The sequence below is a fragment of the Paenibacillus sp. FSL R10-2788 genome, assembly GCF_038003885.1.
GTDB lineage: Bacteria > Bacillota > Bacilli > Paenibacillales > Paenibacillaceae > Paenibacillus_AQ > Paenibacillus_AQ odorifer.
In genome coordinates this window covers 1,729,578-1,787,248 of sequence record NZ_JBBOQA010000001.1, presented here as the reverse complement: position 1 = coordinate 1,787,248, position 57,671 = coordinate 1,729,578, and the positions used below count along the sequence as shown (strand labels likewise).

Genomic DNA, 57,671 nt, shown 5'->3' with positions numbered 1-57,671 from the left:
GGACCGTGCGGGCGGCGTTAGTGCTGTATTGAATGAACTGCTGAAGAAACCAGGTGCTCTGTTCGGGGAATGTATGACCGTTACCGGCAAAACATTAGCCGAGAACGTAATCGGACACGAGATCCAAGATACTTCCGTAATTCATACTATCGACAACCCTTACTCCGAAAGAGGCGGTCTGGCCGTACTTTACGGAAACTTGGCTCCTGAGGGTTCTATCATCAAGGTTGGTGCAGTTGATGCTTCAGTAGGCGGATATCATAAAGGTCCTGCGATCTGCTTTGATTCCCAAGAAGCTGCACTGGAAGGTATCGCCAACGGTAAAGTTAAAGAAGGCCATGTAGTCGTTATCCGCTATGAAGGTCCTAAGGGCGGACCTGGAATGCCGGAAATGCTGGCGCCTACTTCACAAATCGTGGGTATGGGGCTGGGTGCTAAGGTCGGTCTGATTACAGACGGTCGTTTCTCGGGGGCTTCCCGCGGAATCAGTATCGGTCATATCTCTCCAGAAGCAGCTGAAGGCGGTCCGATCGCTTTTGTTGAGGATGGAGACATCATTGAACTGGATCTCAACAACCGGAAGATTGAATTGCTGGTTGAAGAAGAAGTATTAGCAGTTCGTCGTACAGGTTGGAAAGAATTCGAACCTAAAGTTAAAACTGGTTACCTGGCTCGTTACTCCAAAATGGTTACCAACGCAAGTAACGGCGCTGTGCTGAAGATCTAATCCCTTTAGCAGAAAAGAATATTAAAACAAGCAAGAGCAGTCCCACCTTAGTATTTTTACTGGCGGGCTGCTCTTTTTTTAATTATCCCAACAAAAAAATGTTCCACAACCCAACGTTGGATTGTAGAACATCTCTTTACACGTCCACTGTATAATATTTATCAATAAGATCATGAATCAATTTGTTACTGTCGCACCTGGCATTTCTACTTCCGCAACCGAATCATTAAGTGACAACGATTCTTCCTGTTGCGATTTGCGTTTTTTTGCAGTTTTCGGATGATGAGGCAGCTGTTGATTCATCTTTTTGAGCAGCTCTGAGACAGGCATCAGGATAAGCTTCGGCACAAGGACCTCGCTCCGTTCTTTAAGCCTTGCCCCACCTGCTGGATGAATCACACTTAACAGGATCCTTAAGTAAAATTTGGAGGAACGTGCGAATAAGCCATCCGGCAAATCACGTACGGTAAAGCCGAATTTCTCCGGTCCCCGGTTAATCATGCTGACTCCGTAAAGCGCTTTGGCTTCTGCAAGATCCACATCTTTGGCAATGATCTCAGCAAGAATGGGCAGATCCTTTTCCATTCTGCGGATCATTCGAATCGCTAGTTGAGCGGAAGAACGTGAATGAATTCCTAATTCGAACAACTGTTTATTATCGATGTGCAGCTCAATGACTTTGTCGCCTTTACGCAGCAGTGCTCCACCCTCGAGTTCAACCGGTTCGCCCTGATATTTCCGCATCCGATAATGCAGGAAAGGATCTGACGGAGTAATCGTTTGGAGATGAAAAAGAGCTTGAAATACCTGTTCCCAAGCTAACCAAAGTCCTACAAGCACCCGTTTACCAAAAGATAAGCGCCGGATAGGTGAAGTCTCAGCCATCTTAATCATTTCGTCAATCCGAATGCTGCGGAGTCCCCGTTTACGGGCTTCCTCCAGTGTCTGCTCAAGAGCCACAAGCATATTCCCTGGAGCATCCGCATCTGCACCCAGCGTTGTGCCGCTATCATGCAACAACATCACTTCCCCGGGATTTAGACGGGCCAGCATCTTCTCAGTAAGTTTTTCGGCGCCGAGCTTCTCACGCCAATCGCCAAACATTGCCGACCAAAGCACAATTTCAACTTGGCGTCGTTTGGAAATATCAAATAAATTGACAATGCCCCAAGGTGGACGGTAATACGTACTGCGTTCGCCAATAATATTATAAATAATATCATTCGTACGTTGAATCTGCCGGCGGACGGTTGCTGGCCGCATGAGCCAGTTCGTCTTGTGAACATAATTATGAATCCCGATGAGATGTCCCTCATCATGGATACGCTGAATAAGATCAGGATAACGTTCAGCATTAGAGCCTACTACAAAAAAGGTCGCTTTTGCATCATACCTCTTCAGTAATTCCAGCAGTAATGGTGTAAATCGAGGATCAGGTCCATCATCGAAGGTCAGAGCGAATTCATTTCGCCCAGTTCCTTTACGAAAGACACGGTAACCAAAAATCCGGCTGATCATACCAGGGATAAAAGCATAAAATGATGAGATGTAAAATAACCAGAGCAGCAAAGTCTGCATATTAATTCCCCGCTTTTCCAGAGTTGACTTTGGCTCGCCTAATGTCTGCAAGCAGAACCTGTGAAACGGCCAAGTGAAGTAGAATAAAAAAAACGTTACCCCCTATTTTAACACATGTATCAAAGAAATAGACGCTTTTAAAGTAAAATCATGTACAATGTAATCAACCTGGCATATCCACTTATAAAAAAAGGGAGTTGTTTATATCTATGCTGCCGTTATACAAAAAATATTGGCGCACATTTTTTGACATCGGATTAATTGTCCTCACGGTTTATCTAATTATGTTCTCCTTTAGTAAACTGTACCAGTTAGCTGCACCTGTATTCCTGTCTTTTTTTGTATTTTTGCTTATCGAACCCTTGGCCCGTTTCTTGAACCGTCGTGGTCTTGGTAAACCTTTTGCCTCCGCCATTTCAGTATTGCTCTTTCTGATTCTGCTGTTAGGCACATTATTTGGTGCCGGTCTACTGATTACGATCCAGGCCCTTCACTTCCAAGAGAACCTCCCTAAATATACATATGTGGTGCAGCAGCATTTTGTGGAGACCACGACCTACCTGCAGCAAAAAATAGATAACTTGCCACCCGATATTACGAACAAGGTCAACGGATACTTTAAAGATGCCACGGATGTCCTAACAGGATGGCTGATTACTTTTCTAAAATATATGGCCGGTATTCTTGGCTCCTTCTCCACCTTCATGGCCAATTTCGGGATAGCCATCATTTTGGCATTTTTCCTTAGCATGGAGATCAAAGATTGGCGTAAAATCGCGCATGACAAAATGCCAAAAACTTTTAAGAACGCCTTTGCCTTTTTACAAGGCAATGTTTTTAAAGCCATCGGGTCCTATTTAAAAGCACAACTTATTCTGATCAGCATTACTTTTGTCATAGTTCTAGTCGGCTTATTTATTCTGCGAACCGGCAACGAAATCACAATGGCATTAGTCTGCGCGGTATTTGATGTTTTGCCGCTTCTTGGCGTGACCACAATTTTAGTCCCTTGGATCATCTATTTGTTCATCGTGGGCAATACTTCACTGGCTATTGGATTAATTATTCTCCTTGCCATTGTACTAATTGTTAGACAGCTGCTTGAGCCGAAGATTACCGGGAATTCGATTGGCGTATCCTCAGCTTTCCTTATGCTGTCGTTCGTCATTCTGTCCACATCTGCTTTCGGTATGGCCGGTCTGATCCTGTCGCCGATTCTGCTTATTCTGATAAAAGAACTGATTCAACAAGGGTATCTTCAGAGCTGGATCTATCTTCCGCAAGAGGAATTTATCGTTTCGCCCTTTGCTGCTAACGGTCCAGCTTCCAATCATACCAGCTCTGCGCCACCACCTGAACCTCAAGCTCCAGAGGGAACCGATGATAGTAAATCCAACACTTGACCAAACAGCTTAACCGCTAGATGTGAACTGTCCGGAGCAACGTTCTCAACCGCTACCGACACAGCATATCTGGGATGATCCACCGGCCCATAGCCGATAAACCATTGATTGTTACGCGGCACACCCTTAACAAGGGTTTGTGCCGTACCTGATTTCCCGGCAACCGGCCATTTCGTACTCTGCAGACTTGTGCCGGTTCCATCCGTAACAACTTTACGCATCCAGGACAGCAGCTGGCGGGCTGTAGATTCTGAGATCCTCCCTGCAGTTGAAGGGGAAAGATGACCCGGCAGATCCTCTAGCTTTTGACCATTTGCAAAGGTCACACGCTGGAGAATTCTTGGCGCTCTCACTTCCCCTCCATGCAGTAACGTCACTACCAGGTTGGCTGCCTGAAGTGGTGTCACTTGCACATCTCGCTGCCCAATGGCCGTCTGCACTCTGGCGCCTGGATCATCCGGCAGCAAAGAAGTGAAGATCGTCCCCTTCTGCTCACCGGATAGTGGCTTAAGAACTGGAAAACCAAGCGTATTCTCCGCTTGCCAGCTAATATCTCTTCCGAGCCCCAGCGCGAGTGCTGTCGCTTGAAGCTGCGCCCCACCTAAGCGCTCTGCCAGCGCAGCAAATACTGTATTACAGGACACGGCGAACCCTTGCGCCAGCGTGAGGGCGCCGTGTCCTTTTCCTTTTAGACAAGATAATCCATATTTCTCATATTGCCCTGAACAATAGAAGAGCTCATCCGCCGAGGTGACCCCGGCTTCTAGTGCCGCTGCTGCTGTGACGATTTTGAAGATTGATCCAGGTACGGCAGCCTGCAGCGCCCGGTTATTCCACTCTCCCCCTTCAGGGGATATCTTCTCTGGGTCGTAAAAAGGTAAAGATACCATGGCTTCAATATCTCCCGTTCCGGTGTCTAACACCACCACGGCTCCTTCCTCCATTCCAGCTTTGACAGCTAACTCCTCTATTTGTTCCTGAAGCTTTTTATCAATCGTTGTATATAAAGACAGCGGATAATACGGATTGCCCGGGGCCCGCACTTGAATGGGACTGCCCGGGACACGTTGCCCGCGCGCATCAACCTGAGCGTATGCCTCAGTATGCCCGACGCCTCGAAGCAACGGCTCCAGGGTCTTTTCTAACCCGTCCGTTCCTGTCATCGGAATTCTCAGCCCCGATGGCGATGCCTTCCCATCAGTGTTTGGGACCGCTTCCGATAAATATCCAAGCCACTGCCGTCCAGTTGAATTTCCATCATATCTGCGAGCAAAGGGAAGCACGCCTACTCCGTCGATCCCCAGCGCACTCACTTCTTTTGCTTGTGCGGATGTAAGTGCGAGCGGTCCTTTTCCCACTGAGGATGGCCAAAGCAGAGGTTCTTTAAGGGAAGAGCGCTTGTTTAGCAATTGCTCATAACTCACTCCAAGGATAGCTGCCAATCGGTGCATGGACTCAGCTTCTTCGTATACAACCTTCGTCACGGTATTCCTAGCCTTCGCCTCTTGAGGAAAAAAAGCAGCCGTCCAAATGGTTTCCCCGGCAAGGGGTTCACTCTTTCGGTCATACAGGCGCCCCCGCCCAGTATTCAATACAGTCTCCCGTTCGCTTTGAATTTCCGCCATCTTTGCAAGTGTATATTTCGTTCCAGGGACCGTCTGTTCCTTCATAAACAGTTGAATCCACGCCAGCCTAAGGACCAACACGGCTACCACTGAACATAAAATAATCAGTCCGCCGAGTATGCGTCTGTGGACATTATTGTGCAATCCCATTCCTCCTGACTGACGTTCATAGCCTTTATTATGTCCCACCCGCTGGATTATTTACACTCATGCTTAGTTAGCTATTTTATAACCTTTTGAATAGCACAAAGACCAGTCCCAAATAATTGGAGACTGGTCTTTGTATTGAAAATAATTACTGAGGTTATGCAAGGTTACAAATTAAACTTGGACAGTTTTTCTTGCAACTGCCGGGACGCATGCTCAAGCTGCTCAGACAGCTCCACTAAATGATCACTCACACTTTGTTGCTCCCCGCTAAGCGAAGCCACTTCTTGCGAAGCTGCTGATGATTCCTCTGCAATGGAGCTGATGTTGCCCATGGAATTTGACAGCACCTGTTGGGATTGGCTCAAGCTATCCATCGATAAAGCAACAGATTCCAAGCGTGTAATAAAATGACGCATCTGATCCTGTACAGATACGAAGATATCGCTAGTGCTCTCCACTGAAGTCACCTGCTGATTAAAAAGAGGGGCTACTTCCGAGAGAACACCTACGGTCTCGTTCATATCCTTCATAATGGTGTCTGTTATATTAGCCACCACAGCAATGGAATCTTTGGACTGATCTGCAAGCTGGCGTATTTCATCGGCCACTACCATAAATCCCCGGCCGGACTCCCCTGCCCTTGCCGCTTCTATCGTTGCATTTAGAGACAAAATATTCGTCTGCTGTGTAATATTCTGCATAACATCAAGCACCTTCATCACTGATGATGTGGTGTCTTGCAGCTCATTCACTTTCAACACGAGCTTATTCGTCATATCGCCCGTCTTATTGGTTTTGCCAAGCAGCTCTTTTAACTCATTAAAACCTTCTTCACTAAGCACGCCGATACTATGTGCGGTATGATCCATCTCATGCGTAGCTGAGTTCACTTTGTTCATTTGCACCGAAATTTGCCCCGTAAGCTCGTTGCCCTGGTCCGCCTCCAAAGCCAGGCTGCCTGAACCTCCGGCAATTTCTTCTGTTGCAGCGGCAATCTCTTTGGCGGCCATCGCTGTCTTACGCGATACCCCACTAAGTTCATTGGCCGTTTCCATTACCTTTCGAGCCGTTTCATTAGTATGGATAACCAGTTCTGTGATCCGTTCCATCATCCTATTAAAGGAACCCGATAACTGACCTATTTCATCTCGTGAGGTAATCTCCGTGCGTACTCCAAGATTCCCATCTGCCCCCTTAGACATTAAATCTTTAAGCCGGGTCAAGGGCTTGGATACCATTCTGTACATCCAGTAACCAATTAGAATGGCGACAATAGCAGCCACCGCAACAATAATATATGTAGTTTTTAGAATACGAAGTGCGTCTTTCGTAAGATTCTCAGCCGGAACAACACCAAGCAATCTCCAGCTGGAGCTTTCCATCGTCCCATACACAGCTAGTATGGATTTCCCTTTCTCATCCTTCGTTGGCAATGACCCCGCCTCATGCTCCAAACCATGAAGAAGGGTCCCTCCCAGACTGAGATAAGTATCTGTTCCTACTTGCTGGGACGATGCGATCAATTCATCCTTATCCGTCAGCAATTGCATGTAAGAGCTGGGTCCGAGATCAACTTTACGAAGCTGATTTTCTAATTCACTAATTCTAATATCACAGATAATTATGTATCCCGGGCTTTGTGTATCCCCAGCTATCGATTGTGCCAAATGAAACATACCCGAAGTATTTCCTTCTTGTTCTTGTACTGTCCGGGGAATCCACAGTGTTTGTGGTTCCTCTTCAAGCTGCTTGAACCATGATGATTCTCTGAATTCCTTGATAAAAGCGTTGTCTTTTGATCCCGCTGAAGAAGTGGGGACTTCCTGATTCATCGGGATGAGGTATACAGCTTCTACCCCCTTTGATGCGGTCAGCCAGGCATTCAGCTCGGCGCTAATCTGGTTAGACTGCAAATTACGTTCCTCATTACTTGTAGTGGGATTATTCCCTTGTTTGAGTGCATCCTGAATCTCATTGTTGTAAAGAATTCTTCCTAGGCCGTCCTCATAACGCAATAATTCAACATCAAACTTCTCTGCAGCTTGGACGACTGTCTGTTGATTGGCTGACAGCGCGTTATTCTCGATCGTTTGCTCAGCTACGGAATAGGAAATGTAGCCAAGTGAGAGAACGAGCACCATTGTTGAGATGAAGAAGATGAGAAAAAGCCGCACCCCAATCGATTTGGCAGGGTGCAGCTGGAAATGCGCCTTTTCTTTTTTTGCTTGCGACTTCATCAATTGTTCACCACCGTTGTCTTCAGTTATGCCTGCTGGCTTATCTCTTACAAGGTCATGAACAATTCCAACGCCCGATCGGCAAGATATGGTAAATACTCATGACCGTACTCATAATAAACCATAAGCTCTTTGGACGCTAGTATTTTATTGTATGCGGCAAATTGAGTTGAAGGTGGACAAATCGTATCGGATAACCCGGTAACCCACAGTACTTTAGCCTGAATTCTTTCCGCAAGATTCTGAATATCGATATAGCCGAGCCTATTAAAAATCTCATCCTCACGCAAATGATGGGGATCAAAAAACCGGAAATAATAGTTGATCTCCTCATAAGCTGAGGTGGTAATATCCAGTTCCCAAGCACGTTTATAATCTGAAAGGAAGGGATACACAGGCAAGGCTATTTTTAAGCGAGGCTCTAATGCTGCACAAGCGACAGTCAGCGCTCCACCTTGAGATAGTCCAAAGGCACCTACACGCTCAGGATCAACTTCATCCATAGACATCAGAACTCGGGCAGTCTGTGCCGTATCCAAAAACACATTGCGATAATAAAGGTTATCTGGATTAGGATCATCAATCCCTCGAATGATATGTCCACGTATCGTGGTGCCCTTTACGGTAAGATTATCTTCGGAGAGGCCGCCCTGTCCGCGACAATCCATCGCCAGGACGCTAATCCCGTGGGCAGCATAAGCCACCTTCTCCATCCAATCCCCGCTGTCACAGGAGTACCCATGGAACATCACTACACCGGGGCCTCTTTTATGTACGTTTTTCTTCGGTCTTACATATTTGCAATGGATTCTTGCACCGCCAACTCCGGTAAAATACAAATGGAAACACTCCGCAAGCTCACTGACAAACTCCGCCGGCTCCAGTTCATAATCCAGTCGCTGTGCATCCAGATCACGCAATGCCCGCTCCCAAAATTGCTCGAAATCATCCGGCTTTGGACTACTTCCGTTATATTCCTTTAACTGTGACAAATTCATGTCGCTTCCCAAAATATTGTTCCTCCTTAAGTTATGTAACGATATTGTTCGCTTGCTGTTCGTAACCGCGAAGCATCGTTACAGTTACTAGGCTAGATAGAAACGGAAAACCCCATATGGGTTTTCCGTTGATGTATGGATATCTACGAGGGGGTAGTTGCGATGGGATAGTGAGATGGGATAGTGGGATGGGTTAGTTGCGTTTTCTGCGACTGAATAGTTTAATTGCAGCTCTGAGCTGGATAGTTGCACTTTGTGCAGCTATATTTCAGCTGAATATGTGTGTTTTCCTCTTAGTTGCACTTTGTACAACTAAAAAACAGTAAAAGGAGCTTTTGGAGGTTACTTGGCTGATATAGTTGCACGAAGTGCAATTATATCGCCTAGTAACCAAAGAAATGTTAGTTTAAGTGCACAGAGTGCAACTATTTACATCGAAGTCCTAGAGTAACTAAGCAACAGAGTAGCAGAATCACCAACAGATCCACATTCACCACTCACTCGCTGCTTGCCTATTACCTTCACAACTAATCATATTCTACGTGCCTATAACCTTCTTTTTACCTCTACAACCCCTCACATTCCACTTATCCGCTATCTTCTTATTACTTCTACAACTAATCATATTCCACGTACCAACTACCTTCTTATTACCTCTACAACTACTCACATTCCACTTATCCGCTATCTTCTTATTACCTCCACAACTAATCACACTCCACGTACCTACTACCTTCTTATTACCTCTACAACCACTCACATTCCACTTATCCGCTATCTTCCTCTTACCTCCACAACACCCACATTTTCCACCTTGCCTATTAACTTTTTTATAATCGGCACAGTAACAGCTTCTGGCTGAATAGTTGCACTTTGTGCAGCTATTACAGCTGAATATGTGTGTTTTCTCTCTTAGTTGCACTTTGTACAGCTAAAAAACGGCAAAAGGAGCTTTTGGAGGTTACTTGGCTGATATAGTTGCACGAAGTGCAATTATATCGCCTAGTAACCAAAGAAATGTTAGTTTAAGTGCACAGAGTGCAACTATTTACGTCAGAGCCATAGAGTTGCACTTTGTGCAGCTATTACAGCGGAATATGTCTTTTTCCCCTTTTAGTTGCACTTTGTACAACTAAAAAACATTAAAAGGAGCTTTTGAAGGTTACTTGGCTGATACAGTTGCACAAAGTGCAACTATATCACCTAGTAACCAAAGAAATGTTAGTTTAAGTGCACAGAGTGCAACTATTTACGTTAGAGCCATTGAGTAGCAAAGCCATGGAGTAACCAAGCCACAGAGTAACTAAGCAACAGACTGACAAAGCCGCCAACAGAGCCGAATTCCCCCTCACCTGCTACTTATCTATTACAAGCAATATTGAGTTGTTCTGTTGCACATTCTGCAACAGAACGGAGGCCGCACATGGCAACCTCCGCACTGAGCACACTTAACAACACCAATCCCAACACTTCTTTCGAACTCTACGCTACGCAATTCTCTGGACAAGCAAGCTCTCTGCAAATATAGGTTATTAAGTCCAACTAGATTTTGCCTAAACCTGCATCATCGCCAACCTCTTCATGAGTTTCGATGACATAGTTGACGATTTCATTAACCGTTGTATAAGCAACGCCTACATAAGTATCAGCAGCGCCATAATAAATGGTGATACGGCCGGTTTCTGCATCATGCAGTGTGGCACATGGGAACAGGACGTTATTCACAAAACCTCTTTCCTCATACCATTCTTCTGGCGTTAATACAAAGTTTTTCGAGCGATATTTTACTTTTGAGGGCTCATTGATATCCAAAATAACCGCCCCCATGCTATACACAAGACCGTTGCAGGTTCCAGTTACGCCATGGTAGAACATCAACCAGCCTTCAGTAGTTTCAATCGGCGCTGGTCCGCCACCAATTTTGACACTTTGCCACCAGCCTTGACCACCCTTGGTCATTACATGGCGATGTTTTCCCCAATATACGAAGTCAGGGCTCTCACTAAGGAACACATCACCAAATGGCGTATGGCCACTGTCACTTGGACGGGACAACATCACGAAGTTATTGTTGATTTTTCTAGGGAACAGTACGCCGTTCCGGTTGAATGGCAGGAATGGGTTTTCCAAGCTGATAAATGTTTTGAAATCTTGTGTTTTAGCTACACCAATAGCTGCGCCGTAGAAATCTGTACACCAGATAATATAAAATGTATCTTCAACCTTCACCAGACGTGGATCGTAAGCATAACGCGGCTGATAAGGATTACCTTCTTCATCTATAAATCGGATCGGCTCATCATCGATTTTCCAATCCAAACCATCCACACTATGTCCCATACGCAGATGCGGACGAGTCGTGTTATCTTCTACACGAAATACACCAATAAAACTGCCTTCATACGCAGCAACCGCACTATTGAAAATACGGGCTACACCTTTTGCAGGATTTCTTTTGATAACCGGGTTATCATTATGTCTCCAAATCGGATTCTCGTAGCCAGCAGGCTTTTCTTGCCAAGGCATGTTCGGGATGTTAATTGCACTTGCTCCAACCAATTTTACTTCACTCATTAGTATTCCCTCCAAATGTATGCAACTTTTCAGTATGCTATTTTATCTAGTACTGTTATTAAATTTACTGTTGAACTCACTTTACAGAACCTTGCGAAAAACCATTGTAGATATATTTTTGCAAGGCGGTAAACACAACCAATGTAGGTATAATTGCGATCATAATCGCCGCACATATTACTTCCCACTGCGATCCATATGGACCTTTAAACTTAAAGAGTGCTGTGGAGATCGTTTGCAGATCTGTTTTCGGCATATAAAGGAAAGGGGTGTAAAAATCGTTATAAATATTAACACCCTTCACGATCACTACAGTTACAATCGCCGGCTTCAACAATGGCAAAATAATTCTCCAATAAATCGTCCAATACGAAGCTCCGTCCAGCATCGCGGATTCATCTAGTGACTCGGAGATCGAATCCAAAAACTGCATGAAGATATAAACAGCGATAATATCCGTGCCCAAGTACATAACGATTGGCGCCCATCTGGTATTAAATAATCCCAAGTGATTGATGATTTGGAAAGTAGCCACTTGTGTAGTTACGCCTGGAATCAGGGTAGCAATCAGGAACATACTAATTAGGATCTTACTGCCTTTAAATTTGAAGCGCGATAAAATATAAGCCATCATCGAACCCGTCAACGTGGCACCCGCAATAGAAATCACAACGATAATGACAGTATTTTTAAAACCGAGCAGCATTTTCCCGTCTACAAAAGCCTTTGTGTAGTTGGAGAAATTCAACCAATTCTCTGGCAGCGTTAACGGTCCGGTAGAAGCATATTCCGTTCCGGTCTTTAATGAAGCGAAAAACACGACCACGATAGGTATCAAAGCTACAAGTGCTCCCAAAATCAAGGTGAGATATTTGAATATACTAGCAGTGGTATATTTTACAGAATGCATAGTTTATTTCTCCTCCTTGATCAGAACGCGCTGCAAAATAGTAACTATGATAACAATACCCAGCAATACCACGGCCATCGCCGATGCCAAACCAACCTTGCTGTATTTGAAAGCTACATCGACCGTCTGAATAACGAATGTACTACTTCCGTTTGATCCGCCTGTCATGACGTATGGAATTTCGAATACCCCAATGGCGCCACTAACCGCAAGAATCAAGTTCAATTGCAGAATACGTTTAATGCTTGGCAAAATAATATGCATAAACTGATGCCATCTGTTTGCACCGTCAATTTCAGCGGCCTCATAGATATCCTTACCGATAGAAGAAATAGCTCCAAGGAAAATCAGGAAGTTCATTCCCATGTATCTCCACAGTGATGCACCTGCGAGCGAGAAGTTAATCAAATTAGGATTCAGTAGCCACTTCTGCTGCAGACTGCCAAGCCCAATCAGATTAAGAATCGTATCTAGCGTTCCATCTGGTTTGAAGAAGAAGAGAAAGATAAAACCGATCGCTACACCGTTTAGCAAGGTCGGGAAGAACAAAATCCCTTTAAACAAGTTTTTCATGCGAACACTAAAGCTTAAGATGGTTGCAAAATACAAAGCAAGTGCCATCTGAATAAAAGTGGTAAAGAAATAATACAAGCTGACCTTAAACACAGAAAAATACTCAGGTTTTGTAAAAATGGTCTTGTAGTTTTCTAAACCGACATATTCCATATTTTTGCTTAATCCATTCCAACTGGTGAAGCTGTACCGAAACATACTGATGACTGGATAATAAGCGAATGTGAGCAGCAATAATATCGGCACTAATGAGAATAAGATGATGATAGCGATTCTTTGATTTTTATAACTCAAATTTGAAAACTTAAACACCCGATACACCTCCAGAAAAAGCATCCTCATTTATTTAAGACTCGTTTAAATGTGAAGGGGGAAATGCTTGTTAGCATATCCCCTCCCACATTCACTACCGCCTATAGCATCTAAGAAGCTTATAGTTGTTACTGTGCTGTGACTTTAGCGCGAGCGGCTTTCCACTTGTCGTTCAGGTCTTTCATGATGTCATCATAGGATTCTTTTCTGTTGCCAATCGCTGCTTCAATAATCCGTTTCTTGAAGTCTGGCTGCCAAGCACCGATCTCAGCTTGTTTGTCGATTTCATCAGACCAGCCTTCTTCACCAGCTTTAGCAGGAGCAAGAGTATCAAAGGTTACATCTGTACCTTCATATTGTTTCAGGATTTCTGGAAGCTCTGCACCGATAGCCGGGCTCATACCGCCGCCTTCAGTTGTAGGGTAATTAGATTCGTTGATGAACCAATCCACCCAAGCTCTAGCAGCTTCTTTGTTCTTACTGTGAATGCTGACACCCAGATTGTAGTCACCAGCAAGCGGCACAAGGATTTTATCCGCATTGGTTGGGAAAGGCATAAATCCAACATCGTCTGGATTTGTAGCCAGGCCTTTGATTTGGCCAATCGCCCAAGATCCAAGCACCATAGTCCCAATTTTTCCGTTGGCTAGATCAGCTTTGGAAGATTCCCAGTCTGTTGTAGTTGGATCTTCTTCAATCAAACCTTTTTGTGCTGCATCGTACAGAATTTTGTACAATTCATAGTGTGGTTGACCCGCTACATAGTTGTCGTCGCTAGCCACTTGAGCAATGTTCACATAATCACGGTCACCAGCTACTGTAGCCAGATCCGCTTCCCATTGTGTCAATGTCCAGCCTGCTGCGTAATTTGTGTAAAGAGGAACAGCTTGTGTTTTGTCTTTAATAGTCTGCAGAGCATTCAAGAATTGTTCAGGGGTTTTGGGAACCTCTGTAATTCCGGCATCTTTGAAGACTTGTTTGTTATAGATAATGCCGTTAAAGTTGATGGTCATCGGAATACCATAGGCAACTCCGTCTACTGCACGTTCTTCCAGCCCTGTGTATTGTTTGCTCATTTCTTCAAGCTTGCCAAGGGGTTCGAAGAAATCAGGAATATCTTTTACAGCTATGCTAGTAGGTAACAAAAGAACGTCGCCATAATCACTAGTGCTCATACGAATTTTAATTTGGTCTTCGTAAGTAGCGAGCGCTTCAAAGTTCACCTTTACATCAGGATATTTCTCATTGAATTTAGCCGCATACTCTTTGAATACGGTATCAACAATATCTGTTCTTTGCGTTATGACTGTGATATCCCCTTTGATATCCTTGGCTGCTGTACCATCGGCTGGAGCAGTTGCCTCTGCTGAAGAACCATTGTTTCCTGTGTTTTTAGCAGCTTCATTGTTAGTGTTGTTGTTTGAGGAACAACCGCTAAACAATCCCGCCACAAGTGTTAGTGCCATCAAGCCCATCATTGTTTTGCCTTTTTTCATGCTGTTACGACCCCTCTCTTCAATTCAACTCTAGTTTTAGGTAAATAACAAATATAATAACTTTTATCATCACTTATAACTTGAAAGAGTAGTCATTAATACCGGATTATCTGAATTACTCTTAAAAACAAGTGATGATATCGCTTACAAACCCATTATAAATCTATTTTCGACGCAAAACGATGGTTTCAATTGCTTTTTCTGGTCTTATATTTGTTATTTTTGTTTTACTTATAATAATTTTGTTATCTAATTTATAAAAATATCTACAAAAAAAGAGAGCTTTTCGCCCTCCTAATAAATAGCTTCCTATATATGCCTAAAACTCTCGTTCAATTTTCGGGAATTTACAGCCGCTTTTATAATCCTTAGGTGTCATACCACACATTTTCTTGAACAATTTATTAAAATATACCGGATCGCTATAACCCACCTTCTCGGCAATTTCATAATTCTTCAGGTCAGGATGCTCCATTAGCAGTTCCTTAGCTTTAGAAATTCTAATCCGAATCAGATAGTCTGTGATCGTCTGCCCCGTCTTTAATTTGAACAAACGGCTGAGATAACTCGCATTCATGCCCACCATTTCCGCTAGGCGTTCTAGCTCGAAGTTCTGATCATACTCTCTCTCCAGAATGCTTTTTGTCTGCTCAACTACATAATGTTCCCCACCATCCGCAGCTTGTGAGAAAATCTCCTCATGCTCCGTCACGTTCTTTTTCTTTACATCCTCTACTCTCTTAAGCAGCTCATATAGCTGAGTCTTATCAATCGGTTTAAGCAAATAATCCATCACCCCATGGCGGATCGCTCGACGGGCATATTCAAATTCACTAAAACCGCTAAGGACAGCAATAGGTATATCCTCCATATGGTCTCTAACCTGTTCAATCAGCTTAAAACCATCCATTCTAGGCATTTTGATATCTGTAATAAGCAGATCTATATCCTCTCGGGATAACTTTTCTAAATGTTCCCAGGCTTCCAACCCGTTTCCGTAAGATCCAATTACATGTACGTCTATTTCCATTCTGGATGTGATTTTTTCGAGCCCCCTGCGAATGACTTCCTCGTCGTCCGCAATCATAACATTTATCATTTAAGTAATTCCCTCCAGTTGTATCCGCCAGTTATTATGATTGCGCTATCATCACGAATAGTATCTCCCCATGCATTACGTCAATGTACGATTGCGCCCTTTTATAGTCTTATATTTACTATAACTAAAGTTATTCAAATTTCCCAGCTCCAACTACAAATTGTCCTTGAAATCATCTACGAAAAAGTATATAACTAAATTAAGTTGTTATTATAAACTAACAAAACAATAATAACTATCTAACAAAATTAAGTTTGCTAATTTATCTATTTCCATTTGTAAAGTGAGGATCCTCGATGATGTTAAACAACGAATACATTGCAGGCGTAACCTGGGGTTTCTCAGGTAGACGTGGTTCATGGACAACAAAAGAAGCTGAGTGTTCGCTGGAATTAATGTCCTCTGTCACCGGAGCGAACTGGACGGCCATTGCGCTCAGTGCGCTTCAAGCTACCGCTCATTCTACGGAAATTCCCTACTGGGAGGCTCCAACCGTTAGCGACGAAGAAGTGAAATGGGCTATCAGCAAAGCGAAGTCACTCCAGCTAAAAGTATGCCTGAAGCCGATTGTTAATTGTGCTGACGGAACTTGGCGTGCCCATATTAACTTTTTTGATAAGGATGTCCCTTGCGAGCCTAAATGGTCTGAGTGGTTCAGCTCTTATACTAAATTTATTCTGCACTATGCCGCTATCGCTGAGGAAACAGGCTGTGAAATGTTCTGTATTGGCTGTGAGCTTGTACAGACGGATAGACGCGAAGCCGAATGGCGTTCGCTTATTGCCGAGGTGCGGAAGGTCTACTCAGGTATTCTTACTTATAATTGCGATAAGTATCAGGAGGATAACGTAACCTGGTGGGATGCGCTCGATGTGATTTCTTCAAGTGGGTATTATCCAGCTAGTGATTGGGAGGCTCAGCTCGACCGGATTGAGCAAGTGGTGAGCTCAAAGAATAAGCCGTTCTTTTTCATGGAAGCGGGTTGCCCAAGCCGGAGCGGGAGCGCTGCGATTCCCAATGATTGGACCTTAAAGGGCGAACCAAGTCAAGAAGAACAAAGTAAATTCTATCAGGCAATGTTTCAAGGCTGTGAGCACAGAGATTGGGTTCAGGGCTTTATGCTCTGGGATTGGCCTACTCATCTTTATCCAATTGAAGAAGCAGCACAGAATGATGATTACTGTATGTACGGTAAGCAAGCCGCTGGGATCATCAACGAATATTTCACCTCAAAAATCACCAAATAATGTGAGGAGTGACTGATTACAATGATTAATTCACCAGAATTATGGTTGACCCAACTTGAGGATGAGCTGCAGGATAATATTCTTAGTTTTTGGATGAAACAGACGAAGGACGAAGTAAACGGCGGTTTTGTAGGTGAGATCGACAATCAGCTGAACATTACTCCTAACGCAGAGAAAAGCCTTGTGCTTAATGCCCGGATCCTTTGGTCCTTTGCGAGCGCTTACCGGATCTACGGTAAACCGGAATATCTGGCGATGGCAGAACGTGCTTATACCTATCTGATGGAACACTTCATTGATAAAGAGTATGGCGGATTATACTGGATGGTGGATGCTGAGGGCAGACCTTCTCAAGAGAAAAAGCAGATCTATGGCCAATCCTTTGCTATCTACGGACTGGCTGAATTCTACCATGCGACCGGACGTCCAGAAGTCTTAGAGGATGCGATTCAATTATTCCAGCTCGTTGAGAAATACGGCTATGATTCTATTTATAAAGGTTATGTCGAAGCTTTATCACGGGAATGGCAAATCACTGATAACCTCAGTCTCAGCAGCAAGGATATGAATGAAAAAAAATCTATGAATACCCATCTGCATGTTCTGGAAGCGTATACCGGTCTCTATCGAGTATGGAAGTCGGAGGAGCTAAAGAGCACGCTAACCGAGCTTATCGAAACGATGCTGGATCATATCATTGATCAGAAAGGCCAGCATTTTCATCTTTTCTTAGATGAGGCATGGAATGTGAAATCAGATATTATCTCCTACGGACATGACATCGAAGGAAGCTGGCTGCTGGTGGAAGCTGCTGAAACCCTTGGAGAAGAGCAGCTGCTGCAGCGTGTGCGAACAGTCGCTGTCTCCATGGCAGAAGCCGTTCTTGCGGAAGGTATAGATAGCGATGGTGGGATATGGAATGAAGCTGACCCAAGCGGGCTGCTGAGCAAAGATAAAGATTGGTGGCCGCAAGCTGAGGCGGTTGTTGGATTCTATAATGCTTATCAGCTGACTGGTGACAGCAAATTTAATAAGGCTGCCCAAGCCTCCTGGACTTTTATCGATAAATACATGGTGGATCACAAGCTCGGTGAATGGTACTGGGGCGTGGACGAGAACCTTCAGCCCCTGCCTCACGGATCAAAGGTTAGCGCCTGGAAATGTCCTTATCATAACAGCAGAGCCTGCTTCGAAATGATCGCACGACTGAAATCAACTATAAAGGAGACTGTCTAATGTCATCATTATTCCAAGAACGCAAACAACAATTAACAGAACGTTATGAAGCCCTGATCGCCCGCAAGAACGAAAAGCTTCCTTATGGAAACGGCATTTATGACCGTTATGCTCATCCACTGCTAACTGCTGAGCATGCGCCCTTAATCTGGCGTTATGATTTTAACCCAGACACCAACCCTTATTTTGCCGAAAGAATTGGCGTCAACGGCGTCTTCAACCCGGGTGCTATAGCACTGAACGGCAAATTCTATCTTGTTGCTCGCGTTGAAGGCAATGACCGCAAATCTTTTTTCGCTGTAGCAGAAAGCGACAATGGCGTAGACGGCTTCCGCTTCTGGGATCATCCAGTTGTGCTGCCTGAGACAGAAGTTCCTGATATCAACGTCTACGACATGCGCCTCGTAAGCCATGAAGATGGCTGGATCTACGGCCTCTTCTGTACAGAACGCAAAGATCCAGAAGCTCCACATGGTGACCTTTCTAGCGCAGTAGCACAGTGTGGTATTGTTCGCACCAAAGATCTGAAAACCTGGGAACGTCTGGCGGATCTCAAAACAGGCTCTGCTCAGCAGCGTAATGTCGTGCTCCACCCTGAATTTGTAGATGGAAAATACGCCTTCTACACTCGCCCACAAGATGGCTTTATCGATGCAGGTTCCGGTGGCGGTATCGGCTGGGGACTCTCGGATACAATTGAAGATGCCGTAATTACTAGTGAGACCATCATGGATGAACGCCACTACCATACCATCAAGGAAGTTAAAAACGGCCAAGGTCCGGCTCCAATCAAAACTGCAAAAGGCTGGCTGCATATTGCTCATGGTGTACGCAACACAGCTGCTGGACTCCGATACGTACTATATGCTTTCTTGTCTGATCTGGATGAGCCAAACAAAGTCACTCATTCACCTGGCGGTCATTTCATCGCACCAGATGGTGAAGAACGTGTCGGCGATGTCTCCAATGTCGTGTTCTGTAATGGCGTGATTGCACGTGATAACGGTGAAATCTATATTTACTACGCTTCCTCCGACACTCGTATCCACGTGGCTACAACTACCGTTGACCAAATGTTAGATTATGTGCTGAACACTCCAGAGGATCCACTTCGCTCTTACGCTTGTGTACAGCAACGTATTGCTCTTATTGACCGTAATTTAGCATTGTAAATAAGGTTTCATAAACCCTAGAAATCAACAGAGCAGCGATTCTCCTATTATTGGAGGATCGCTGCTCTGCGTTTTAATCATTCACTGTTTGCTTCAAGCGAATATCAATCATCTAAAGTATCTTAAGGACTCAGATGACGCTATTCACATATATTTAGCCTTTAAAGTATGTTTTCGGACTCCAACGACGCTATTCCCTGAAAAGAGGTCCATTTGGGGCGTTTTCTAGGACGATAACTGCTCTGGAGTCCGTTAGTATTGCAAATATCGGATAATACTGCATATAGGGTCAGCTGTGTCCGTTAGCAGGTTACTATGCGTATTTGATTGCGTATTTGATAGTATTTGCAGTTTGCCTTTTCGACACAAAAAGCCATTTACATGACGCACATCCATACTTTTCAACCCATTCATGAGTAATTCCTATAGATTAAGCTCAAAATAGCTCAGTAACCCCTAACCTCAAGGAGGCTGAGATATTAATGTTCAAACGTATGGATGAAATCATGATCGAGATTCCTGAAGTTGAGAAGCCCGATCCCAATGCTGCTGCCGCTGTTCAGGAATTGCTTGGCGGAAAGTTCGGAGAAATGTCGACCCTTAACAATTACCTCTTTCAATCCTTTAATTTCCGTTCAAAAGACAAACTGAAGCCCTTTTATGATTTGGTGATGAGCATAACAGCGGAAGAGCTTGGCCACGTCGAGCTGGTTTCTCATGCCATCAACAAATGTCTTCGAGGGTCAACAAGTTATAAAGAGCCCGATTCCACCCCTCTAGGGTCCGCAAAAGATGCGCGTCTATCCTATCACTTTCTGGCTGGTGCACAAGGGGCTATGCCTTTTGATTCAACGGGGAACCCGTGGACCGGAGCAAACGTATTTAATAGCGGCAACCTAGTGGAAGATCTGCTACATAACTTCTTCCTCGAATGCGGAGCCAGAACACATAAAATGAAGGTCTACGAAATGACAGACCATCCAGCTGCACGCGCTGTAGTCGGATTCCTTTTAGTCCGTGGTGGTGTCCACGTGGTCGCTTATGCCAAAGCAATCGAAGTGGCAACAGGTGTTAATGTAACTAAGCTCGTGCCGATTCCTTCGTTAAATAATAAATCATTCAGTGAAGCAAAAAAATATGAAGAAAAAGGCGTGCACACCAAGCTATACACCTGGAGTGAAAGTGACTTCGGCGCCATCGATCAGATTTGGAAGGGAACCCACCCGGAGGATAATCTTCCGCTTGAAGTCATTCAGGGAGCCCCTAAAGGTTTTCCGATCCCCGTTGCTCCGGCAGTCGAAGAGGAATTCGCTCCAGGAATCTCCCCCGAAGACTTTAAAGAAATTGCCAAACGCCTCAAAATGGCTGGAAATATTACAGACTAATATTCATAGTGAATCTGGTGAGGAAGTTACTTACAATCTTCCTTACCGTAGATTCACTTTTTTTAATTGTACAAACTGCGGAACTCCTCCTCAAGCATGGACATCAGAATCATGTTATGAAACTCTCCGTCTACATAAAGAGCATCCCGCTCCACACCATCGCGTTGAAAACCAAGCTTCTCATAGACATGAACGGCTCTGGGGTTAAAAGTATATACGCCGAGATGGATGCGGTGCAGCTTCAAAGTTTCAAAGCCATATCGTAGCATTTGAGTCATAGCTTCAGTACCGTAACCCTTACCCCGATGTTCATGTCCACAAATGCCGATTCGGATATTTGCACTACGATTGTCCGGATCTATTTCATTTAGTACCACTTCTCCAATGAGCTCACCCGTGTCCTTTACTATAATCATAAGATCTACACGATCCTCGGCTGGAACACTAATCTTACGAATCCAAGCTGCTGTTTGCTCACGGGAGAAATCTCCTTGTGATCCTGTTAATTGCCCCATCTCAACATCAAGCAAAAAATTATAATAAGCCTCCAGATCGGATACTTGTACACCTCGTAGTTGAATCTGTTCGCCTTCAATCCTTGGCATGACAACTGGTTCTGTCATAGCTAAACTCCCCCTTACTCAAGCAAATCACAACATAGTTCTAGTCTCGCGGCTTATCCACAGAATCACGATGAACAATGTCCGCTGCGATAAGAATTTTCTCAAGCGGCGCAGAAGGATTATGAATACGGCTCAGAAGTTTCTCCACTGCGGCTCGGCCCATCGCTTCTTTAGGAACATGAACAGTTGTAAGCGGTGGAACTCCTCTTAAGGCATCCTCAATATTATCAAAGCCTGTAACTGAGATATCCTCCGGAATATTAAACCCTTCTTCCTTAAGAATGTCACTGACCGAAAGGGCTGTGGAGTCGTTAGCGCAGACCAAGGCTGTCGGGAGTGTTTTGGCTTTTTTACGCTTATTCACCCAGCTTTTAAAATCCTCCTGAAATAAGTCTTCCTCCACCCCTTCCAGAAAAAGATTCGCATCATCTTCCAAAGGCAGTCTTATTCCGCTCTCCTCCAGCGCACTCCGGAAGCCAATCCACCTGTCGCGGAAACTGCGTGAGAATCCAATATTGCCGATAAAATGCATTTGGGTATGGCCTGTTCCCATCAAATGATTCGTAAGTCGAGCCATGGAATCCACATTATTCGCAAACACGGTATCACTTGGAATTAGCGGATCTTCATGGTCAATCAACACCATCGGCAGACCAATACGATGCACCTCAAGCAGTAAGGAAGTAGAGATTTGTCCCACACCTACTAAGCCAAGGATTCCATTTGGATTCAAAATATTGACGAAATTATCCGCACGATTCTCAGAGATAATGACCATCCCAAGCCCTTCCTGATCCAGCGCAATAGCAATACCATCCACAATTTTCCCCCAATACAGGGAATCCTGCGTCTGAGAACGAATATTCGGCATTAACACCAGCACGGATTGCTTATTCCGATCACCGCCACCTACCGGAGGGGTGCGTTTTATGCCTTGGACAAAAGCATTCTTTTGCGTAAAATAACCCAGCTGCGATGCCGCTTGAATCACTCGTTCTCTTGTCGTCTCATTAACGCCGCCTTTACCCGAAAGTGACTTGGAAACAACGAATTTGGATACGCCGAGATGATCAGCGATTTTTTGCATAGTGACCTTTTTAGCCATATATAACCCTCCAGAGAATGTCATCAAATTTATGTAGTACTAACTTTAAGGCTGAGAAGTTTCTGATGTTCCTGCCCGCGCTTCCTTCCATTTTGCATTCAATTCGTCAAAAGCCTTTTGTAAATCAGGCGCAGCCAGTAACTCCTGAATGTAATCCCCGGACCAAAAGGACAGCTTGGCTCTATTCGCCAGATCGATGAACGCATCACTTTGTACGGTAGCATCAAGTAGCTTAGGCTTATAAGATAAAAACTCACGGTACTGCGACATAGAGGAATTCAAGCTTCCATCAGCCGGAAGGAATCCCCAGTCATCCCGATAGGAAGTCTCCTTTACAAAAAAATTCAACCACGCCATAGCAAGCTCTTTGTTCTTGGTGTATTTACTAACCCCCATGAACCAATCTGGATTGATCGGTGCATAATGAGTGCTGCCATTATCATAAGGAAACGGGAAGAATCCTATATCATCCGGGTCAGCCCCCACATCAAGGACTTGTCCAATCGTCCAATTCCCCAGTAAATACATTCCTGCTTGACCTTTAGCTAGCCTAGTCTTTGATATCTCCCAATTGTTCGAGAATAGTTCATCTTCTACGTAGCCTTTACCAATTAAGGTTCGAGCAATGGAAATTGATTTCCCCCACTCATTATCAAGCTGCCATGGGCTATCCTCATTTACCATATTATTTAGATACTCTGGATTGCCTGTCATATAGTTAACCAGACTGTTCCCCCATTCACGTAAAGGCCAGACGGCTCCATAATTCATATATAGGGGGATAATACCCGCTTGTTTTAATTTCGCACAAGCTTCGTAGAATTCATCCAGTGTCTTCGGAACAGTAGTTATCCCTGCTTTTTCGAATGCCCTTTTATTATAGACAATCCCAACCGTAGTAGTCCCAGTGGACAGCCCATAACGTTTCCCGTTATACGTAGCAAAAGAGGTGAAACGCTCACTAGCAGCGATTTCTTCATCCAGCGGTTCGAAAAAATAATCCAGCTCCTTTGCCGGAAGATTCACCGGAAGCAGCAGTACATCACCGGCATCTTTCGTGGACAGCCGTACCAGAATATCCGTTGCATAATTGGACAAACCTTCAAATTCCACATTGGCTTCGGGGTATCTCTGTTTAAACTGGTCCGCGTATCCTTGAAAAGTTCCGTTCTCAATCAGATCTATTCGATTGGTCATCATGACTATGGTGCCGGACAAGTCAGACATCACCTCGTCTCCAACTGGAGGCGGAGTGGATTCCGCCTGCTTATTGTTATTGGCACAGCTACTACTCAATAACACCAAGAGAAGTAACAGTATGGTTCGCAAAGTCCATTCTAATTTCAACCCCTTCAACGGACAGCCCCCTCTTATTTCGTTACTCAGGTAAGCCAATCATTTCCGGCTCCAGTAATGGCAGCGACAAAATAACATCGGTCCCTCGTCCAAGCTCACTATATACCTGGATCCCAAATGCCGCTCCATAATGAAGACGCACTCGCTGCTGTACATTTTTCATGCCTATGCCCCCGTTAATGCTTTTCTTAGGAGGACTTTCGTTCTGCAGCCCATCATTCAATTTCTCCAAAGTCTTCTCATCCATTCCGATCCCGTCGTCTTTGATATGAAACAACAGCATTTGCTCTGTAATCTCACAGTGGATGCTTAAATGCATTTGCGGCTTATTATCATCTAAGCCATGATAAGCAGCATTCTCAATGATGGGCTGGAAGACCAGCTTGATAATAGAGTAATTATCTAACGCCTTCGGCACATCAATATCCAGCAAAAACCGGTTAGGATAACGATAGTTAAGCAGCTCGACATAATTACGCACATATCCAAGCTCTTGCTTCAATGTCGTATTACCGCTCAGATCACTTGTACTATACCGTAGCAGTTTGCCCAGAATAGAGATCATATCCGCAGCTTCGACATCATCATTCAGCTCGGCGGTCATTCGGATGGACTCCAGTGTGTTATAGATAAAATGAGGATTGATTTGACTCTGCAGCGCATGAAGCTCCGCTTCCTTTTTCTGTTCTTCTATGCGGTAGATATCCTGAATTAACTGCCTGATTCGGGCTAACATACGGTTGAATTGATGCCCCAGCAGACCAATTTCATCACGCCGCTTAACTCTGAACATCACATCCAGATCGCCGCCCTGAACTTTTTTCATCAATTGAATCATCTGAGTCAGAGACTTAGTAAGGGCAACGGAAAGAATAATCGAAATAATTAACGCCAGTACAATGATACTTAATGTAGCAGCAAGTGTTGTATTACGGGTCACCTTCACATCACGCATCAGTACATCAACAGGTATAGAGATAATTACCTTCCAATTGGTTTTGGCAGAACCAGAGTATATATTTAAGCGCTCTTTTCCGTTGACTGTATCATAGAAGCTTCCAGAAATTCCCCCAACTCTTTTGAACAAGTCTGAATCAGAAATATCTGTGGCCAGCAGCTTCTTGTCGCTGTCGTAGATGACCATTCCTTTCTCATCCACAATCAACGACTTCCCATGGGTGACTTTATCCAGCTCCGTAACTTGATTCTCCAAATTGCTAATATTCGCTTCAACCGCAATCAGCCCGATTGGATTTAACAAGCCATCCACGATTTTGCGAACAACGGTAAAAGCATATCGGGTGCTCTGCAGATTACTTGTATACGCCTGAGTACCGAACAATAATGCTTCTCCGCTGGAATCCTTAGTCTGCTGGCTCCAGTATTTATAGCTTTGCTCGAGATCGAGCCGTACGCCACCATCCTTCGCAGAATAATAACCATTTCCGTAAGCGTCAAAAATATAAACCGAGTTCGCGCCTCGCTTAATATTGTTAATAAACGAAATGTTGCCCTCTATCCCCCGTTGAATGGACAACAGTAGATCAAAATCACCGGGTGATAAAGTAGCACTCCCAGTTGCGCCTCCCATAATCTTTTTCTGCTCATGGTAGCGGTTTGAACGTATTAAATTAAGTTTGATATCATTCACATAGGCGGGCATAGATGAAATACGCTTCATATCTTCGATATAATCGTCTACTCCATCCATCATTTGATCGATTAACTTCTCAGAATAAGCAATAGTGTTCCCCTGAATAGATTCTGAGTAGCTCTTGAAGGTAAATACACTGATGAAGGATAACGGGAGGGTAATGATAATTAAAAAGACGAGGAGCAGCTTGCGTTCCATGCTCATGTCCCCGATAACGGACCACCAGCCAGAGATGCGTCTACCTTTCATTTGGTCCTTCTCCTTAATACTTTTTACCTAACTTGTTATTAAATTATAACAAATACCTAACAAAGTTATTATACGGTGTAGTTCTTCATTACACAACAACAAACCGCCTCTTCATGTTGAAGAAGCGGTTTTGTTAGGTAAACAATTTAGAGATTAGTGATGAATCCACTCATTTTATAGTGAATAATGACAGCTTGTCCTTCAATTGACCTGAAGCACTTTCCAGCTTGCCAGATAATGAAACGAGTTGATCACTTACATTTTGCTGTTCATTACTGAGTGAAGCTACTTCTTCGGAAGTTGCTGAAGACTGTTCTGCTACGGCGCTAACATTCCCCATAGCCTCTGACAACACACCTTGTGAATGATTCAGACTGCTAATCGCTGTTGTTACCGATTCTAAGCTTGTTATGAATTCATCCATCTGTCCTTTTACGGACAAGAAGATATCACTTGTACTCTTCACAGAGCTTACTTGTTCTTTAAACAGTGGTGCTACTTCGGATAATACAGCTTCCGTTTCGTTCATTTCCGCCATGATCTTATCCGTAATTCCAGCAACAAGGGCAATAGATTGCTTCGATTGGTCAGCAAGCTGCCGCACTTCACCCGCAACTACCATAAAGCCCTTACCAGCTTCTCCTGCACGAGCGGCTTCTATTGTCGCATTTAATGATAAAATATTCGTCTGCTGCGTGATACTCTTCATCACATCCAACACCTTAATTACGGAGAATACGGTCTCCTTCAGGTGGTTGACACGTTCGACAAGCGCACTTGTTTTTTCTCCAGTGCGGCTGGTCTGATCCAGCAGGTCCGTTAATTGCTTAGCACCTTGAGCACTAGCTTCACCAACCCCACGTGCTGCTTCATCCATCTCAGTGTTGGCATAAATCACAGTCTGCATTTGCGTAGCTATCACATCTGTAAGCTCATTACCACGTTCAGCTTCGAGCGCCAGGCTGCCTGCCCCACCGGCAATTTCTTCCGTAGCGGCTGCGATTTCCTTCGCAGAAATAGCTGTCTTACGTGAGGCTTCACCAAGCTCACCAGCGGTCTCCAGCACATCCCGAGCGGTTTCTGTCGTTTGCGATACAAGCTCAGTAATACGCTCCATCATCACGTTAAAGGAAGCTGACAGCTGGCCAATTTCATCCTTAGATACATATTCTGTACGTACACTAAGATCACCACCTGCACCTTGTACCATAAGATCCTTCAAGCGAGCTAGAGGACGAGCAATCATACGCACCATCCAAATCCCGATTACTATGGCTAGAAGAGCCGCGCCAGCAGCCGCAATAAAAGTAGTCAACAGAATCGGACGTGCTTCTTTCACTAGCTCATCTGTTGGGACTACCCCTGCCAACTTCCAATCCGCCCGGATCATTGGATTAAAGACAGCAAGGATTTCTTCCCCGTTTGTATCTTTTTCATCCAAACTCTTGTTATCTTTTTTACTTGCCTGAATAAAAGCAAACTCTGAAGGTTTACCATCGTCTTTTGAATCCGAAGAAGCTACTACGGTTCCATCAGGAGTGACAAGTTGAATTCGAGAGCCATCTCCCAGCTGGACACTTGCGAATGATTCCTCCAGCAATGTATTCTTCAACACAAGGATGACTATGTATCCTGTACCTGAGCCCAGGGTTTTGAGAGATCTTGCCATAGCAATATTTTTGTCTCCATCACCTTGAACAGCTGTAGAGAACCATATGTTCTTGGCCGCATCACCATCACCTTTAGAATAGTAGGATTCATAAGATGCAGTGTTGTCGACAATCTTCTTATACCATTCTTGTTCTCTAATGTTATCTAACTTAATGCCGCCACTGCCACTTGTAACAATGTCTTGATCAGGTGACTCCGGGATCAAAGAAACACTAAGAATATTAGAATCCGTTGTAATCTGACTGGACAACTTTTTACTTACTGCGCTTGTAGCTTCAAATTTCTCATAGGAAGATTGTGCAGTCACTAAAGACTTCAAATCTTCTTGCATCTGCGCATCAAAATAAAGCTGTAAAGCCAAGTTCTCGTACTGCTTCAAAGTAATATCTAACTTCTCTGAGGTCTGAATAATAGTCTGACGGTAGGCTTCCGATACGTTGTTCTTAATTGTCTTCTTGGCTTTTGAATAAGATAGCAGTCCAAGTGCCATTACCACAATTACAATTGCACACAAAAATATCAGGAATATCTTCACGCCAACAGATTCCATAGGATTAACTCTTTTGATCTGTCCCCGTAAATCTATTCCATTCTTCAAATTAAACTTAGGTGTCTTGCCTGCCCCTTCAATCTTGCTTGTTTCCTTGTTTCCTGTAATCGCCGATTTCTTATTCTTTTTATTCATGCTAAACCTTCTCTCATTATGCTTTTCACTAATACTATCTTGATCAGGATCCCCCATCTTGATCACCTACCCGCTAATATTAGAATACGCATGAAAGCGTTAACCAATATATATATCGGCGTATTAGGTCTTTTTCCTTAGCTTTACGAGACTTTTTTTACAACTTTTAACCTATGTATGTTTAATCATAATAAATAGCTTGTTGGACCTCCTCCCTTGGATATATTTGTTAATCCCTAATATATATAACTTATTGTTCGCTTTGTCAAAAAGAAAAACAGGGAGGCTCTTGGATGACCAAAAGCTTCCCTGTTTTTTATTAAAACTTCTTCTTACGCATCATATCAAAGTATGCAACTGGTTGATCTACCTTCATGCGAATAGGTTGCAGTGGATGACGGGCGGCATCAAGCGAATTGCCTTTCTCATCCCATATTTCACCAACCGTTTGCTTGAAGAACGTATCGTTTGGTCCAAAGAATTCTACTTCCTGACCTGGCTTAAAGTGATTGCGCTGTTGAACTAGTGCCGTACCACTTTCAGCATCGTATTCAATTACAAGTCCGGCAAAATCATACGGAGCTGCTTTTTCTTCAGGCTCATAGATATGATCTTCATGATCCGGAGTATCATAGAAGAATCCTGTGTTTAGCGGACGGTTAGCCGCTTTGTTAAGCTCATCCAGCCATTCCTGCTTCAATTCATACCCTTCCGGATCTGCCATATAAGCATCAATGGCTTTACGATATGCATTTACGACAGTAGCCACATAGTGGATTGACTTCATTCGCCCTTCGATCTTGAAGCTGTCGATGCCCACTTCAATCAGTTCAGGTATACTTTCCAGCATACACAGATCCTTAGAACCCATGGAGAAGGGATTATCTCCTTGCTGATGCAGTGGAATCTGAGTTACACCTGGAAGCAGAGGAGCTGGAGATTTCGCTTCACCCTGCTCTTCCTCAGACACCCAAGTCCCTTCCGGACGTGCATCCTCAAACAAATCATATTTCCAACGGCAAGACTGGCAACAGCCCCCGCGATTGGAATCACGGTCGGTGAAATGGTTGGACAATACACAACGACCCGAATATGAGGAGCACATGGCACCATGGATGAAGCTTTCGATTTCAATGTCGACATGTTTTTTAATCTCAGCAATCTCTTCCAGGCTTGTCTCACGGCCCAAAACAACACGTGGAAGCCCCTCTTCTTTCCAGAAGGACACCGCTTGCCAGTTTAACGTAGACTGCTGTGTACTTAAATGTACTTCAAGTCCAGGCACTAACCGGCGTGCTGTATCTACAATGATTGGATCAGCTACGATAATGGCAGCAATGCCAGCTTCATATAAGTTACGCAGGTATTCTTCAATTCCCGCGACATCTTCATTGTGAGCATATATGTTTGTTGCAACAAATACCTTAGCGCCATATTTCTTGGCGAATTCAACACCTTCGCGCATTTCCTCGAAGCTGAAATTATCTGCGCCGGAACGCAAGCCGTATTGCTGTCCTCCAATATAAACAGCATTCGCACCATAGTGTACTGCGAACTTCAATTTTTCCAAATTACCAGCCGGAGCAAGGAGCTCCGGTTTGTCCAGACGGTAACGTTTGCCCTTATATTGCGGCTTTGTCATGGTTCCCATTCCTGTTCTCCCCTCCATCGCCCACAAAGCTAAGTCACATGCTATAAATGCTGTCCTAATCTTCGTGGGGACCTATAACCTCTTTATTTTTGTCAAACTTAATATACTTGCTCTTTATAGAAAAATCCGAAGCTTAACTCCCGTTCAGGGTCCTGCACCGCTCTGATTACATCCATCCATTCCTCATCGAAGGCATAACCTTCCGGATCAGCCGCATAAAGATCTATAGCTTTACGATAAGTCTTCACAACCGTCACATTATACGCTATCGATTTCAAGAGTCCCTCAATCTTAAGGCTGTGTATACCTGCAGCCATCAGAATATGCAGATCCTCCAAAATACAAATATCATCCGAGCTCATAATATGAGTGCCGTTCTCGTCTTCATAAATCGGGAATTTCTGGTCATCTCGTTCTTCCTCAATCAGAAATAGTCCGCGTTCCTTCCCGAGACTTCCTCCATCACTAGGACGGCCTTGATGTGACATATAGCTTTCAACAAGCTTCCGCTTGGAATGGTATATATTAGTCATTCCATGAACCTGCACCTGTGCCTCAATCTCCAAAAGCGGAACCATTTCCGTCATTTCATCCATATTCAGCTCACGGGCCAGCACGACACGAGAAGCCCCCTTGCGTCCCCAATAATTCGCGGTCGCATAGTTGGTGGAAGTCATTTCCGCATTCCAGTGCAGCTTCATTACTGGCGCTTCTTTCTTCACTGTGGTTAACACAGCTGGATCCCCGAATTCAACACCATCAATGCCAAGCTCACCTAAAGCCTTCACATAGTCAGGAAGCTCATCCAGCAGACGGTTAGACATCAGCCCACCCAAGCTTGCATACACTTTGCAGCCTCGCGAATGCGCCATTTCTACGACAGTCGCTGTATCCTCCAGAGAGAAATGTCCAGCAAGCCGCATCCCGAAACGGTCATCCCCAATGAGCAGCGCATCTGCTCCGGCATCCAGCAGAGCAGCAGCTTCCTCTAAGGACGCTGCCGTCACCAGCAATTCCGGTTTGTTAGTCATGTTGTACCTCCTACTTGTACAGTTATTTCAACCGCACCACTCTTCATTTTAATAGTTTACTTCGATTCTTGCTTGCTTTTTTCGATATTGGCTAAATGTTCCTTGTAGGTCTTAGCAAACAAATGGCCCTGTGTACCATCTTTTTTGGTCACATAGAAATAATATTCAGAAGCTTCTGGTTCGAGTGCCGCCTGAATGGACTCCAGCCCCGGATTACTAATAGGTCCCGGAGGAAGTCCAATATTCTTATACGTATTATATGGATTATCAACTTCTAAATCTTTATACAAAAGTCTTTCCTTCTGCTTATTAAGTAAATATTGAACGGTAGCGTCAATCTCCAGCTTCTGTTCTTTCTCTAGGCGGTTATAAATAACCCCAGCCACAAGCGGACGTTCACTATCCACCACAACTTCCCGCTCTACCAGCGAGGCTACGGTTAACAGTTCATGCAGAGACAATCCACGCGTTTCTAGCTTTTGCTGCCAGTCGGGAATCGTATCCAGCTTCTTCTGGAACTGATCCAAAAGTGCTTCTACAACTTCCTGGGGCGTGCTATCCTTGGCCAGTTCATAGGTTTCGGGAAATAAATATCCTTCAAGACGGTGGCGAAGATTCTTATCCTGCGGGATACCCAGAATATCAATCCCCTTCAAACCTGCACCAGTATCCATAATTTCAAGAAAAGTAGCCGCATCCTGATTCCAAGCTTCAGCGAGCTTCTTAGCGATCTGCTCAGCAGTATATCCTTCGGGGATGGTAAAGACCACAGTTTCTTCCTTAACTACATCACCTGCATTTAATCTCGCAATGAGTTCATCATAGCTGTCACCCGGCTTAGCGATATAAGTACCTGCTTTGAAGCTAGAACCTTCTTTAGTCCATTTCAAATATCCCTTAAAAAAAAGACTCTTACGGATAATGCCATTCTGCTCAAGCAGATCAGCAATCTCCGCACTTCCCATGCCCTTCTCTATCGTAAATGTTACAGCAGGACCTGCAGGCTCTACCGGCTGCATCCCGTTCCAAATGTACCATGCTCCCCCACCTCCTGCTGCTGCCAGCAAAAGAATAATGATTAACACAGTACGGATTGCGGATTTCAAGTCTGGTTCCTCACTTTCCGACTATAAAGTATAAAAGTGTATTGCCTAAAATTCAATATATATTTCCTTAAATTGATGTTTATACAGGATATTGCTCGCATTTCAAGCAAAAAGAGCGCGGAATTCTCCGCCCTCTTCCGTGCCCATCATAAATGTAACGTACATGTTTAAGATTTATTCAGCGCCATCTGCTGGAAAAGTCATCTCATCGTATAGCTCAGAGATGTCTTCCCACTCTTCATCGTCCATAATGCTCTCCAATTCCGGAAGTCCGTCAGAAGAGACAACGATACGCAGGATTTCATACTCCACGTCTTTGCCAGAGCCTTTCAGCACCGCATATCCGCGATCACCGACTTCAAATTCGGCGATAATATCGTAAATGGAAGATTTGCCTTGCTCATCTTCCAGTTCTACAGTTTCTCCGTATGCTTCTTTAAGCCGTGAAGTCCACACCGCTTGATCAGCGGATATCTCAGTCATTCTCCGATCCTCCGTCCAACTCGTCGACCAGTGTGTTGAAAGTCTCTTCGACAATCGCCCACTCCTCATCATTATCGATCATGAACAATTGAAGATCGTCGCCTTCTTCCACATAACGGAACGCGTATACCTCATCGGTTTCCTCGTCCTCGGAGTCTAGCGGAACCACCATCATATACTTAGCGTCCGAGCCATCAACCTCAAACTTCATAATGACCTCGAATTCCTCTTCATTACCTTCCTCATCGGGAATATAGATAATTTCCGGTTCTTCCTCTTGGCCAATCTGTTCGTTTGTCATATCCTCGCACCCCTCACCTTTTACTGTTAGCATCCAAAAAATTTTGCAAAATCAGGGCTGCAGCCATTTTATCCACAATCCCCTTGCGTTTCTTCCGGCTGACGTCCCCTTCAATCAGCACCCGCTCTGCGGATACCGTCGTCAGACGCTCATCCCAAAGGTGTACGGGCATTTCTAACTCTTCCCGTAGCTTATCAGCGAACTCAATACAGATTTCGCCCCGGGGTCCTACTGAGCCGTTCATATTCTTCGGCAGACCAACTACAATCTCTCCAATTTCGTGCTCTGCAACAAGTTCACGAATGCGTTCGAACTCATTACCCGTACCTCGGCGCTCAATCGTTTCAAGAGCTTGTGCCGTCCAGCCAAAAACATCGCTTGTGGCTACACCGATTCTACGGTCGCCGTAATCTAAACCTAACTTTTTCTTCATTTCGGATTGTCCACCCTGTGATTGACGAGATAGAATCTAACCAGCTCTTCAATCAGCTCATCACGTTCTTTTCTCCGGACCAAACTTCTCGCATTGTTATGGCGCGGAATGTAAGCCGGATCTCCGGAAAGAAGATACCCTACGATCTGATTGATCGGATGATACTCTTTCTCCACCAGTGCATCGTATACTGCTAGCAATATTTCCTGGGGAGAAGCTTCCTTTTCGTCGCCCTTCACATTGAATTTGACCGTTTTGTCCATGGAGTCCATTTGTGACACCTTCCTTCTGCAAAATCGCCTTTTGGGACGGCTTCGCAAAGTTGCTACTGTGCAGCTCGCTTGCTTCCTTTATCATAACATATTCATGCCCCAACGAGGAAATCCTGCCCGTTATTAACGCTTTTTTTGGCATTTTCTCTACAAAAATTATGATATTTTTGGCTTTTAAGCTATTGTCAAGCACAATTCTTCATGAATAATCTAACATCCTGCTAATAAAGAGTAGCGGTACTGATATCAAACTCTCAGTACCGCTATGTTTTCTCGTAATACGTTTAGTTAGAGAAATGGTTTCGTAATTTTAACTTAGGCTAAGGAAGCTACCAATTCTTCAGCCTTTGCCAATGCTTCGTTTAGCTTAGAAGCATCTTTACCGCCGGCTTGCGCCATATCTGGACGCCCGCCACCGCCGCCGCCGCAAACCGCTGCGATTTCTTTAACGAGTTTACCAGCGTGGAAACCTTTCTTCACAAGGTCTTGCGGTACAGATACTACAAAGTTCACCTTATCATCCATCGCTGCACCTAATACAAGCACTGCATCCGGAAGCTTGGATTTCAATTCATCCGCTGTAGAACGCAAAGCATCCATATTGCCTGCTTGAACAGCAACAGCCAGAAGCTGCGTACCTGCGCCAACTGTCTTCACACTGCTTGTAAGTTCAGCAGCAAAAGTAGCGCTCAGCTTGGATTGCAGAGATTCATTCTCACGTGAAAGCTCACGCACCTGGTTATGCAGCGCTTCAATCCGTTTCGGAACATCATTCAGAGAAGACTTGAGAAGGCCTGCTGATTGTTTGAGCAAATCTAGCTGGCTTTCAGTGAACTGGTAAGCGTAACGTCCGGTAACTGCCTCGATGCGGCGCACTCCGGATCCAATGCCACTTTCGCTAAGCAGCTTGAAAATTCCGATTTGCGACGTGTTGGATACATGACAACCACCGCAAAGCTCAAGACTGTAATCGCCCACTTGAACGACACGGACGATATTACCGTATTTTTCACCAAAGAGCGCCATTGCTCCCATTGCTTTAGCTTCATCAATCGGCTTGTTCTCAATCACTACATCTAGACCGCGCCAGATTTGTGCATTTACGCGATGTTCGATATCGCTCAGTTCTTCTGGAGTAATCGCTCCAAAATGGGAGAAGTCAAACCGCAAACGAGCACCTTCCACTAAAGATCCCGCTTGATTAACATGCCCGCCAAGAACTTCTTTAAGCGCTTTGTGCAATAAATGGGTAGCTGTGTGGTTCTTCACGATATCTTCACGCTCTGCACGATCCACTTCCGCGCGAACGGATTCGCCCACTTTCAATTCTCCCGCTTCCACAGTTACCAAATGTACGTGTTGGCCGTGCGGCGCTTTAAAGAGTCCTTTTACCTTAGCCGTAACTGAACTCCCAGTAAGCACACCGGTGTCACTTACTTGTCCGCCGCTCTCAGCATAGAACGGTGTTGCTTCAAGAATAACTTGGCATTCTGCGCCTTCGCCGGCGACATCTACCAATTCATCACCCACAACAATAGCCAGGATTTTCGACTCTGTTACCGAGTCATTATATCCAACAAATTCACTTTTAACCGTCAGGTCTGCTAGTGCGCCTCCCTGAATCTTCATGCTGCCGCCATCATGACGTGCAGCTCTTGCACGGTCACGTTGCTCCTGCATAGCCGCATCAAAACCTTCACGGTCTACAGTTAATCCTTGCTCCGCTGCGAAATCTTCGGTCAAGTCAAATGGGAATCCATAAGTATCATATAACTTAAATGCATCGGCTCCAGCAATATTGCTGAGACCCTCTGCTTTTGCTTTAGCACTGATCTCACCCAAAATAGCCAATCCGTCAGACAATGTTTCGTGGAAACGTTCTTCTTCAGTACGAATAATCTTTGCGATATATTCGCGGTTGTCCACAACGGATGGATAGTAGACACCCATAATTTCGCCAACGGTTTCAGTCAGCTCATACAGGAATGGACGATCCAGACCCAAGGTCTTTCCGTACCGAACAGCACGGCGAAGCAAACGGCGGATAATATAACCGCGTCCTTCATTAGAAGGAAGTACTCCATCCCCTACTGCAAAAGTAACGGTACGCACATGGTCAGCGATTACTTTAAGCGCGATATCCTGCTCAACGTTATCTTTATAAGTTACACCCGCGAGCTGTGCTGTCTTTTGAATAATAGGTTGGAACAAATCAGTGTCGAAATTGGAATCTACATCCTGTAGAATGGATGCAAAACGCTCCAAACCAGCACCTGTATCAATGTTTTTATTCGGAAGTGGCGTATAGCTGCCATCCTTGTTATGGTTAAATTGTGAGAACACCAAGTTCCATACTTCCAGCCAACGTTCATTTTCTCCGCCTGGATACATTTCCGGATCGCTCATATCACTGCCGTAAGCTTCTCCGCGGTCATAAAAGATTTCCGAGCAAGGACCGCATGGGCCTTCGCCAATATCCCAGAAATTATCGTCGCCCAGCTTAATGATGCGTTCAGCAGGCAGGCCAACCTTTTCATTCCACAGCTTAAATGCCTCTTCATCCTCTGCGTACACCGTTACGGAAATACGTTCCGGGTCAAAGCCGATCCACTCTTTGCCGGTTAGGAACTCCCAAGCCCATGTGATAGCTTCTTCTTTGAAATAATCACCGATGGAGAAGTTACCCAGCATCTCGAAAAACGTATGGTGACGGCGTGTCTTACCCACATTCTCAATATCATTGGTACGAATACATTTTTGTGAGTTGGTCAGGCGCGGATTTTCTGGAACCTCCCGGCCATCGAAGTACACTTTCAAAGGTGCCATACCCGCATTGATCCACAGAAGCGAAGGATCGTTGTGAGGAACGAGGGACGCGCTTGGTTCAATCTTGTGACCTTTACTTTCAAAAAACTTAAGCCATTTGGAACGAATTTCACTTGCTTTCATAATTTACAGCTCCCGTCTCATCTTTTTACTTCGGCATTTACACCGGAAATTACAAAATACCTAAAAAATAAAAACAAAAAAACGCCCCTGAATAATTCAGGGACGATTAATATCGCGGTACCACCCTGGTTATCGCCTTGACCCCACTCATGGGACAATTGCAGACGATCGCCTTGTCGCGGCTGATAACGGGCGCCCCCGGTGAGCATTGATCTCACACTCCGAAATTAGCTTTCCACCGGCCTGTCTTCAAGGTTCTCACAGCCATTACGAAACGTTTCGTAAAGGAACCTTTTCTCTGACCAAGCCATCCTCCGGTGTACTTCATTTTCATCAACGATTTGTCCGATTTGCATTTTAACATTTCAAGTATAGCCAGTGCCCTTGCTTCTGTCAATCTGGGGATGGGCGAATGTGAAGAATAACACATGATTTTTGTAACAGTAAACTTGGCCTCAAAAAGGATATAGTGAAATCTAAGGTTAATTTGGAATATTTTGTATTCAGGAGGACTGCCGTTGATGCTTCACTCCAAGGAGTTCAATCCATCATCGATTTTTGAAGCAAAGCCTACACACTACCTTTTTATAGCGAACCTGATTTTTATTCATATTATCTTTACTCTTGCGGTTAATCTTATCCTTTTTGAGCATGGATATTTAAGTTTTATCGCCAAAAACACAAACCACTGGATCAATGAAACGTTAGCCGCCAATCTAGTTGGGCTTCTCTTAGAAGTAATTATTTTTTTGATTCTGATAGCTAAAGTTTCGCCCCGGGATTTTGGGTTAAAAATAGAAAAATTACGAGCTGGACTGCTGGGCACCTTTCTGTTTTGGCTCGCTATAAATATAGTAGATTTGTGTATGGTACACTTGAATCACTCAGAGCTAACGCTTAACAATAATATCTTCAGTCATTCAAATTTAGTTTTCGGTGAAATTCTAGGTCAAATCTTCGGAAATGCTTTATTGGAAGAAATCTTATTTCGCGGCTTCCTGCTCGTTCAAATCTATTTATGCTTAAAAAAAATCAACAACAAGACTACACGGATGATCACGGCAATGCTGATTTCACAATCGATCTTTGCTGCCATACATATCCCAAACCGGATTTACTCAGGATTAGTTGGAATGGAGTTTGTTTATGATTTTATCATGCTTCTAATTCTAGGAGTTATATTCGCTCTACTCTATATCTTAACCAAAAATCTATTTTTCGTGATCGGCGTTCACTCATTAATGAATATTCAGATAGTGTTTTGGAATAGCAATTTCACGTATACGGCAACTTTATTATGTGTGTTATTACTGACCTGTCTTTTGCTTTGTATAAAAAGGAAAGAGTTTCGCGCGCAGCAACATCAGGCGGATATGGAGCTCTGATAATTAGAACTTTAATTACTCACAAAAAGAAGTTCCACCCTTTAAGCTGGAGGAACCTCTTTCATTATTATATTATTTCTATTAATTCGCACCCTCTGCAATAGCCTTATAAGCAGCTAAATCCGTATAAACTTCCTCTTTAAGCGGATTGCGTTTATGCTTGATAATTTTATAGAAATGATAACCAAACACTGCAATATTAGCAGCTAAAGATAATGCACTTACTACCCACAGAGCGGTTTCACTATGAGAGGATTGTACAGAGAACTTTGACTCGCCAACAAACGCCGGGAATGACATCGTAAACATCATCCAAATCGCCAAAGTCTGTGCACGATGCTGCAGCCATGCCCCTTTTTTGAAGAAGAACGCCGGGATGGTACAAGAAATCAACAATGCTGCACCTGCATAGAAGGAATGGTCAGAAACTGCATTATATACATAGGCAAAGTTCCAAATGTCATAAGCAATGATCCAGAACCAAAGCTGGTCAGGCCACAACATATCTTTACTCTTATCTTTACTGATCACAATTCCCATCCAACCAGAAATCGTAATAATGTTCAGAATACCTGCGATCCCGTTCATAATGTTCCAAGGACCACCTACCATCATTACGCCATCCACCATACCTTGCAAGCTGTACACTTGGAAATCACGAATAACTGCTTCAAGAATGTTAACTGCAAGGATAATAGCCGGGAACATTAATATATATTTATTTTTGTCCCATCCTTTAACATAACGGATAGCCATAAACCCTATACATCCTGCCAAAGCAGAATATACTTTTACCCAGTGAAACCATGTTCCGGTACTAGAGCCTTCGCCTGCCGTATTCGGCCAGACCGCTATGGTAAGAACAATAGGGACAACTATAAACAGAATGATTGAGAACCACTTGCTCTTCCGTGCGATTTCATTTACAAACATTAATCCTGCTAGTACTACTAACCACATTAGCGCAGAGTACCAGGGAATCGATTCGAATAAAAACATGTTTTACTCCTCCTTGTAGTTTGGTGTATATAATCTGTGTCTCAGGTCCAATATAGTACATCCCTCTTTGAACGATCAAATCGCTTAAAACGTTGATTTATCAGTGTTTTTTTAGTTTCATTTCAAGTTGAGTTTACACAACCATAGCACTAGGATTCGCCAAAGTTTCTACCTTTCTTCTGAGCAATCTATTAGAATGCATGTCTACAGAACTATATACTGCAAACCTAACTTGAATGTAAAAAAAACCTTGTCGACAAATTTCTTTGTGGACAAGGTTCCTCTTTACTATTATTTAAAAGAATCGTTCAACCAAGTGTTTCGCATATACAATACAATTCTCAAGTGTAGGGAAGTTCATGATTTCTCCAGCTAAATAGATATTGTTGTTCCCCTGCATCTGATCAACCCGTTCATAAAACCCCTCATGTAGCGCATCAGAATCCACATGAGGGAAATGCTTCCAACGCTTCATCATATACAGTCGAATGCTCTCTCCGCCCAGCTCGCGAAGTTTATTTTCTACCGTCTCTCGCATTTCCAGATCAGTCATAGCTTCATTCTCTGCTACATAAACCGTAACTAGATCCGTAGTTCCCATATCTGCCCACCGATAGTACCATGCCATCATATGCCCTTTACGTTCAGGGTACATATTCCGGGGGATATAGCCAGAAAGCTCCGGCAGCCCTTTCACTCTGTAGGCATATACCCTAAACCATTCATACGTTATACTCGCTAATAAGGTTTTGTCCTCACTGGACAGGCTAACTGTATCGCCCATTTGCTCTAAAGCTGCTGTATAAATGACCTTGTCAAAATAAAAGATGTCCTGACTCGTCTCTACTCGAACCTGTCCATCTTGTTCTTGCTCCATAAAAAGCACTTCACAAGTCAGGCGGAGATCGTTCACTTGGTCGGCCATTCGTCTTATCAGTTCAGTAACACCCTTAGGCCAGGTTATCATATGCGTAATTTCAATAAACGACAACAGATTATCATAGCTTAGAAATTTCAACACATATGCAGCGGGCACATTATGGATACTACCGAATCCAAAAGTATTAAAATAATGCATGTAGACCTGTTCAAGGACAGACAGCTTATTCTCTGCACACCACTGTGAAAATGGCTGACATAAATCTGGTGGTAAGTGAAGAAATCCCGGTTCTTGGAGAGACTCATAGCGTTTTAGAATATCCGGCAGTCGTTTGAATTCTTGTGTAAACGCCTCTATCTGCTCCATGGGAATCTGTGAAGTTTTCCTCCCATTATTATCAAAAAATCCACGTTCTAACAATGGTCCCCTATCCATAAGATCAAAATCTCTCATTAAATCCATCGTATGTTTATAGGTGGGCAGGCCGATTAGCGTCCCCATTTCATAACTTTTTCCTTTGTACTCAATAGAATGACACTTTCCTCCTACTCTGTCCGACTTCTCCATGAGGGTAATGTGGGTATAACCTTTTTTCGCTAATTCGTAAGCAGCTGTAACCCCAGAAATCCCTGCACCGATGATCCCAATTCGGTCTTTATTCTTCGTGTTTGTCATCATCCGTTATCTCCTTGTAAATAACCATAATGGCAAAGTTTCTCGTTGTCCCGTATAGGCAAGTGCGACATCCGATGGTATTTTACCTTGATTAGGTCCATCTGTAATTTGCCTGCTGAAGTTGTAGGTTCTCAAGTATTCATGTAAGCGCTTTTCTAAAATTTCAAAAGAATCTATCGTATCATCTACCCAAGCCTGCTGGTAGAATTCTTTGGTCAACACCGCCGCAAATTGCTGCAAGGGCTGAAATATCTCTGTTTGGTCTACCGTTATAGCTACTTGATTAATATTGTTCTTATGTAAAAATTCACTATATTTATGTTTTCCTCTGTCCCAGTTCGTAATGAATTCACGGCTTTTGTTCGTAACCAGATTATCGATATGAAAATCTAATGTCTTCATCAATGGGAGAACTTTCAGATGCATAAAATCTATAAAATGAATGGTAGACTTACGATTGTATAGCTTAACTAGACCTAGTCTGGAGTAGGCATCATAAATTACATATTGATATACCTTTCCGACCCTCGGGAAAACTCCCAAATAGCTGATACTCTGCTGACACATATACCCGGGATGAGCATTTATCGGATTCTTCATCTTATAATCTAGTGTTTTCCGTTTCTCTTTAAATCCTTTAGTGAGAGTGGATTGTGCGCCATCCCTCTTCTTTGCTTTGATTTGATTGGCGTAAGCTTCACGCTCTATTCGTTTATTTAGTCCGTTTCGACGTAGTACATTATAAATACCCGATTCCCCTATTTGCATACCTTCATCTTGCAGTTCATAAAAGATGCGTCTAGGCCCATCCTCAGGAAATCTAGCGACGTACTGCAAAATCAATCTTTCCGTTTTCTTATCTACTTTATTAGGCATTACCGGCTTTTTTTTCTTCTCCCCAAGTCCATCCATTCCATGTTGTTGATAAGCTTTAGACCACTTATAATAGATCGTCCGGGAAATGCCAAACTCCTTACAGGTTTCGCTCACATTCTTGCTGATGGCCCCTTGCATGAGGATATGATATTTGCTGTTTGCATTCACCTATTTGCACCCCTCCTATCTTTATTTTATACATAGTTAACGTTTAATTCATTACTATTCTAAAAAAAATGGGAGAACGCTCAAAGCGTCTCACCATTCCGAACAAAATGCGTTATGTATTTCCCTGCGGAAATCTCCAGGCAATTTAGTCGTTGGCCATATGCGCAGCCACCATCTATGCCAATTTTATCTCCAAGTGGACTAAACCAAATTTCTTCTGAATCATGCAGATCCATCGTCGAAGTATGACCGAAAACAACCGTTTTGTTAGTGCTAACTACCGGATTCTTATAAAAGGGTTCTCTAATCCAGATAAAATCATAAGGGTCCTGCTGCTTCCAATCCTCTATTAATGGATTAATGCCCGCATGAACAAAAATATGTTCTTCCGTCTCATGATAAAGCGGCAATGTGCTTAGAAAGTCTATATGATGTCTATAGTCCCGCCTAATTTTTTCTTTTAGCTGCATATAATCCTTCCAGCCAAAATCCTCCTGCAAACCTTCGGAGCCCGCCTCACAATAACTCATCAGCGTATGAAATCCGCCATTAGTAAGCCAATGGGTATCCAATTTATCATCTTCGCCGGTGAGCGCATCGCAAGCCATTTTATCGTGATTTCCTTTGAGAACTATAGCTCCACATTCTTGCTGCAGAGTCATCACTTGCTCCACAATTCCTTTACTGTCCAGCCCTCTATCCACATAATCTCCCATCAAGATAAGCTTATCCTCCGCTGGGCGATAATTCACTTTTGATAACAGTGCATTGAATTCTACATAACTTCCGTGAATGTCACTAATTGCTAATATTCTGATGATAATCGCTCCTTGCTCTAAGATGCAAAAAAAGATGTTCCCGCGGGTGTGCAGGAATATCTTTTGATGTTGGGCTTTTTATACTGAATCTATAACTAATGACTCTTCATCCGACTGTGGAAAAAAATGACGGCTTCTGACCTCATGCACCGCTTCTTGAAAACGATCGCACAAAAAGATCAGCTGGTCGATCTCTTCCTTACCGACCTTTTGCGTGATTTCACTCAAAATACCGGAATAGGATGCCATCTGCCTGCTATAAATCTGCTCTCCAAGCTCACTCAGACAGATATATACGACCCGACGATCTGTATCGGATGTTGTACGTACTACGTAACCTTTTTCCTCCAAAGTATTTGCCATTTGCGTGGCAGTAGGTCTACTTATCTGGAGCAGGTCACTTAATTTAGAAATCATAACTCCCCGGTGCTGTTTGTCACCTTCGGTCGCTTTCTTTTGCTTCATTACAGTGTGAATGACGTACATCATAACAAACTCTCTATACGATACTACATCAATCGAGTAGGGGCGAGCAGTCAGACGCTTTATATTTTCAAGGGCTATGATAAGCTTCTGCTCTTGATTGTCATGGGTATCCATAGGGCACCTCCAATATACCTCAATCTAATTAGATTACTTACCTATTCCTAAAAAATCAAGTCAAATTCAAATTCTCTTTAAATTAAAATTTAATAATTAACCTGTTGTGCTAATTGATGAATTTGTGTATTATACATAAATGATAGTTTGGCTACCTAATTATTACGACATGAATTCCCAAACTACAATATATAGAAGTTAAAGGAGAGGAACTGCTCTGGAGCATCTCACTCAGAAAAAGAAAGTTACAATTATGATTGCTTTAATGGCGGCTATGTTTTTCGCAGCAATCAACCAGACAATTGTGGGCACAGCAATGCCCCGAATTATTGCGATGCTTGGAGGCATTGAACATTATACCTGGGTAATTACCATCTATATGCTCACCTCAACCATTGCTACCGTACTTGTCGGTAAGTTATCCGATATTTACGGAAGAAAGCCCTTCCTGTTATCAGGGATTGTCATTTTTATTATAGGTGCGTTCCTATCCGGATTGTCGACCAACATTTTTCAAATGATCACTTATCGCGGGATTCAAGGTCTAGGCGGCGGGATTCTAATGTCGGCTACCGTAACCGCTGTAGGTGATTTGTTCGCTCCAAGAGAGAGAGCCAAGTGGACTGGAATTATGATGGCGATATTTGGTTTCTCCAGCGTAATTGGTCCTACTCTTGGCGGATTCATGGTAGATCACATGGCTTGGAAATGGATCTTCTGGATCTTCTTGCCTTTCGGTATCGTGGCCTTCTTTATGATTTTGAAAATGTTCCCTAAAACAACGCGTTCTACATCTGAGTCCATTGACTATTTAGGCTCCATTTTCCTTTCCCTGACCATTGTTGCGCTCTTGCTCGGCTTTTCATGGGCAGGAACAAAATATGACTGGGGTTCTCCGGAGATTCTCGGCTTGTTTGGGGCTTCCATTCTGGGTCTGATTATCCTGATTCTGATTGAGCGTAAAGCTAAGAGCCCCGTATTGCCATTATCCTTATTTAAAAACTCCATCGTATCCATCTCAATGATTGTCGGTTTCCTGATGAATGCCGGTATGATGGGCGCAATGATCTACCTGCCCTTCTTTGTGCAAGGGGTAGAGGGCGTCTCCCCAACTAAATCTGGTTTTATCAATATGCCAATGTCACTTACTATGATTGTACTAAGTACTTTAGTGGGAAGATGGATCTCCAAAACAGGAAAATATAAACGTTATGCTCTAATGGGGATGCCATTCATGGTTGTAGCCATGATATTAATGGCCTTTATGAGTAACATTGCTACGGCTGTAGTCAGCATGATTATCTTCGGGGTTGGGTTAGGACTATCGATGCCCGTATTTACTCTAACCGTACAAAATGCTGTTGCTCCTTCAATGCTAGGTGTTGCTACTGCTACAAATACTTTATTCCGTAATTTAGGTGGAACCATAGGTATTGCCATCATGGGTACCATTATGAACTCCTCATTAACGAAAAAATTAGAGGCAGCGGTATCTTCAGGCAAAGGTCCGGATTTATCCAAACTCGATCCTGAATCCGCTAAACAGCTTTCTGCATTTATGAACCCTCAAATGTTGCTAGATCAACCTAAACTAAAGGAATTGCATGCAACACTGCCAGAGCAAATCCAGCCGCTCTTCAATCAATTGATTGAGATGCTGCGGAACGCACTGAGCGATTCCCTGACAGTTGTGTTCTTAAGTGGTACGGCGCTGTTAGTTATCGCAGCACTGCTCGTTCTGTTCCTTAAAGAGATTCCATTACGTAGTGGAGAGAAAAAAATGGAGGCACACGCAGAGGATAAAACCGGGAGTAAAAAACTCGAAAAATCTGTGCCTGCTGCACATTAATCACAAATAACCTTACATTAGAGATGTCCGTAAACAGCTTAGGCTGTGCGGCATCTCTTTTTGATAAGAAGGGCTAGGATTCGTTTGATTGATCATTCAATTCTTCGAAGTAAACGTAAACTCCGTTTAACAGCTCCATTAACGTATCCGTCTGTTCTTTGCCCATGTAATCAATCATACCTTTAAAGGTATTCCGGGATTTCGTTACGGCCATCTCAGCCAGATGCTCCCCTTTTTCCGTAAGCGTGATCTCACTAACTCGGCGATCCTGTGCATCGGAAGTACGCACCACATATCCTTGTGCAATCAGACTATTGAGCATTTGGGTAACCGTAGGAGAGGTGACTTTCAGAAACTTGCTAATCTCCGAAACCGTCTGTCCCTTCTTCCCTTCCCGTTCTTTACCAAGCTTTAAAGAAACCAACATCCGGACCTCACTTGGCTTCAAGCCCCAAATCGTAGTTTTACGCCAGTTCATTCTAGCGAATTGTTGGAAAGCCTCCATTAATCCATCCACATTCTGATATTTCTCTTCGTTCATCAGTACACCCCATAAAATCATTTAACACTAAGTATAGCCTAATATGACGTAAAAAAGAATTGATAGATGTCAGATTACCCATTTTCAAAAAATAACTAATGGGATGTATAATATAATAATCATCCTAAATTGAAAGTGGGTATCTAATTTGTCCTTTTCTTACTCTACCTATGACGCTCTAGGACTTGCTTCACTTGTCAAAGCACGTGAAATTTCACCTCGTGAGCTGGTCGAAGCCGCCTTTGCTCGGTTAGATGAGGTCAATCCGGTCATAAATGCGGTGGTGCGCACCCGTCGTGAAGCTGCTCTTAGAGAAGCCGACGAGATGCCTGTTCAGGATAACACTCGGCCGTTTGCTGGCGTTCCGTTTCTATTAAAGGATATTTCCCAATCTATCGCTGGCGAGCCCATCACTTGTGGGGCTATGCTGATGAAGAACAATGTCGCGCGGTGGGATTCAAATTATGTTGCACGGATTAGGAAAGCCGGCTTCATTCCACTTGGCCATACGAACACACCAGAGTTCGGCTTAAAAAACATTACAGAGAATGTCCTCCATGGACCTGCTCGTAATCCTTGGAATCTCGAATATTCTCCTGGAGGTTCAAGTGGCGGAGCCGCGGCGGCTGTAGCTTCTGGTATCGTTCCAGTAGCGGGAGCCAGTGATGGTGGTGGATCCATCCGTATTCCCGCCTCATTCACAGGCCTATTCGGACTTAAACCCACGCGCGGGCGCACACCAGTAGGACCCGGAGTCGGCCGTCAATGGCAAGGGGCTTCTATTGATTTTGCCTTAACCCGGTCCGTTCGCGATAGCGCTGCTATGTTAGATCTGCTGCAGGTTGTGCAGCCGGAAGCCGCCTTCCAGACCCCGTTATACCCGGGCGTATATCTGGATGATCTGTTTAAGCCTACGCAACGTAAACTACGAATTGGATTTACGACTGCTTCCCCAGTAGGTACGCCTGTCTCTGAAGAGGCCGTAAATGCTGTTCTCAAAACCGTGAAATGGCTCGAAGCTGAAGGACATGCGGTTGAAGAAATAGAAAGTCCTGTGAATGGCACAAGACTGATGGAGAACTACTATACGATGAATGCCGGAGAGGTAGCAGCGATGTTCGTCTCCCTGGAGAGAAATATGGGACGTTCCATAACTGCTTACGATGTCGATATCATTACGTGGGTCCTTGGTGAGACCGGAAAAAATGTTTCAGCGGCCGAATTCGTACATAGTCTGGATGAATGGGACGTTGCAGCCGCCCAAATGGCGGAACTGTTTAATCATTACGACTTATATATAACACCTACGAATGCAAACTCTGCTCCCAAAATTGGTGAATTAACGCATAAACCTGCAGAGATAGCAAAGCTGCTGCACGTAAACGAATTGCCAAAAGAAGAACAGAGCCGCTTAATTTACGAGATGTTTGAGCCAAGCCTAACCTATACACCGTTCACCCAGCTCGCAAATCTGACAGGCCAGCCTGCAATGAGTGTGCCCGTCCATAAGTCAGCAACTGGCCTGCCGCTAGGCGTTCAAGTCATGGCGAACAAAGGCCGTGAAGATTTATTGCTTCAGCTTGCTGCCCAGCTTGAACAATCCGCTCTTTGGGTCGGCATGACTGGAAATCCGCTGTTCACCTGATCAATTAAGGGTGATGCTCTCGCAGCTCAAGCTCCCCTTACTCTTTCCCGCAAATGCCATAGAAGAAAATATGGATGGCTTCCTCGATGAAGGCATCCATATCTTCCTGTTTGCTAGCTTCGTCTAGAAGTTCACCTGCATTACGCATATACATCCCCATTAGTGAAAGTATCCCTTTGGTGGATACTTTATTTGAGATTTCTCCCCGCGCTTTCCCATCCTCGACCATCTTCACCAGCACCGGCAAAATGTCATTCGCATATCGTTCCTCAATATAATGGAACATTTCTTGATCCTCAACCATAAGCTCCTTCACAGTTGCGGGAGATAAACCGCTGTAAGTTTCCCTCTCCATGGTTAGAATGTAACCAATAATCTCCTTTAGAGAATGCTCTTGATAAATGTAATCTTCAAATTCCTGAATTTCCTTCTGAACAAAGTCCTTAAAAGACTCACTAAGCAGCGCTTCCTTGCTGCCAAAATAATTATAAATCGTCACCTGAGAGACCCCTGCTTCTTTCGCAATATCAGCGATCCGTAGACGTTTCGGTTCCCAGTTCTTGAGCATCTCCATGGTAGTTTTCATAATTTTGAGTTTAATCTGTGCTGCTCTCTTCTCAAATCCATTCATAGCTTCCACCCTAACTTCGTTATTAAGTATGCATATTCAAATTTAATGAAATATTCCATTTTAATTATTTCATAATTATATTGACTTCATTAACCACTAGGAATAATATAACATATGAAATATCTGATTCATAATAGTTCATTATTTTGCGGCGGGGGTGGCAGCATGCTGGTAGTAGAAGGCTTAACTAAACGATTTTCGAATGGCAAAGGAATCGAAGATGTAACATTTACCGTAAATAAAGGCGAGGTTTTTGGATTTCTGGGTCCTAACGGTGCGGGTAAATCGACGACCATACGGCATATCATGGGTTTTATGAAACCAGATCAAGGGCATGCGAGTATCCATGGGCTTGATGTGTGGAAGGCACAAGGGACAGTCCAGAAGCATATCGGCTACTTACCCGGTGAAATCAACTTTTTTGATGGGATGACGGGTCTTTCTTTCCTTAAATTTATCTCAGCCATGCAGGGAATCAAAAATACTACCAAACGCGAGCAGCTGATTGAACGTTTGCAATTTGATGCCACCACTCCGATCCGAAAAATGTCAAAGGGAATGAAGCAAAAGGTCGGAATCGTCGCTGCTTTTATGCACAGTCCTGACGTTATTATTCTGGATGAACCTACCTCGGGTCTCGACCCGCTTATGCAAAAGGTATTTATTGATCTGGTACTGGAGGAAAAATCAGCCGGAACCACCTTTCTCATGTCCTCACACAGCTTTCAAGAAATTGAACGCACCTGTGACCGCGCCGCAATTATCAAAGACGGACGGATTATCACCGTAAAAAATATTCATGAACTGCAATCGATGCAACGGAAGCTGTTTGAGGTCATTTTTGCGAATAGTGAAGATGCAGTGAATTTTGCCGCCTCCGGGCTACAAGTGGAAGCTCACGAGGGAAATAGGGTCCGCATAGCTGTGCAGGGCAATTATGACCGATTCATCGGGGAAACTGGAAAATACAATGTCCGCAGCATCGACGTATTCACGCAGAATCTGGAGGACATCTTCATGGACTATTATGACCGCGAGGGGGCAGTGCAATGAATCTTCCGCTCTATAAGGAAATGATGCGAGTGAACCTGAAAGGAATATTGAATTACGCCTTTGGTTCTGCCTTCTATATTCTGTTTATGATCTGGCTTTATCCTGGGATTGCGGGGAGCACACAAGCAATTGATGACCTTATTAAGGCGATGCCAGAGGGTGTGGGTAAAGCCTTTGGATTAAATAGCGGATTTACCAGTGCTGAAGCTTTTATCTCCGGAGAATATTATGGACTTATACTAGTTCTGATTCTTTCCATAGTTTGTGTGCAAATGTCAACGCAGCTTATGGCTCGACTCGTGGATCGCGGCGCCATGGCTTATCTGCTCATAGCCCCAACTACACGGAGAAAAGTCGCTACCACGCAGGCACTTGTTCTCACTACAGCATTACTCTTAATTATGGGTGTAACCACCCTCGCCGGATTATTAGGTAAAGCATGGTTCCTTGGCAGTGAATATGACTTTAACAGTGGTCGCTTCGCTCAGCTGAATACCGTGGCGTTTTTATTATTTTTTGCGGTAGGCGGCCTTACCTTTCTCGTGTCCTCTGTATGTAATGACGAGAAAAAAGCGCTCGGAATTTCCGGCGCCATCGCCTTCGGATTTTTCACTCTGGATCTACTCGGTAAAATAAGCGACAAACTGGAAGGACTGCGTTTCCTAACCTTATTCTCCTTCTATCAACCCGGGGAAATCGTTCAGGGCAACGTGGAGATTATTCAGGTCTCCAGTTGGCTGCTGTTGATCGGAGTGTTCACCTTTTCCTTGGGAGTAGAGCTGTTCAGAAGACGGGATCTTCCATTATAAGAGTACCTCATTTGATCAACTCGCTTTTACGCATTCCCGAAGCAACTATCGGACACCGTTGACCTTAAATGCAACTTTATCACAAATTTGCGTACCTAACGGACCCTAAAGTCGTTATTAGCTTGAAGAACAGCAAAAATGAACCTTTTCTAAAGGAATAGCTGCACTGGGGTCCGCAACCTTGCTCAAATGTCCAAAAATTTACAAATAGCGTCAGCTGAGTCCTTAAGCCTCAGGAGGGTTATAACTATGACTCTTATAAAAAACAACAGAGCAGTGTTTCTCCACCTCTGGGAGAATCATTGCTCTGTTGTTTTATGCGACAAATCCCTTTTTATTTCGTATCCGGTCTAGGTACACCAAAGTTTGGCGTTCCGTCTTCATTCCACTGGATTACTTGCACACGTGCGTGACGATTCGGATCGTAAAGCGGATCACCGACAATTTCCTTATAGCTTCTAGCATGGAAAACAAGGATATCCTGTGTGCCATCCTCAGAGACAGTAAAACTATTATGTCCCGGACCATATTGGCCGTTTTCCTCAGAAGTCGTAAACACAGGTTCAGGTGTCTTGACCCATGATTTTGGATCCATCAAATCACTATTCTCATCAGCAGTCAACAATCCCATACAATAGTTGTGATCTGTTGCACTAGCTGAGAAAGTCATGAAAATGCGTCCATTACGCTTAAGGATTGCCGCGCCTTCATTCACCAAAAATCCGATTTTTTCCCAATCGTATTCAGGAGTAGTGATGCACACCTGCTCACCTTTTAGTGTCCAAGGGTTCTCCATTTCGGAAATATAAATATTTGAATTGCCAGGGATAGCAGGATCTTTTTGTGCCCAAACGTAATATCTAACTCCTTTATGCTCAAAAGTTGTTGCATCCAAGGCAAAAGATTCCCATTTTGTTTTTATTTGACCCTTTTCCACCCATTCACCTTCTAAAGGATTTGCGGATGGGTTTTCTAACGCAAACATGCGATGATCAAATAAACCGTCTTTCGTATCAGAGGTATGTGCAGCTGCATAATATACGTACCATTTTCCATCAATATAATGAATCTCTGGCGCCCAAATATTAGCACTCATCAAACCCGTTTCATGCTTAACCCAAATGGTCTTTCCTTCAGCCTCAGCCAATCCTTGAATGGATTCAGAACGGCGAAGCTCAATTCTATCGAACTCTGGAACTGAAGCTATGAAATAGTAGTAACCATCAGTATGTTTATAGATCCAAGGATCTGCTCGTTGCTCAACTAGTGGATTTTTTACATTAAATTCTCTCACAATGACAACTCCTATATTTATCTCTTTTTTTATATTTGCAGGTCACCAAAACACACCCTTCCTATAAGAAGTCAAGGTGTATTTAAGTTTAAGTTCATTCGATCTAACCTTTGATACCCGAATTCAGGTTGATGGATTGAACGAAGTATTTTTGTGCAAAAACGAATAGCAGCAATGTTGGAATAATCGCCATGATTGCCGAGCCCATTAATTGTCCGATCATACGATAGTTTCCGTAGATGTCTTGCAATAAGAGCAAACCAGCGGTAATTGGCATTTTGTCTACGTCTGTGTACACGATAACCGGCCAGAGGAAGTCATTCCAAGATCCAGTAAAGGAGAACAATCCGCAAACAATTAGTATTGGTTTAACTAACGGCAATATAATTTGCGCGAAAATTCTAAAGTCACTTGCACCATCAACTTTAGCCGATTCATCTAATTCTTTTGGGATACCGTTCATAAACTGTCTGACCAAGAAGATATTACCCATACCCGCAAGACCAGGGATAATCATAGCCCAGGAAGTGTTCACCCAACCAAAGGAGTCAATGATTTTATACGAAGGAATCAAGTTAACAACACCCGGGAAGAAGGAGATCCCCAGCAAAGTAAAGAACAATGTGTCTCTTCCTTTAAACTTAATACGGGTGTAACCAAAACCTGTAATCGAAATAACAATAACAACCAGAATGGTGTGAGATGTAGCAATAAACAATGAGTTACCTAACCAACGTAGAATTGGAGCTGTAGAAGTATTGTTTAGGATCGTAACGTAGTTCTCAAAGACCCACTCTTTAGGAAATAGTCTAAAGCCCGAGGATACTACTTCCGTTTGTGATCTAAATGAGGTGGAAATCCCGAATATAACAGGAATGATCCAAATCACACATAGGATACCTAGAAATATATAGGATATATATTTTGAAATACTTACACTGGAGGAGCCTTTTATTTTGCCTGTTGTATTTACAACTGGATTTACTGCCTGGTTTGACATTTTAGTACACCTACCTTTTCCATTTCCTTGTTAGTCAATTAGTTTCTGCGAACCCTATGAAGCATTTCGGTTCATTACATAATATTGCAGTGCTGAGATCACCAAAATAACTAATCCCAGTAAAACTGCCATAGCTGATGCCATCCCGGCGATGGATTCACCGTTACCGAAAGCTAATTGACGAATATACATCATTAGAACGTGTGTACTTTGTCGAGGTCCACCATCGGTCATCATTAACGGTTGGCCGAATACATTAAAGGCACCCGCAGTTGTCATAACAAAGGTATAAATTAATGGAAAACGAATAGATGGCAAGGTAATACTGGTGAATCTTTTAATTGAACCCGCACCATCGAGCTCCGCTGATTCATATAACTCTTGAGCCACGCCACTTAAGGAAGCACGATAGATAATCATGTTGCCCCCAATACCACCCCATAAAGTAATTACAATGATAATAATCCACGCATAGGGTTGATTTGCAGGCCAAGCAATTTGTGATCCAAACAGATTACCAGTGATCCCTAGTTGCTTATTAAAGATCAACAGCCAAATCAGTGCTGCCGCAGAAATTGAAATCAAGCCAGGAATATAAAGAATAGATTGAATTAAGCTCTTCATTTTAACTTTTTTATGCTCCAACGCCACCGCAACCATTAATGGAATAATAATCAGCAACGGAACAGACAAAGCAACGAAAATCAATGTGTTTTTTAGGCCTCTGAAAAATTGAGTATGAAAGGTTGATCCGCCGTCAAAAAGAATAGCTTTATAGTTATCAAAGCCTACCCATACCGGATCACTCATTAAATTCCATTTTGTAAATGAAGCATAAATCCCATAAATCGTTGGCAATAAAATGAAGACAGCAAACAAAATGACATGCGGACCTACAAAGAAAGCAGGTGCCCAATTGATTTTCTTTTTCATAGGAATTCATTTCTCCTTTTGCACAAAGTAATGCACCATAACATGGCACATTACTTCGTACAATCTATTCTATTTTGCTTTATTTTGCTGCACTGCTGCTTTCCGCAATTTTATCTTCAACAAATTTTTGCATCGTTGCCAAAGTCTCATCAATATCAACGTTGCCACGAACGATATCCGCACAGTAAGTATCTACAGCTTCCGCAATGTATGGGTAGTATTCATATGTGTAAATGTAAAGGGATTCGATTTCTTTTTCATCAGATGTAAAGAAGGATTGCATATAGTCTTTGTACTCAGGGCTTTGGTTAACTACGTTACTAGCTACGTTTTGTCCAGCTTTTGCCCATTCCATCGAATTCGTACGAACATATTCCAAGAAGTTAGCAATACCTACTTCTTTTTCGTCTGTTCTCTTATCATTTTTCAACATAGCGAACAAGTGAGAGGAAGATCTGTTGGTGAATTTGTCAGGAGTAGGAGAATAAACATTGGTCACGCCAAAGTTCAAGCCTTCAACCCCAGCATGTGCTGTAGAACTCCAAGTTCCGTCTGTCGAGAAAAGTACATTTTGAGATTGGAACATCAAGTAACCGTCTTCACCAAATGGAGTCATAAGGCCAGCATCGGCGATTTTCTTAACATTTTCAAACGCTTGTTTAAAGACAGGGGTGTTAACAGCCGGTTTTCCATCAACTTGGATATCGCCGCCCAAATCTTGAATTTGAGCCAAGATAACCCAGCCCAGCAAAGCATCATTAACTACGTAATCGCCTTCATCCAATTTACCTTGTAAGGAAAGCATTTCATCAATAGTAACCACGTTATCATCCAAGAAAGATTCAGCATTATACTTTTTCAGCAAATCTTTATTGTAATACATTACGTTACTATGAATATCAAGAGGAACTGTGTATTGAGTTCCATCGATATTACCAGTGTTCCAAGCTTGTGGTAAGTAATTTTCAGCTTTCAGTTCAGGTTGTGCTGGCAATACGGTATCTTGCATGGATTCCAGTACACCTTGTTTAACAAATCCAGGAACACGGTCAGCATGGATAATTGCTAAATCAGGAACACCTTTGCTAGATGCCAAAACTGTAGAAATCTTTGTGTACATATCAGCCGTAATAACATGTTTTACTTTAATTTCGGGATTCGTTGCATTGTAGTTTTTAACAATTTGATCCATATAAGCACCGTCATCACCGGTCAGCGGTGTCCAGAACGTAATCGTCTTACTATCATCTTTACCACCGCATCCTGCCAAAACTGTCGATAATGTTAGAACCGTTGCTAATAAAACTCCAAATTTCTTTTTCATTACTCTCTCCCCCTGCAGCTGTAATGTTAAGATAACCATTCATGTTCACTTTCTTTGAAAACGATTAACTTGAGATTAGTATACATTCATTGTGAAAGCGTAGTCAATAACATTTAAATAAACTTAATAGAATTTTTTTTCGTTTAATTAACCTTTTGATTCATCTCTCGGAGATGAAAGCGATATTATATTTACTTCGGTTACCTTTCATGTTACTTTATATATAGATTAATAAACTTTACAGTATATGAAATAACTTTGAAAGAAGTGGGTAAAATGCAGTTGGAAATCGACAAATCCTCTCTTGTTGTTTACGAAGCTTTAGCGAGTGAAGTACGCATCAAAATTATTCAGTTGCTCTCCAAAAATAAGATGAACATCAAAGATTTGGCAGAAGAACTTAAAATAAGCAGTCCTATCGTTACCAAACACATTAAAAAACTAGAAGATGCAGGGCTCATAAAAACGGAAAAGGTGCCTGGTAAATCAGGAATGCAAAAAATTTCAATTCTTAGGGTGGATCATATTGAGATTAACTTCCCGAAGAAAATCTTTCACTCTTTTGCCTCCTACGAGACATCAGTGCCGATTGGTCATTATACCGATTATGATCTGAAACCTACTTGCGGACTTGCTACGGATAAGGAGTTTATCGGCAGAGTAGACGAACCTAAGTATTTCATGGATTCTAAAAGAGTGGACGCAGAGATTCTCTGGTTCACTCAAGGTTATGTGCAATATAATATCGCCAATTTCCTGAAAAAAGAGGAAACCCTACAGCAATTTGAAATTAGCTTGGAGCTTTCTTCCGAATTCCCCTTTGCTAATGACGTATGGCCTTCAGACATCACCTTTTCTTTGAATGGCTTGGAATTAGGGACTTGGACGAGCCCCGGGGATTTCGCTGATGCTAGAGGTAAATTCACACCGGAATGGTGGCCACACAATATCAATCAATACGGATTGCTAAAAACGATTAGAATTACAAACCACAATGGAACTTACATTGACGGTGACCCGCTGTCTCAGGTTTCGATTGAGGATTTAGATACGACTTGTGACCGTTGGACCTTTCGGATCGAAGTGAAGGAAGATGCAAAGCACGTAGGAGGAGCAACGATTTTCGGGAAAAAATTCGGAAACCATGATCAAGATATCATTTTCAAATTGTACTATCTGTAAATTTTTCTTTTATGTTCTAAGCAAAACTGGTTCTTTTTGCGGGGGTGAACAACTAATTAGCTATTCTTCCTTAGCTCCCCCCCACCCGTTATGCCCTACCCCCTCTCTTTATCCTTGCTGATATATCCCGCCTAGCCATCCATTCACCAAATTTCACTCTTATCCACTTCAGCATTAATCACCAGTAGTTAAATCATTTTCCTCTATTTTGAATTTATAATTTATAAAAATATAAAAAGATTCACGGATTTATAAATTTCTATTTGACTATTTGCTGATATCATGCTTAAAATGAGAGCATTATAAAACGTTTTCCTTGTTATGGTTTAGTAATACATAAATTAAAACCATTTTCATATACGAAAGCGTTTTTTTAGTAGCTATTTATGTAAGCGTTTTACATTTTTTTCAGTAAAGAAGGGAGGAATTGGAAAAATACGCGTGTACAAGCTCTACATCACTAGAATCGGAGGATCATACATTTGAGAAAAACTACTGGTAAACTAACCGCTTCCCTGCTTGCACTCACTCTATTAGTGCCTGCTCCATTAATTTCTGCAGCTTCTGCAAGCGATTCCAAATCAGTCGCATTATCCACTCAGCAACAAATCGCCGATTATTCCGGCCACTGGGCACAGAAGGATTTTCAATCTTGGGTAGATAAGGGCTTGATTCTGGGTTACGGAAACGGAATATATAAGCCAAATCAAGAAATCAACCGTGCAGAGTGGGTTACTCTGGTTAATCGGGTCTTTAATTTGCAGGAAAAAGCCGAAATTGGCTTCACGGATGTTTCCACGACAGGTGCTTACTACAGCGATATCCAAAAAGCAACCGCTGCAGGATATGTGACAGGATACAGCGATGGCACCTTCCGACCCGCACAGCAAGTAAGTCGTCAAGAAGCTGCAGTAATGTTATACAGACTGTTCCAACTCAACTCATCTGTTGGCACTTCTGCACCAAAAGATGCTGCTGATTTGCCAGAATGGAGCCAAGAAGCAGTATTGTCTTTACTTGGTGAAGGTTATCTGCAAGGCTACACTGACGGCAGCTTTAAAGGAACTCAGGCTGTAACAAGAGCGGAAGCACTGCGCATGATTGAGAAGCTGGGCGGAGAAATCACACCTAAGAGCGGAAGCTATTCGGGGATTAACACTCGGAATATGGTTATCAGCAGCCCAGGCGTAGAGTTGAAAAACTCCACAATCTCAGGGAATCTCTACCTTACCGAAGGTATTGCTGAGGGCGATATCACACTGAATAATGTCACTGTTAAGGGAAAAGTATTCGTTGCCGGTGGCGGTGAGAACAGTGTCGTACTAAGCGACTCCAATGCTGCTGAAATGGTAGTAGATAAACATAACGGCAAGCTGCGCGTCGTTACTAGAGGCACAAGTGCTGTACCAAACGTACGCGTACATTCCGGTGCAATACTAGAGGAAGATGCATTAACGGGGGCAGGTTTCAGCCGGGTTATTGTTGAGAATACGCTGCCTAAGGATTCCATCCTCAAGCTGAAAGGAAGCTTTGATTCCGTTGAGCTTCAAGCGTTGGGAGAGCCTACACTACATCTGACAGCAGGCAGTATTGCTGAAGTTACACTGAAGCAAAAAGCCAAGCTGCGTGTAGAGGCAGGTACGGAAATCAAGAATCTAATCCTTGGTTTCAACGATATCCTAACCATCCAAGGCACGGGTAAGGTTATCTTTGATAGCAAGTACAGTCAGCTAATCCATTTTGAAACACCAACTCCAACGGCTACGGCAACCACTGGTACTGGTGGATCTAACGGCGGTTCTGTTGCTACATCAGCTCCGGAAGTTACAGCTACTCCGGCTCCAACTGCTACACCAGATCCAACGGCTACACCAAATCCGACGGCTACACCAAATCCGACGGCTACGCCTAGTCCGACGGCTACACCTAGTCCGGGAGCAACTGCACCAGCACTCACCAATGTCTCGGTACATGATCCATCGGTGGTTGTGGATAATGGAACTTATTATGTATTTGGCTCCCATATCGATGCGGCCAAATCAGATGATCTGATGAACTGGACACAGTTCACTAATGGTTATACAACACCGGGCAACGTGATTTTTGGTGATCTGTCCAAGAATCTGGCAGAATCCTTTAAATGGGCTGGCGAGAACGATTCGGACAGTAAAGGCGGATTCTCCATCTGGGCACCGGACGTATTCTGGAATAACGATTATAAGAACGCTGATGGAACAACTGGCGCTTATATGATGTATTACAGCGCTTCTTCTACTTATATCCGTTCGGCGATTGGCTACGCCACTTCGCAAAATATCGAAGGGCCTTATACTTATGGAAATACCGTAATTTATTCCGGTTTCACCAAGGAAGAGGCTTATGACAGTGACAGTAAAGTAAATAAGAAATGGGACAATACAAATATCAAGGACCTTATCGGCAATGGAACGCTGGAAGGTGTCAATCCAGATTGGTTTAATGCAGGTGGTTTGTACCAAAACAAAACCTATACAAATGCAATTGACCCAACTATTTTCTACGACAAAGACAACAAGCTTTGGATGACTTATGGTTCATGGTCAGGTGGTATATTCATTCTGGAGATTGATCCAGCTACCGGAGAACCTAAATATCCAGGCAAAGATGGAAAGACCGCTGATGGACGTCTTATCGACCGCTATTTCGGAACCCATATTTCTGGCGGAATGACCAAATCGG

General features: G+C 43.4%; 46 protein-coding genes (2 of these 46 cut by a window edge). 13 read left to right on the top strand and 33 right to left on the bottom strand.

The features are described from left to right. Window positions 1–727, top strand: the 3' portion of a protein-coding gene (ilvD, locus tag NSQ50_RS07785) for a dihydroxy-acid dehydratase (RefSeq protein ID WP_036680967.1). The gene continues 959 nt to the left of window position 1, outside the view; only the last 727 of its 1,686 coding nucleotides appear in the window; the start codon falls outside the window, past its left edge; the stop codon is at window positions 725–727. A 177-nt stretch (window positions 728–904) separates the two neighbouring features. On the opposite strand, the gene NSQ50_RS07780 is transcribed toward ilvD, so the two are convergent. After that, window positions 905–2,305: a polysaccharide deacetylase family protein gene (locus tag NSQ50_RS07780; RefSeq protein WP_038569525.1), complete on the bottom strand. Its 1,401-nt coding sequence runs from the start codon at window positions 2,303–2,305 to the stop codon at window positions 905–907. Window positions 2,306–2,514: 209 nt separating this feature from the next. Between NSQ50_RS07780 and NSQ50_RS07775 the strand changes: the two genes are divergently transcribed. Next, window positions 2,515–3,708, top strand: coding sequence for an AI-2E family transporter (locus NSQ50_RS07775; protein ID WP_076224439.1), 1,194 nt, complete (start codon window positions 2,515–2,517; stop codon window positions 3,706–3,708). On the opposite strand, the gene NSQ50_RS07770 is transcribed toward NSQ50_RS07775, so the two are convergent. The 8 genes from NSQ50_RS07770 to NSQ50_RS07735 all read right to left on the bottom strand — a co-directional run bounded on the left by NSQ50_RS07770 (window position 3,666) and on the right by NSQ50_RS07735 (window position 15,682). Beyond that, window positions 3,666–5,477, bottom strand: coding sequence for a peptidoglycan D,D-transpeptidase FtsI family protein (locus NSQ50_RS07770; RefSeq protein ID WP_370511389.1), 1,812 nt, complete (start codon window positions 5,475–5,477; stop codon window positions 3,666–3,668). The two genes, NSQ50_RS07775 and NSQ50_RS07770, sit on opposite strands and share 43 nt — an antisense overlap. Window positions 5,478–5,647: 170 nt before the next feature. Then, window positions 5,648–7,720 (bottom strand): methyl-accepting chemotaxis protein, encoded by a 2,073-nt coding sequence (locus NSQ50_RS07765; protein ID WP_081386571.1) that lies wholly within the window; start codon window positions 7,718–7,720, stop codon window positions 5,648–5,650. A 47-nt stretch (window positions 7,721–7,767) separates the two neighbouring features. After that, window positions 7,768–8,730, bottom strand: coding sequence for an acetylxylan esterase (locus NSQ50_RS07760; protein ID WP_143760523.1), 963 nt, complete (start codon window positions 8,728–8,730; stop codon window positions 7,768–7,770). A gap of 1,530 nt (window positions 8,731–10,260) precedes the next feature. Beyond that, entirely contained in the window at window positions 10,261–11,292 is a 1,032-nt protein-coding gene (locus NSQ50_RS07755; RefSeq protein WP_076224446.1) for a glycoside hydrolase family 130 protein, read from the bottom strand. Window positions 11,293–11,368: 76 nt separating this feature from the next. Beyond that, complete coding sequence (locus tag NSQ50_RS07750; protein WP_036675551.1) at window positions 11,369–12,202, bottom strand: carbohydrate ABC transporter permease; 834 nt, start codon at window positions 12,200–12,202, stop codon at window positions 11,369–11,371. Window positions 12,203–12,205: 3 nt separating this feature from the next. Further along, window positions 12,206–13,087 (bottom strand): carbohydrate ABC transporter permease, encoded by an 882-nt coding sequence (locus NSQ50_RS07745; RefSeq protein WP_036675555.1) that lies wholly within the window; start codon window positions 13,085–13,087, stop codon window positions 12,206–12,208. Between the two features lie 128 nt (window positions 13,088–13,215). Continuing rightward, entirely contained in the window at window positions 13,216–14,583 is a 1,368-nt protein-coding gene (locus tag NSQ50_RS07740; protein WP_036675558.1) for an ABC transporter substrate-binding protein, read from the bottom strand. 319 nt (window positions 14,584–14,902) lie between these two features. After that, window positions 14,903–15,682 (bottom strand): response regulator transcription factor, encoded by a 780-nt coding sequence (locus NSQ50_RS07735; protein WP_036675560.1) that lies wholly within the window; start codon window positions 15,680–15,682, stop codon window positions 14,903–14,905. A 296-nt stretch (window positions 15,683–15,978) separates the two neighbouring features. Between NSQ50_RS07735 and NSQ50_RS07730 the strand changes: the two genes are divergently transcribed. The 4 genes from NSQ50_RS07730 (at window position 15,979) to NSQ50_RS07715 (ending at window position 20,722) form a co-directional block, all read left to right on the top strand. Beyond that, on the top strand, window positions 15,979–16,929 hold the full coding sequence (locus NSQ50_RS07730; protein WP_076224448.1) for a glycoside hydrolase family 113: 951 nt from the start codon (window positions 15,979–15,981) through the stop codon (window positions 16,927–16,929). 21 nt (window positions 16,930–16,950) lie between these two features. Further along, complete coding sequence (locus NSQ50_RS07725) at window positions 16,951–18,165, top strand: AGE family epimerase/isomerase (RefSeq protein ID WP_076224450.1); 1,215 nt, start codon at window positions 16,951–16,953, stop codon at window positions 18,163–18,165. Then, window positions 18,165–19,337 (top strand): glycoside hydrolase family 130 protein, encoded by a 1,173-nt coding sequence (locus NSQ50_RS07720; RefSeq protein WP_076224452.1) that lies wholly within the window; start codon window positions 18,165–18,167, stop codon window positions 19,335–19,337. The genes NSQ50_RS07725 and NSQ50_RS07720 overlap by 1 nt, the downstream gene beginning before the upstream one ends. Window positions 19,338–19,819: 482 nt before the next feature. Further along, window positions 19,820–20,722 carry a manganese catalase family protein gene (locus NSQ50_RS07715; protein WP_036675571.1) on the top strand — a complete coding sequence of 301 codons (903 nt, stop codon included), beginning with the start codon at window positions 19,820–19,822 and terminating at the stop codon, window positions 20,720–20,722. A 62-nt stretch (window positions 20,723–20,784) separates the two neighbouring features. Here NSQ50_RS07715 and NSQ50_RS07710 read toward each other — a convergent pair whose 3' ends face one another. The 13 genes from NSQ50_RS07710 to alaS form a co-directional block, all read right to left on the bottom strand. Further along, window positions 20,785–21,345, bottom strand: coding sequence for a GNAT family N-acetyltransferase (locus tag NSQ50_RS07710; protein WP_036675574.1), 561 nt, complete (start codon window positions 21,343–21,345; stop codon window positions 20,785–20,787). A gap of 40 nt (window positions 21,346–21,385) precedes the next feature. Further along, window positions 21,386–22,450 carry a LacI family DNA-binding transcriptional regulator gene (locus NSQ50_RS07705; RefSeq protein ID WP_076224454.1) on the bottom strand — a complete coding sequence of 355 codons (1,065 nt, stop codon included), beginning with the start codon at window positions 22,448–22,450 and terminating at the stop codon, window positions 21,386–21,388. Between the two features lie 45 nt (window positions 22,451–22,495). Further along, complete coding sequence (locus NSQ50_RS07700) at window positions 22,496–23,806, bottom strand: ABC transporter substrate-binding protein (RefSeq protein ID WP_081386949.1); 1,311 nt, start codon at window positions 23,804–23,806, stop codon at window positions 22,496–22,498. A 22-nt stretch (window positions 23,807–23,828) separates the two neighbouring features. Then, complete coding sequence (locus NSQ50_RS07695) at window positions 23,829–25,709, bottom strand: cache domain-containing sensor histidine kinase (protein WP_036675579.1); 1,881 nt, start codon at window positions 25,707–25,709, stop codon at window positions 23,829–23,831. Between the two features lie 169 nt (window positions 25,710–25,878). Continuing rightward, the gene (locus NSQ50_RS07690; protein WP_235219364.1) at window positions 25,879–28,065 is read right to left on the bottom strand and encodes a methyl-accepting chemotaxis protein; all 2,187 of its coding nucleotides are present in this window, start codon (window positions 28,063–28,065) and stop codon (window positions 25,879–25,881) included. Window positions 28,066–28,384: 319 nt separating this feature from the next. Further along, complete coding sequence (locus tag NSQ50_RS07685) at window positions 28,385–29,716, bottom strand: peptidase U32 family protein (protein WP_076224456.1); 1,332 nt, start codon at window positions 29,714–29,716, stop codon at window positions 28,385–28,387. 98 nt (window positions 29,717–29,814) lie between these two features. Further along, complete coding sequence (locus tag NSQ50_RS07680; RefSeq protein WP_076224458.1) at window positions 29,815–30,747, bottom strand: peptidase U32 family protein; 933 nt, start codon at window positions 30,745–30,747, stop codon at window positions 29,815–29,817. A gap of 56 nt (window positions 30,748–30,803) precedes the next feature. Beyond that, a complete protein-coding gene (mltG, locus tag NSQ50_RS07675) occupies window positions 30,804–31,853 on the bottom strand; it encodes an endolytic transglycosylase MltG (protein ID WP_256717073.1) in 1,050 nt (349 codons plus the stop codon). A gap of 174 nt (window positions 31,854–32,027) precedes the next feature. Next, window positions 32,028–32,336, bottom strand: a complete 309-nt coding sequence (locus NSQ50_RS07670; RefSeq protein WP_076104918.1) for a DUF1292 domain-containing protein — start codon at window positions 32,334–32,336, stop codon at window positions 32,028–32,030. Next, window positions 32,329–32,637 (bottom strand): DUF1292 domain-containing protein, encoded by a 309-nt coding sequence (locus tag NSQ50_RS07665; protein WP_038569507.1) that lies wholly within the window; start codon window positions 32,635–32,637, stop codon window positions 32,329–32,331. Before NSQ50_RS07665 ends, NSQ50_RS07670 begins: the two co-directional genes overlap by 8 nt. 13 nt (window positions 32,638–32,650) lie before the next feature. Then, window positions 32,651–33,070 carry a Holliday junction resolvase RuvX gene (ruvX, locus tag NSQ50_RS07660; RefSeq protein WP_036675598.1) on the bottom strand — a complete coding sequence of 140 codons (420 nt, stop codon included), beginning with the start codon at window positions 33,068–33,070 and terminating at the stop codon, window positions 32,651–32,653. After that, window positions 33,067–33,342 (bottom strand): IreB family regulatory phosphoprotein, encoded by a 276-nt coding sequence (locus tag NSQ50_RS07655; RefSeq protein WP_036675601.1) that lies wholly within the window; start codon window positions 33,340–33,342, stop codon window positions 33,067–33,069. Before NSQ50_RS07655 ends, ruvX begins: the two co-directional genes overlap by 4 nt. A gap of 315 nt (window positions 33,343–33,657) precedes the next feature. After that, window positions 33,658–36,291 carry an alanine--tRNA ligase gene (gene alaS / locus NSQ50_RS07650; RefSeq protein WP_076104917.1) on the bottom strand — a complete coding sequence of 878 codons (2,634 nt, stop codon included), beginning with the start codon at window positions 36,289–36,291 and terminating at the stop codon, window positions 33,658–33,660. A 521-nt stretch (window positions 36,292–36,812) separates the two neighbouring features. Here alaS and NSQ50_RS07645 point away from each other — a divergent pair. Further along, window positions 36,813–37,676: a CPBP family intramembrane glutamic endopeptidase gene (locus tag NSQ50_RS07645; RefSeq protein ID WP_036675610.1), complete on the top strand. Its 864-nt coding sequence runs from the start codon at window positions 36,813–36,815 to the stop codon at window positions 37,674–37,676. 81 nt (window positions 37,677–37,757) lie between these two features. Here NSQ50_RS07645 and NSQ50_RS07640 read toward each other — a convergent pair whose 3' ends face one another. From NSQ50_RS07640 to NSQ50_RS07620, 5 genes are all read right to left on the bottom strand, one after another. Then, the gene (locus NSQ50_RS07640; protein ID WP_036675614.1) at window positions 37,758–38,675 is read right to left on the bottom strand and encodes a DUF5692 family protein; all 918 of its coding nucleotides are present in this window, start codon (window positions 38,673–38,675) and stop codon (window positions 37,758–37,760) included. Window positions 38,676–38,970: 295 nt separating this feature from the next. Continuing rightward, complete coding sequence (locus NSQ50_RS07635; RefSeq protein ID WP_080742436.1) at window positions 38,971–40,233, bottom strand: FAD-dependent oxidoreductase; 1,263 nt, start codon at window positions 40,231–40,233, stop codon at window positions 38,971–38,973. Between the two features lie 3 nt (window positions 40,234–40,236). Then, window positions 40,237–41,274, bottom strand: coding sequence for a helix-turn-helix domain-containing protein (locus NSQ50_RS07630; protein ID WP_036675621.1), 1,038 nt, complete (start codon window positions 41,272–41,274; stop codon window positions 40,237–40,239). Window positions 41,275–41,354: 80 nt separating this feature from the next. Beyond that, a complete protein-coding gene (locus NSQ50_RS07625; protein ID WP_305953810.1) occupies window positions 41,355–42,086 on the bottom strand; it encodes a metallophosphoesterase family protein in 732 nt (243 codons plus the stop codon). An 84-nt stretch (window positions 42,087–42,170) separates the two neighbouring features. After that, entirely contained in the window at window positions 42,171–42,692 is a 522-nt protein-coding gene (locus NSQ50_RS07620; RefSeq protein ID WP_076141363.1) for a MarR family winged helix-turn-helix transcriptional regulator, read from the bottom strand. 217 nt (window positions 42,693–42,909) lie between these two features. On the opposite strand from NSQ50_RS07620, the gene NSQ50_RS07615 reads away from it, so the two are divergent. Further along, entirely contained in the window at window positions 42,910–44,541 is a 1,632-nt protein-coding gene (locus NSQ50_RS07615) for an MDR family MFS transporter (protein WP_036675626.1), read from the top strand. 73 nt (window positions 44,542–44,614) lie between these two features. Here NSQ50_RS07615 and NSQ50_RS07610 read toward each other — a convergent pair whose 3' ends face one another. Next, window positions 44,615–45,082: a MarR family winged helix-turn-helix transcriptional regulator gene (locus NSQ50_RS07610; RefSeq protein WP_036675630.1), complete on the bottom strand. Its 468-nt coding sequence runs from the start codon at window positions 45,080–45,082 to the stop codon at window positions 44,615–44,617. A 148-nt stretch (window positions 45,083–45,230) separates the two neighbouring features. Here NSQ50_RS07610 and NSQ50_RS07605 point away from each other — a divergent pair, with 148 nt between their 5' ends. Further along, window positions 45,231–46,727 (top strand): amidase, encoded by a 1,497-nt coding sequence (locus NSQ50_RS07605; protein ID WP_076224460.1) that lies wholly within the window; start codon window positions 45,231–45,233, stop codon window positions 46,725–46,727. Between the two features lie 37 nt (window positions 46,728–46,764). Here the strand turns inward: NSQ50_RS07605 and NSQ50_RS07600 are convergent, their stop codons facing one another. Beyond that, window positions 46,765–47,358 carry a TetR/AcrR family transcriptional regulator gene (locus tag NSQ50_RS07600; protein WP_076126280.1) on the bottom strand — a complete coding sequence of 198 codons (594 nt, stop codon included), beginning with the start codon at window positions 47,356–47,358 and terminating at the stop codon, window positions 46,765–46,767. 165 nt (window positions 47,359–47,523) lie between these two features. Between NSQ50_RS07600 and NSQ50_RS07595 the strand changes: the two genes are divergently transcribed. Continuing rightward, window positions 47,524–48,411, top strand: a complete 888-nt coding sequence (locus tag NSQ50_RS07595) for an ABC transporter ATP-binding protein (protein WP_076224462.1) — start codon at window positions 47,524–47,526, stop codon at window positions 48,409–48,411. Continuing rightward, window positions 48,408–49,220 carry an ABC transporter permease subunit gene (locus NSQ50_RS07590; RefSeq protein WP_076126276.1) on the top strand — a complete coding sequence of 271 codons (813 nt, stop codon included), beginning with the start codon at window positions 48,408–48,410 and terminating at the stop codon, window positions 49,218–49,220. Before NSQ50_RS07595 ends, NSQ50_RS07590 begins: the two co-directional genes overlap by 4 nt. 334 nt (window positions 49,221–49,554) lie before the next feature. On the opposite strand, the gene NSQ50_RS07585 is transcribed toward NSQ50_RS07590, so the two are convergent. The 4 genes from NSQ50_RS07585 to NSQ50_RS07570 all read right to left on the bottom strand — a co-directional run bounded on the left by NSQ50_RS07585 (window position 49,555) and on the right by NSQ50_RS07570 (window position 53,771). Continuing rightward, complete coding sequence (locus NSQ50_RS07585; protein WP_038569499.1) at window positions 49,555–50,514, bottom strand: glycoside hydrolase family 43 protein; 960 nt, start codon at window positions 50,512–50,514, stop codon at window positions 49,555–49,557. 103 nt (window positions 50,515–50,617) lie between these two features. Then, window positions 50,618–51,514 carry a carbohydrate ABC transporter permease gene (locus NSQ50_RS07580; protein ID WP_036675639.1) on the bottom strand — a complete coding sequence of 299 codons (897 nt, stop codon included), beginning with the start codon at window positions 51,512–51,514 and terminating at the stop codon, window positions 50,618–50,620. A gap of 54 nt (window positions 51,515–51,568) precedes the next feature. Beyond that, window positions 51,569–52,447: a carbohydrate ABC transporter permease gene (locus tag NSQ50_RS07575; protein ID WP_036675641.1), complete on the bottom strand. Its 879-nt coding sequence runs from the start codon at window positions 52,445–52,447 to the stop codon at window positions 51,569–51,571. 79 nt (window positions 52,448–52,526) lie between these two features. Next, window positions 52,527–53,771, bottom strand: a complete 1,245-nt coding sequence (locus NSQ50_RS07570) for an extracellular solute-binding protein (protein WP_036675642.1) — start codon at window positions 53,769–53,771, stop codon at window positions 52,527–52,529. Window positions 53,772–54,047: 276 nt separating this feature from the next. Between NSQ50_RS07570 and NSQ50_RS07565 the strand changes: the two genes are divergently transcribed. Next, window positions 54,048–54,953, top strand: coding sequence for an ArsR/SmtB family transcription factor (locus NSQ50_RS07565; RefSeq protein ID WP_036675644.1), 906 nt, complete (start codon window positions 54,048–54,050; stop codon window positions 54,951–54,953). 482 nt (window positions 54,954–55,435) lie between these two features. Next, window positions 55,436–57,671 carry the 5' end (the start) of a LamG-like jellyroll fold domain-containing protein gene (locus NSQ50_RS07560; RefSeq protein WP_076224464.1) on the top strand. 2,564 nt of this gene lie beyond the right edge of the window, so only the first 2,236 of its 4,800 coding nucleotides appear in the window; it begins with the start codon at window positions 55,436–55,438; the stop codon falls past the right edge of the window.

Excerpts from the sequence above, each read along its gene's own strand:
- NSQ50_RS07740 (WP_036675558.1), bottom strand. The coding sequence starts at position 14,583 with ATGAAAAAAGGCAAAACAATGATGGGCTTGATGGCACTAACACTTGTG.
- NSQ50_RS07685 (WP_076224456.1), bottom strand. The coding sequence starts at position 29,716 with ATGGGAACCATGACAAAGCCGCAATATAAGGGCAAACGTTACCGTCTG.
- NSQ50_RS07655 (WP_036675601.1), bottom strand. The coding sequence starts at position 33,342 with ATGGACTCCATGGACAAAACGGTCAAATTCAATGTGAAGGGCGACGAA.
- NSQ50_RS07600 (WP_076126280.1), bottom strand. The coding sequence starts at position 47,358 with ATGAATGGATTTGAGAAGAGAGCAGCACAGATTAAACTCAAAATTATG.
- NSQ50_RS07570 (WP_036675642.1), bottom strand. The coding sequence starts at position 53,771 with ATGAAAAAGAAATTTGGAGTTTTATTAGCAACGGTTCTAACATTATCG.
- NSQ50_RS07710 (WP_036675574.1), bottom strand. The coding sequence starts at position 21,345 with ATGACAGAACCAGTTGTCATGCCAAGGATTGAAGGCGAACAGATTCAA.
- NSQ50_RS07730 (WP_076224448.1), top strand. The coding sequence starts at position 15,979 with ATGATGTTAAACAACGAATACATTGCAGGCGTAACCTGGGGTTTCTCA.
- NSQ50_RS07680 (WP_076224458.1), bottom strand. The coding sequence starts at position 30,747 with ATGACTAACAAACCGGAATTGCTGGTGACGGCAGCGTCCTTAGAGGAA.
- NSQ50_RS07565 (WP_036675644.1), top strand. The coding sequence starts at position 54,048 with ATGCAGTTGGAAATCGACAAATCCTCTCTTGTTGTTTACGAAGCTTTA.
- NSQ50_RS07780 (WP_038569525.1), bottom strand. The coding sequence starts at position 2,305 with ATGCAGACTTTGCTGCTCTGGTTATTTTACATCTCATCATTTTATGCT.
- NSQ50_RS07620 (WP_076141363.1), bottom strand. The coding sequence starts at position 42,692 with ATGGATACCCATGACAATCAAGAGCAGAAGCTTATCATAGCCCTTGAA.
- NSQ50_RS07595 (WP_076224462.1), top strand. The coding sequence starts at position 47,524 with ATGCTGGTAGTAGAAGGCTTAACTAAACGATTTTCGAATGGCAAAGGA.
- NSQ50_RS07590 (WP_076126276.1), top strand. The coding sequence starts at position 48,408 with ATGAATCTTCCGCTCTATAAGGAAATGATGCGAGTGAACCTGAAAGGA.
- NSQ50_RS07775 (WP_076224439.1), top strand. The coding sequence starts at position 2,515 with ATGCTGCCGTTATACAAAAAATATTGGCGCACATTTTTTGACATCGGA.
- NSQ50_RS07720 (WP_076224452.1), top strand. The coding sequence starts at position 18,165 with ATGTCATCATTATTCCAAGAACGCAAACAACAATTAACAGAACGTTAT.
- NSQ50_RS07750 (WP_036675551.1), bottom strand. The coding sequence starts at position 12,202 with ATGCATTCTGTAAAATATACCACTGCTAGTATATTCAAATATCTCACC.
- ruvX (WP_036675598.1), bottom strand. The coding sequence starts at position 33,070 with ATGAAGAAAAAGTTAGGTTTAGATTACGGCGACCGTAGAATCGGTGTA.
- NSQ50_RS07725 (WP_076224450.1), top strand. The coding sequence starts at position 16,951 with ATGATTAATTCACCAGAATTATGGTTGACCCAACTTGAGGATGAGCTG.
- NSQ50_RS07765 (WP_081386571.1), bottom strand. The coding sequence starts at position 7,720 with ATGAAGTCGCAAGCAAAAAAAGAAAAGGCGCATTTCCAGCTGCACCCT.
- alaS (WP_076104917.1), bottom strand. The coding sequence starts at position 36,291 with ATGAAAGCAAGTGAAATTCGTTCCAAATGGCTTAAGTTTTTTGAAAGT.
- NSQ50_RS07610 (WP_036675630.1), bottom strand. The coding sequence starts at position 45,082 with ATGAACGAAGAGAAATATCAGAATGTGGATGGATTAATGGAGGCTTTC.
- NSQ50_RS07670 (WP_076104918.1), bottom strand. The coding sequence starts at position 32,336 with ATGACTGAGATATCCGCTGATCAAGCGGTGTGGACTTCACGGCTTAAA.
- NSQ50_RS07645 (WP_036675610.1), top strand. The coding sequence starts at position 36,813 with ATGCTTCACTCCAAGGAGTTCAATCCATCATCGATTTTTGAAGCAAAG.
- NSQ50_RS07575 (WP_036675641.1), bottom strand. The coding sequence starts at position 52,447 with ATGAAAAAGAAAATCAATTGGGCACCTGCTTTCTTTGTAGGTCCGCAT.
- NSQ50_RS07735 (WP_036675560.1), bottom strand. The coding sequence starts at position 15,682 with ATGATAAATGTTATGATTGCGGACGACGAGGAAGTCATTCGCAGGGGG.
- NSQ50_RS07705 (WP_076224454.1), bottom strand. The coding sequence starts at position 22,450 with ATGGCTAAAAAGGTCACTATGCAAAAAATCGCTGATCATCTCGGCGTA.
- NSQ50_RS07580 (WP_036675639.1), bottom strand. The coding sequence starts at position 51,514 with ATGTCAAACCAGGCAGTAAATCCAGTTGTAAATACAACAGGCAAAATA.
- NSQ50_RS07690 (WP_235219364.1), bottom strand. The coding sequence starts at position 28,065 with ATGAATAAAAAGAATAAGAAATCGGCGATTACAGGAAACAAGGAAACA.
- NSQ50_RS07715 (WP_036675571.1), top strand. The coding sequence starts at position 19,820 with ATGTTCAAACGTATGGATGAAATCATGATCGAGATTCCTGAAGTTGAG.
- NSQ50_RS07755 (WP_076224446.1), bottom strand. The coding sequence starts at position 11,292 with ATGAGTGAAGTAAAATTGGTTGGAGCAAGTGCAATTAACATCCCGAAC.
- NSQ50_RS07695 (WP_036675579.1), bottom strand. The coding sequence starts at position 25,709 with ATGAAAGGTAGACGCATCTCTGGCTGGTGGTCCGTTATCGGGGACATG.
- NSQ50_RS07640 (WP_036675614.1), bottom strand. The coding sequence starts at position 38,675 with ATGTTTTTATTCGAATCGATTCCCTGGTACTCTGCGCTAATGTGGTTA.
- NSQ50_RS07635 (WP_080742436.1), bottom strand. The coding sequence starts at position 40,233 with ATGATGACAAACACGAAGAATAAAGACCGAATTGGGATCATCGGTGCA.
- NSQ50_RS07665 (WP_038569507.1), bottom strand. The coding sequence starts at position 32,637 with ATGACAAACGAACAGATTGGCCAAGAGGAAGAACCGGAAATTATCTAT.